This is a genomic window from Flavobacterium sp. AK-301, assembly GCF_058310215.1.
Genome location: NZ_JBZEES010000011.1, coordinates 57,672 through 100,326 on the forward strand (window position 1 = coordinate 57,672; position 42,655 = coordinate 100,326).

At 35.4% G+C, this 42,655-nt stretch carries 36 protein-coding genes (1 of these 36 running past the window's edge); 21 read left to right on the plus strand and 15 right to left on the minus strand.

What is annotated here, in order from left to right; genetic code table 11:
* Both AC4FQX_RS12890 and AC4FQX_RS12895 read left to right on the plus strand, forming a co-directional pair.
* Window positions 1-598, plus strand: the 3' portion of a protein-coding gene (locus tag AC4FQX_RS12890; protein WP_491168117.1) for a DUF6268 family outer membrane beta-barrel protein. Its footprint begins 374 nt before the window's first position; the window shows 598 of its 972 coding nt (coding positions 375-972); the start codon falls outside the window, past its left edge; it ends in the stop codon at window positions 596-598.
* 81 nt (window positions 599-679) lie between these two features.
* Window positions 680-1,447: a porin family protein gene (locus tag AC4FQX_RS12895; RefSeq protein WP_491168118.1), complete on the plus strand. Its 768-nt coding sequence runs from the start codon at window positions 680-682 to the stop codon at window positions 1,445-1,447.
* Here AC4FQX_RS12895 and AC4FQX_RS12900 read toward each other — a convergent pair.
* The 3 genes from AC4FQX_RS12900 to asnS form a co-directional block, all read right to left on the minus strand.
* Window positions 1,442-2,047, minus strand: a complete 606-nt coding sequence (locus AC4FQX_RS12900) for a hypothetical protein (RefSeq protein WP_491168119.1) — start codon at window positions 2,045-2,047, stop codon at window positions 1,442-1,444. The two genes, AC4FQX_RS12895 and AC4FQX_RS12900, sit on opposite strands and share 6 nt — an antisense overlap.
* A 27-nt stretch (window positions 2,048-2,074) precedes the next feature.
* Window positions 2,075-3,541, minus strand: coding sequence for an RNA polymerase factor sigma-54 (rpoN, locus tag AC4FQX_RS12905; protein WP_491168120.1), 1,467 nt, complete (start codon window positions 3,539-3,541; stop codon window positions 2,075-2,077).
* 122 nt (window positions 3,542-3,663) lie between these two features.
* Window positions 3,664-5,097 carry an asparagine--tRNA ligase gene (gene asnS / locus AC4FQX_RS12910; protein ID WP_491168121.1) on the minus strand — a complete coding sequence of 478 codons (1,434 nt, stop codon included), beginning with the start codon at window positions 5,095-5,097 and terminating at the stop codon, window positions 3,664-3,666.
* A gap of 394 nt (window positions 5,098-5,491) precedes the next feature.
* Between asnS and AC4FQX_RS12915 the strand changes: the two genes are divergently transcribed.
* The 13 genes from AC4FQX_RS12915 (at window position 5,492) to AC4FQX_RS12975 (ending at window position 20,516) form a co-directional block, all read left to right on the plus strand.
* Window positions 5,492-7,300 carry a phage baseplate assembly protein V gene (locus tag AC4FQX_RS12915; protein ID WP_491168122.1) on the plus strand — a complete coding sequence of 603 codons (1,809 nt, stop codon included), beginning with the start codon at window positions 5,492-5,494 and terminating at the stop codon, window positions 7,298-7,300.
* Window positions 7,301-7,304: 4 nt separating this feature from the next.
* On the plus strand, window positions 7,305-8,345 hold the full coding sequence (locus tag AC4FQX_RS12920) for a DUF2931 family protein (protein WP_491168123.1): 1,041 nt from the start codon (window positions 7,305-7,307) through the stop codon (window positions 8,343-8,345).
* 3 nt (window positions 8,346-8,348) lie between these two features.
* Complete coding sequence (locus tag AC4FQX_RS12925; RefSeq protein WP_491168124.1) at window positions 8,349-9,491, plus strand: DUF2931 family protein; 1,143 nt, start codon at window positions 8,349-8,351, stop codon at window positions 9,489-9,491.
* A gap of 5 nt (window positions 9,492-9,496) precedes the next feature.
* Complete coding sequence (locus tag AC4FQX_RS12930) at window positions 9,497-10,642, plus strand: DUF2931 family protein (protein WP_491168125.1); 1,146 nt, start codon at window positions 9,497-9,499, stop codon at window positions 10,640-10,642.
* 1 nt (window position 10,643) lies between these two features.
* Entirely contained in the window at window positions 10,644-11,804 is a 1,161-nt protein-coding gene (locus AC4FQX_RS12935; protein ID WP_491168126.1) for a DUF2931 family protein, read from the plus strand.
* 5 nt (window positions 11,805-11,809) lie between these two features.
* Window positions 11,810-13,624, plus strand: a complete 1,815-nt coding sequence (locus AC4FQX_RS12940; RefSeq protein ID WP_491168127.1) for a T6SS phospholipase effector Tle1-like catalytic domain-containing protein — start codon at window positions 11,810-11,812, stop codon at window positions 13,622-13,624.
* 139 nt (window positions 13,625-13,763) lie between these two features.
* A complete protein-coding gene (locus AC4FQX_RS12945) occupies window positions 13,764-14,534 on the plus strand; it encodes a sensor histidine kinase (protein WP_491168128.1) in 771 nt (256 codons plus the stop codon).
* Window positions 14,500-15,219: a LytR/AlgR family response regulator transcription factor gene (locus AC4FQX_RS12950; RefSeq protein WP_491168129.1), complete on the plus strand. Its 720-nt coding sequence runs from the start codon at window positions 14,500-14,502 to the stop codon at window positions 15,217-15,219. The genes AC4FQX_RS12945 and AC4FQX_RS12950 overlap by 35 nt, the downstream gene beginning before the upstream one ends.
* Before the next feature lie 120 nt (window positions 15,220-15,339).
* Window positions 15,340-17,610, plus strand: a complete 2,271-nt coding sequence (locus AC4FQX_RS12955; protein ID WP_491168130.1) for a cation:proton antiporter domain-containing protein — start codon at window positions 15,340-15,342, stop codon at window positions 17,608-17,610.
* A gap of 726 nt (window positions 17,611-18,336) precedes the next feature.
* A complete protein-coding gene (locus AC4FQX_RS12960) occupies window positions 18,337-18,714 on the plus strand; it encodes an OB-fold protein (protein WP_491168131.1) in 378 nt (125 codons plus the stop codon).
* A gap of 3 nt (window positions 18,715-18,717) precedes the next feature.
* Window positions 18,718-19,572, plus strand: a complete 855-nt coding sequence (locus AC4FQX_RS12965) for a DUF5777 family beta-barrel protein (protein ID WP_491168132.1) — start codon at window positions 18,718-18,720, stop codon at window positions 19,570-19,572.
* A 9-nt stretch (window positions 19,573-19,581) separates the two neighbouring features.
* Complete coding sequence (locus AC4FQX_RS12970; protein ID WP_491168133.1) at window positions 19,582-19,932, plus strand: c-type cytochrome; 351 nt, start codon at window positions 19,582-19,584, stop codon at window positions 19,930-19,932.
* Between the two features lie 35 nt (window positions 19,933-19,967).
* Window positions 19,968-20,516: a YceI family protein gene (locus AC4FQX_RS12975; RefSeq protein ID WP_491168134.1), complete on the plus strand. Its 549-nt coding sequence runs from the start codon at window positions 19,968-19,970 to the stop codon at window positions 20,514-20,516.
* Between the two features lie 284 nt (window positions 20,517-20,800).
* On the opposite strand, the gene aceA is transcribed toward AC4FQX_RS12975, so the two are convergent.
* Both aceA and aceB read right to left on the minus strand, forming a co-directional pair.
* Window positions 20,801-22,081: an isocitrate lyase gene (gene aceA, locus AC4FQX_RS12980; RefSeq protein WP_491168156.1), complete on the minus strand. Its 1,281-nt coding sequence runs from the start codon at window positions 22,079-22,081 to the stop codon at window positions 20,801-20,803.
* Between the two features lie 23 nt (window positions 22,082-22,104).
* A complete protein-coding gene (gene aceB / locus AC4FQX_RS12985; RefSeq protein ID WP_491168135.1) occupies window positions 22,105-23,706 on the minus strand; it encodes a malate synthase A in 1,602 nt (533 codons plus the stop codon).
* A 120-nt stretch (window positions 23,707-23,826) separates the two neighbouring features.
* Here aceB and AC4FQX_RS12990 point away from each other — a divergent pair, with 120 nt between their 5' ends.
* Window positions 23,827-25,311 (plus strand): helix-turn-helix domain-containing protein, encoded by a 1,485-nt coding sequence (locus AC4FQX_RS12990; RefSeq protein WP_491168136.1) that lies wholly within the window; start codon window positions 23,827-23,829, stop codon window positions 25,309-25,311.
* A gap of 103 nt (window positions 25,312-25,414) precedes the next feature.
* Here AC4FQX_RS12990 and AC4FQX_RS12995 read toward each other — a convergent pair whose 3' ends face one another.
* The 4 genes from AC4FQX_RS12995 to AC4FQX_RS13010 form a co-directional block, all read right to left on the minus strand.
* On the minus strand, window positions 25,415-27,907 hold the full coding sequence (locus AC4FQX_RS12995) for a DUF5686 family protein (RefSeq protein ID WP_491168137.1): 2,493 nt from the start codon (window positions 27,905-27,907) through the stop codon (window positions 25,415-25,417).
* A gap of 82 nt (window positions 27,908-27,989) precedes the next feature.
* Entirely contained in the window at window positions 27,990-28,553 is a 564-nt protein-coding gene (gene frr / locus AC4FQX_RS13000) for a ribosome recycling factor (RefSeq protein WP_491168138.1), read from the minus strand.
* A 42-nt stretch (window positions 28,554-28,595) separates the two neighbouring features.
* Window positions 28,596-29,303: a UMP kinase gene (gene pyrH, locus AC4FQX_RS13005; RefSeq protein ID WP_491168139.1), complete on the minus strand. Its 708-nt coding sequence runs from the start codon at window positions 29,301-29,303 to the stop codon at window positions 28,596-28,598.
* Window positions 29,304-29,583: 280 nt separating this feature from the next.
* Window positions 29,584-30,375, minus strand: a complete 792-nt coding sequence (locus AC4FQX_RS13010; RefSeq protein WP_491168140.1) for a patatin-like phospholipase family protein — start codon at window positions 30,373-30,375, stop codon at window positions 29,584-29,586.
* Between the two features lie 158 nt (window positions 30,376-30,533).
* Here AC4FQX_RS13010 and AC4FQX_RS13015 point away from each other — a divergent pair, with 158 nt between their 5' ends.
* Entirely contained in the window at window positions 30,534-31,124 is a 591-nt protein-coding gene (locus tag AC4FQX_RS13015; protein ID WP_491168141.1) for a thioredoxin family protein, read from the plus strand.
* A gap of 71 nt (window positions 31,125-31,195) precedes the next feature.
* On the opposite strand, the gene AC4FQX_RS13020 is transcribed toward AC4FQX_RS13015, so the two are convergent.
* Genes AC4FQX_RS13020 through AC4FQX_RS13040 form a run of 5 tightly spaced genes read right to left on the minus strand, consistent with a single transcriptional unit; the run spans window position 31,196 to window position 34,505 of the window.
* Window positions 31,196-31,834 (minus strand): YiiX/YebB-like N1pC/P60 family cysteine hydrolase, encoded by a 639-nt coding sequence (locus tag AC4FQX_RS13020; protein ID WP_491168142.1) that lies wholly within the window; start codon window positions 31,832-31,834, stop codon window positions 31,196-31,198.
* A 20-nt stretch (window positions 31,835-31,854) separates the two neighbouring features.
* Window positions 31,855-32,556 (minus strand): tRNA pseudouridine(55) synthase TruB, encoded by a 702-nt coding sequence (truB, locus tag AC4FQX_RS13025; protein ID WP_491168143.1) that lies wholly within the window; start codon window positions 32,554-32,556, stop codon window positions 31,855-31,857.
* On the minus strand, window positions 32,556-33,341 hold the full coding sequence (locus AC4FQX_RS13030; protein ID WP_491168144.1) for an undecaprenyl-diphosphate phosphatase: 786 nt from the start codon (window positions 33,339-33,341) through the stop codon (window positions 32,556-32,558). Before AC4FQX_RS13030 ends, truB begins: the two co-directional genes overlap by 1 nt.
* A 3-nt stretch (window positions 33,342-33,344) precedes the next feature.
* Window positions 33,345-33,584 (minus strand): DUF3098 domain-containing protein, encoded by a 240-nt coding sequence (locus AC4FQX_RS13035; protein ID WP_491168145.1) that lies wholly within the window; start codon window positions 33,582-33,584, stop codon window positions 33,345-33,347.
* 45 nt (window positions 33,585-33,629) lie between these two features.
* Window positions 33,630-34,505, minus strand: coding sequence for a cell division protein FtsX (locus AC4FQX_RS13040; protein ID WP_491168146.1), 876 nt, complete (start codon window positions 34,503-34,505; stop codon window positions 33,630-33,632).
* Between the two features lie 176 nt (window positions 34,506-34,681).
* Here AC4FQX_RS13040 and leuS point away from each other — a divergent pair, with 176 nt between their 5' ends.
* Together leuS and AC4FQX_RS13050 are read left to right on the plus strand one after the other, a co-directional pair.
* Window positions 34,682-37,513 carry a leucine--tRNA ligase gene (gene leuS / locus AC4FQX_RS13045; RefSeq protein ID WP_491168147.1) on the plus strand — a complete coding sequence of 944 codons (2,832 nt, stop codon included), beginning with the start codon at window positions 34,682-34,684 and terminating at the stop codon, window positions 37,511-37,513.
* A 278-nt stretch (window positions 37,514-37,791) separates the two neighbouring features.
* Window positions 37,792-38,487 (plus strand): zinc metallopeptidase, encoded by a 696-nt coding sequence (locus tag AC4FQX_RS13050; RefSeq protein ID WP_491168148.1) that lies wholly within the window; start codon window positions 37,792-37,794, stop codon window positions 38,485-38,487.
* A 148-nt stretch (window positions 38,488-38,635) separates the two neighbouring features.
* Here the strand turns inward: AC4FQX_RS13050 and AC4FQX_RS13055 are convergent, their stop codons facing one another.
* Complete coding sequence (locus AC4FQX_RS13055; RefSeq protein ID WP_491168149.1) at window positions 38,636-39,106, minus strand: Lrp/AsnC ligand binding domain-containing protein; 471 nt, start codon at window positions 39,104-39,106, stop codon at window positions 38,636-38,638.
* A 381-nt stretch (window positions 39,107-39,487) separates the two neighbouring features.
* Here AC4FQX_RS13055 and AC4FQX_RS13060 point away from each other — a divergent pair, with 381 nt between their 5' ends.
* Together AC4FQX_RS13060 and AC4FQX_RS13065 are read left to right on the plus strand one after the other, a co-directional pair.
* Window positions 39,488-39,955 carry a T9SS type A sorting domain-containing protein gene (locus AC4FQX_RS13060; protein ID WP_491168150.1) on the plus strand — a complete coding sequence of 156 codons (468 nt, stop codon included), beginning with the start codon at window positions 39,488-39,490 and terminating at the stop codon, window positions 39,953-39,955.
* A 133-nt stretch (window positions 39,956-40,088) separates the two neighbouring features.
* Window positions 40,089-42,655 (plus strand): FG-GAP repeat domain-containing protein (locus tag AC4FQX_RS13065; RefSeq protein ID WP_491168151.1); only part of this gene is annotated, 2,567 nt, incomplete at its 3' end.

Here is a 42,655-nt window from a genome sequence, read left to right on the forward strand (position 1 = left end):
CATTGTCAGTTATACGTTTTTTTCTACACTGTTTAAAAAACCGATTATTTATAATGGAAGTCTGGTCGTAGACGGAAGTCAGAAAAATATTGAAAGAGTAAAGCCGATGGCATCTGCTATTTTAGTTCTGAAAAAAACCGATAAAACAACAATGACAGTTGGTGTAGTTGGGTTTTATGATCCGGCATCCAGAATTCCTGCATTCCCTATTTTTACGTATAGTCACCGATTTGATAATAACCTGAGGCTGGATTTTATTCTGCCTCAACGTATCTTGTTACAGACCAGAGTTGCTAAATCAGGGCGTTTATCTTTAGGATCAGAACTGAGCTCTACGAATTATTATATGAGGTCAAAGGAAATTGTTCCTTATGCTGATAAATTTGAATTTCGTCAGACGGAGATTCGATCTGGTCTTTCGTATGAATATCTGATTAAAAATTCAATTGTATTGACGGCAAAATCCGGCATGATGAATGTGCTGTCATCTCGATTATCAGAGAGAGGGAAATCATTTTCTGACGGTCATTATATTATGAAATTTACACCAAAAGCTTCTGCTTATTTTAATGTGGGAGTCTCTTTTAATCCATTCTGATCATTTCGTTTTCAGGAAATAAAACAGGATTTGGTTTGAAGCCCTTTTTTTTACTACTTTTATCGGGATAATAATCAGTCTATGTATAAATCCCTATATATTCTATTGTTTTTTGTAGTGCTAAACGGTTATGCTCAACAGGAAATGGAAAATGAACCGGACCATCAGATGATGATGTTCAGTAGTGACGCACTCAGAGAAAGTGTTAGTGAAGTAATTGATTCTGTAGATATAAAGGTAATTGATCCCTATTACAGAGAAGATCAGTTCTATGTTGGTGTTACTTATAATTTACTACAGAGCAGACCGGAGGGAATTTCTCAAAAATCATTTTCCACCGGACTACATTTTGGTTTTTTGAGAGATATGCCCATTAATAAGAATAGAACCTATTCGATTGCTGCCGGATTAGGATTTTCGATTAATAATCTGGAGCAGAATCTGAGGATTTCTGAAGTAGATGGGCAAATACTGTATCAGCCAACACCTAAGGATGTTAAGGTTAATAAAAATAAATTAGCATTAAATTATCTGGAATTACCCATAGAATTTAGATGGAGAACATCAACATTTGATAGTTATAAGTTTTGGCGGATATATACCGGTTTTAAACTGAGTTATTTAGTGTCTGATCGGTCTAAATTTGTATCCGGGGATATTCATGAAACTGTAAAAGGGAATAAGGATCTCAACAAACTTCAGTATGGTATTTATACAGCCTTTGGTTATAATACATGGAACTTTTATGTTTATTATGGCTTAAATCCTATTTTTAAATCCGGAACGGTCAACGGGCAGGCGGTAGATCTTACTACAGTCAATCTGGGGCTGATGTTTTATATTTTATAACCAGAAATACCATAAAGCAACCTGAGGGATAATTCCTGCAATAGCTCCCAGGATAAGTTCTTTATAACGATGTCCTTTGAGAGATAATCTTGAAGATGCGACCACGCCGATACAAAAGACCAATAAGGCAATATTTTCTATTAAATGAGTCTGTGTATGAATACTTATTCCGATTACAAATACGGTCAGGGTAGTGATCCCTATGATATGCAGACTGGCTTTGTGTTTGAGGATTACCAGTAATAAAGCAATTACCGTACTGATTAAGCAACCTGTAAAAAAGTAATAGAGTTCTGGTATTGCATCAATAGTAATACTTTTTTCTATCAGTATAAATAACAGAACGGAGTGAATAAATAAAGGAATTTTTCTCTGAGTCAGGTCTGTATTAGCCAGTGAATTGATTTTACCTAGAGACAGTAACAGATAATATACAGAAGCCGGAATCAGAACCGTAACAAGGAGTATTTGTATAACGGTCAGATAGATTTGTTGATACATGAAAAAGCGTCCGCCAAAATAAAAATAAAAAAGTACCGCATAAACGGATATAAAAAGCGGGTGAAAAATATAGGAAAAAAAGGATAGTATTTTTTTCATTTAGAGAGGTTTCACTTTAGCAGGTGCTTATATTTTTTTTCTCATTCTTGCTACTGGAATATCCAGTTGTTCTCTATATTTGGCAATTGTTCTTCGGGCGATAGGATATCCTTTTTCTTTTAAAATTTCGGCTAATTTATCATCAGGAAGTGGTTTTTTCTTATCTTCTTCTTCAATAATATTCTGTAATATCTTTTTGATTTCAATCGTAGAAACTTCTTCTCCCTGATCATTCATCATTGCTTCGGAGAAAAATTCTTTGATTAGTTTTGTCCCGTAAGGAGTATCAACATACTTACTGTTAGCAACACGGGAAACAGTGGAGATATCCAGACCGACCATGTCTGCAATATCTTTCAGAATCATTGGTTTTAGCTTTGTTTCGTCACCATCAAGAAAGTATTCTTCCTGATAATGCATAATGGCATTCATGGTCACGTAAAGTGTTTCCTGACGTTGTTTGATCGCATCAATAAACCATTTTGCTGAATCTAGTTTCTGTTTAATAAACTGAACGGCTTCTTTCTGTGCATTTGATTTTTCACGGGCATCTTTATAACCCTGTAACATTTCCTGATAGTCCTTTGAAACATGGAGTTCCGGTGCATTTCGTCCGTTGAGTGTAAGTTCCAGTTCTCCTTCTACAATAGTAATGGCAAAATCAGGAACAACATGCTCAATAACTCGGTTGTTACCGGTATAAGCACCGCCAGGTTTGGGATTTAGTCGTTCTATTTCCTCTATTGCTTTTTTAAGAGCATCTTGTGAAATATCATATTTTTGTAACAATTTGTCATAGTGCTTTTTAGTAAAGGCATCAAACTGGTTTTCAATAATATCAGTTGCTAAAGAGATGGATTCCGTTGGGGTTTTATGTCGTAATTGTAATAGTAAACATTCTTGAAGATCACGGGCACCAACGCCGGAAGGCTCTAGTTCATGGATGATATGCAGCATGTTTTCTACTGTTTTTTCATCTGTGTAAATTCCTTGTGTAAAAGCCATATCATCGACTATATCCTGAACACTTCTGCGGATGTAACCCATATCATCAATGCTTCCTACGAGGAATTCAGCGATTTCTCTTTGAGAATCGTTTAGGATAAAAGTATTTAACTGATTGATCAGATCTTGATGAAAACTAATAGGAGCAGCAAAGGGCATGGTTTTATCATCATCATCGTCACTATAATTATTTGTTTGCGTTTTATAATTTGGGACTTCATCATCACTCAGGTATTCATCTATATTGATCTCATCAGTATCAATTCGGTCATTGTCATCATAATCATCATACTCGTCATATTCCGGAGTATCATATTCATCATGATCAGGTTCTTCTTCCTTACCGGTTTCCAAAGCCGGATTTTCAACCATTTCTTCTTTTAAGCGTTGTTCAAAAGCTTGTGTAGGCAATTGAATCAACTTCATCAGTTGAATTTGCTGAGGAGATAATTTCTGAGATAATTTTAATTGTAAATATTGCTTCAGCATGTTTTATAACCTTGTGATACTTTTATAAAAATACGAAAAAACAAGCAACAAAAGAAGTTTCATTTTTCGGATGATAATCAGAAAAGGAGAATACCGGGTTTGTTGCTTGTTCAGAAGAGTTCTTAAAACTCTGCGTTTTGTGGTGTTCTCGGGAAAGGGATCACATCTCTGATGTTTGTCATACCGGTTACAAAAAGCACCAGTCTTTCAAAACCAAGACCAAAACCGCTGTGTACAGCTGTTCCAAATCTTCGTGTATCTAAATACCACCATAATTCTTCCTCATCAATTCCGAGGTCTTTTATCTTTTGTTGTAAAACGTCCAGACGTTCTTCTCTCTGAGAGCCTCCGACAATTTCTCCAATACCCGGGAAAAGAATGTCCATGGCTCTTACCGTTTTCTGATCTTCGTTCAGACGCATATAGAATGCTTTTATTTTTGCAGGATAATCAAATACGATTACCGGACATTTAAAGTGTTTTTCTACTAAGAAACGTTCGTGCTCACTTTGTAGATCAGCACCCCATTCTTCAAGGATATAGTTGAATTTTTTATTTTTATTCGGTTTAGAGTTTTTCAGTATGTCAAAAGCTTCCGTGTAGCTGACACGTTTGAAATTGTTATCTAATATGAAATTTAATTTTTCCAGTAAAGCCATTTCGCTTCTTTCCGCCTGAGGTTTGTTTTTCTCCTCGTCCAGAAGACGTTGTTCTAAAAACTTCAGATCATCGGCACATTTCTCAACGGTGTATTTTACTACATACTTAATAAAGTCTTCCGCCAGATCCATGTTGTCATCCAGATTATTAAAAGCTACTTCCGGTTCGATCATCCAGAATTCTGCCAGATGACGGGAAGTATTAGAGTTTTCTGCTCTGAAAGTAGGTCCGAAAGTATAGATCTGACCCAATGCCATAGCATACGTTTCTCCTTCTAACTGTCCGGAAACCGTTAGGTTCGTTTCTTTACCAAAAAAATCTTCTTTATAATCGATTTTCCCTTCTTCATTTCTTGGAGGATTATCAAGAGAAAGAGAAGTTACCTGTAGCATTTCTCCCGCTCCTTCGGCATCAGATCCGGTAATAATAGGGGTGTTAACATAGAAAAACCCTTGTTCCTGAAAATAGTTGTGTACTGCAAAAGCCAGTGTGGAACGTACACGCATGATCGCTCCAAAAGCATTTGTTCGTACACGTAAATGTGCATTTTCACGTAAAAATTCCAGAGAGTGTTTCTTTGGCTGCATAGGATACTTTTCAGGATCACAATCGCCTAGTATTTTTAATTCACTTACCTGAATTTCAACACTCTGCCCTGATCCCTGACTTTCGATTAGTGTTCCTTTTACCGCAACAGACGCTCCGGTAGTGATTCTTTTCAGGGTTTCTTCCGGCATGTTTTCAAAATCAACAACGCACTGGATATTATGTATTGTAGAACCATCATTTAACGCAATAAAACGATTACTTCTAAAGGTTCTGACCCAGCCTTTAGCATGAACTTCATGTAATCTTTGTGTACTGTTTAATAGCTCCTTAACTTTTGTATGTTTCATTTTATATACTATTTTCTAAATTGTCTTTATATTTTACTTTGACTAAAAAGTTTTCGTTAAAACAGGCTGCAAAGGTAATAAAAACCTTAGTGAAACGAGAACAATAAAGATAGGATTTACGATATCAGATATTAGAGGTACGATATTTTGGAAGAAAGAATCAAGAATCAAGAAAAAAGAGATCTGATATACGGTTGTTCCCCTGTGGGGTTAGAGTTATAATTAAAGAAAGGCTAATTTTTAACATGAATTATATTATTTGTATTGTATTGCAAAAATAATACTACATTATTAAGATAATATATTATATTTGTTTTTTTTACCTTAAATTTTTATTAAAAAACAACTAAAGCAAACAAAAAACAAACAAAATTTCACTAATAATAACTATACAATGAATTATTTAGAAAAAAATAAAGAGAAAAGAATCGTTATTCGTATTCCTACATATGATAAGGTCATACATTTTTCAGATTTAGAAATACATCAGAAACTGCTTTCTCACAGCCGATTCCAATTTTTGTGGCGTATATCAGGAGATCTAATGACCAATTCACAAAAAGATTTTAAATACTTTCAGAATTTTCAGGATATGGAAATTACTTTTTCGTTGTATACAACAGCGGGGAAAGAAGTAATTTATAAAGGACTAATTACAGAAATGGATCTGGATAACCGGGACGGGAGTACTCGTGGATTTCTGGTTACCGGATACAGTCATACTATTGCTATGGAAGATCTGTCTCACAGCAGAATGCATCTTAACAAGAGTTTGGCTGCTATTGCAAAAGATACTTTAGCGGGGCATACTCAGGGATTATGGGAACCGGAAGACATGGAGCCCAGATATACCGATGTTATCCCGTCCGTTATGCAGTCGAATGAGAACAGTTGGGAATTTATGACCCGCCTGGCAAAACGATATGGAGAATTTTTCTATTGGGACGGGCGAAGGCTTCAGTTTCGTTTAAAAGAATCCGGGATAACCTTAAAAAACGGACTTCATCTTAGAAAGTTTGGGATGAAATCAATTCTGATAAGTAATAAATCCGCTTTATCCGGCTATGATTATCAGCGGGCAGAAATAATAAAATCCGAGCAGGAGCATACGCAGAACCATTTTACTTCCGATTTGATGAAAAGTGCTCTTGATGCACAGGGAAGTCAGTATAGACGGAAACTGAAAGAGGATATTCCTTATCAGTACTATATCCCTGGGGTCGGAAACGAAAAAGAGATTGAAAATATGGGACGTTTAGCTACTTCAGGCAAAGCCTCCCGAATGGTAATTTATACCGCAATTACTGCTGATCCGATCAATATAGGGAATATTATAACCATAAATAATGATGGTGTATTGCATGATATTATTATAACGAAATGTACTTTTCGCAGTGTAGGAACCGGAAATCTGAACAACGAATTCGAAGGTATTCCGGCAGATTGTATTCAGCCGTCTTATACCGATCCGTTAGTAAGAGGATTTGCTTATGACCAGTCCGCTGTGGTAATTGATAATAATGATCCCAAAGGAATGGGGCGCATACGGGTAAAATACTTCTGGAATAACCGTACCAGTGAAAATGAAAGTGACTGGATTCGGACAGTAGTTCCTTATGCCGGAAACGGAAGAGGTTTTTATTTTGCACCCGAAATAGGGGATGAAGTATTTGTTTCCTTTCAAGGGAATCATCCCGATGCTCCTTATGTGTTTGGTGCTATTTATAATGGAAAAGCAGTTTCCGGTTTTGCTACAGCAGAGAATGATTTAAAAGGGATCGCTTCATTAAAAAGCAAATTAGAAATGAACGATGGTAAAGACAAAGGAAGTTTGTGCTTTACAGACGGTAGCCAGGTGAATGTAGAAATGGACGGAAAAGGGAACTTAACCCTTTCTGCTCCCGAAACAATAAATATAAATTGTAAAAACCTGGTTGTCAATACGACAGAAAATAGTGTTGAAACAGTGGGAGCCAATAAAATAACTACTGTGGAAATGAATAATACAACAGTAACAGGATTGATGCATCAACTCAATGCCCAAAATATAATAGAACAGGCAGAGAATATGTTTACCAGTGAATCTTCAGAATATTCTAAGGTATCCGAAAAGGTAAATATAATATCTCAGGATGAAAATATAGTTATCAATACATCAAATGATATGAAAATAAAATCCGGAGAAAAAAGCAGTAATAGTTAATAAGATGAGAAAATTTTTAATCCTGCTATTACTATTGTGTTTTACTATGGTTTCGTGTGAGAAAAAATATGATTGGAGTATGTATGTTTCGGGACCTAAGCATTATGGCGCAACCATAACGGTCAACTATCATTTTGATAATGATCCGGATAGTGATGATTTTGTAGGTACTATGGGTACCGGTAATGCAGGTTGGGGTAATGCTGTTGGAGGTATGGGGAGTGGTAATGGAGGTAAAAAGCCACTGCCTCAATTAGCAGTAGTAGAGTGTTATTCTGCCCGTGAAGGAATTACCTATGAAGCAATCGTTCCATTACCTAAAAAAGAAATGGAAAAATTATTTAAAGAAAAATGGGTTGCTCCGGAAGGTATTCCTGATAAATATGGATCAATCATTTGTGGATGTGCTCCGGGAGGTAAGATCGTTTTTTGGTTAAATAGTTATAGTAAAGTTACTGAAGTAATACGTGTTCAGGGTAAAGAAATTGCACGGGAAACGGCAGCGGAACGTGCTGCCTATTATAATCGAAAACCTAAAAAAGAGCAAAACTGGATCGATACGAATGGTATTCCCTATGGTACCTGGGATAAATATGAAAAGGAATTTGTATGGCATATAGAAGGTTTAACAGATAACATTAATTCTGTAGAGAGTTTTTTTGCTAACTTAAATTATACACAGGGACAGGAAGAGCACTATAATGGAGAAGGAGTTCGAGTAAAGAATACTATTTCCTGGGAACAGTTATTAGGGAAAAAGAAGTTTTTAAAAAAGAAAAGAGGAATTCCATTTTATATAGAGCTTTTTTGGTTTTCTAAAACAGAGGATAAAAGTATGGTTGCTACTTTTCTTTTACCTGTAGAGAAATTAAAACATTATTTTGAGCAGGGATATACAGGAGCAAATAATAAGAACTATTATTATAACCGTCTTGTTTTTGAACTAAAAGAAAATAGAGATGTAATTGTCTGGATAGCTGGAGATGATGGTACTAAGGTGGAAATAAAAAAAGAAATGGGGTCTGTTAATAATCTAGATTACTAAATTATGAAAGAACAAAAAAACGGTAGAATAATAAAAATCTCCAAACAAGCGGTTTTTAAAACACTAAAAAGATTTATAAATACTAGAATAGCTTTAGCTCTGCTGTTACTATTGTGTTTCACTATGATTTCGTGTGAGAAAAAATATGATTGGAGTATGTATGTTTCGGGACCTAAGCATTATGGCGCAACCATAACGGTCAACTATCATTTTGATAATGATCCGGATAGTGATGATTTTGTAGGTACTATGGGTACCGGTAATGCAGGTTGGGGTAATGCAGTTGGAGGTATGGGGAGTGGTAATGGAGGTAAAAAGCCACTGCCTCAATTAGCAGTAGTAGAATGTTATTCTGCCCGTGAAGGAATAACCTATGAAGCAATCGTTTCATTACCTAAAAAAGAAATGGAAAAATTATTTAAAAAAAAATGGGTTGCTCCGGAAGGTACTCCTGATAAATATGGATCAATCATTTGTGGATGTGCTCCGGGAGGTAAGATCGTTTTTTGGTTAAATAGTCATAGTAAAGTTACTGAAGTAATACGTGTTCAGGGAAAAGAAATTGCACGGGAAACAGTAGCGGAACGTGCAGCTTATTATAATCGAAAATCTAAAAAGGAGCAAAACTGGATCGATACGAATGGAATTCCTTATGGTACGTGGGATAAATATGAAAAAGAGTTTGTATGGCAGCCTGTATTGTTAACTCAAAAAGAAAACCCGATCAGTAAAGGGAATGGTATCTCTATTAATTATACTCAGGGTACCAGCGAATCACTAAATAATTGGAAAAATGGTTTTGGAGAAACAGAAGAATATGTCTATCCAACACCTATTTCATGGGATGAAGTTCGGGATTATACGGTTTATGGAACTAATAAGAAAAGAGGGATTCCTTTTTTTGTAGAAATACAGTGGTTTTCTACTTTAGATAAGGTTGCTTATAAAGGAGAAATGCTTCTTCCTGTTCAGGATTTAAAATACTATTTTGAGCAGGGATATATAGGTAAAGAGGATAAAAAATGTAGTTATAACCGTCTTGTCTTTGAAGTTTTTAAAGATAAAAAAATTATAGTCTGGCTAAGTGGGGATGATGGATCAAAAGTAAAATTAAAAGAAGATATAGGAATCTTTTTAAATTATTAAAAGAAATGAAAGAACAAAAAAACGGCAGAATAATAAAAATCTCCAAACAAGCGGTTTTTAAAACACTAAAAAGATTTATAAATACTAGAATAGCTTTAGCTCTGCTGTTACTATTGTGTTTTACTATGGTTTCGTGTGAGAAAAAATATAGATGGACTATGTCTGTTTCGGGACCCAAGCATTATGGAGTAACCATAACGGTCAACTATCATTTTGATAATGATCCAGACGGTGATGATTTTGTAGGGATAAGAGGAACTGGTAATGCTGGTTGGGGAAATAGTTCAGATGGTGTGAGTAGCGGTAATGGAGGAGAAAAAAAACCGTTGCCTCAACTGGCAGTAGTAGAATGTTATTCTGCCCGTGAAGGAGTTACTTATGAAGCGATTGTTCCATTACCTAAAAAAGAAATGGAAAAAATGTTTGATAAAAAAATAAATGATACAATTCAATGGTATGAAGGCAAAAAAAGAATAATAGAGAGAAATTATTTTGATATAACATGTGGATGTGTTCCGGGAGGCGAGATTGTTTTTTGGGCTACGAACGGTAGAGACAAAGAAGAGATTACCAGAGCTCAGGGTAAAGAAATTGCAAGGGAAACAGCAGCGGAACGTACAGCCTATTATAATCGAAAACCTAAAAAGGAGCAAAACTGGATCGATACGAATGGAATTCCTTATGGTATGTGGGATAAATATGAAAAGGAGTTTGTGTGGAAACCGGATGTATTAACTAATTTATCAGAATTGAATAAACCATATCATATAACTATAAATTATACAAAGGGAGATACAGAATATTATAATGATATAAATCGAGGATATAAAGAAGAAAAAGTAAAACGAAACTGGAATGAAGTTTTAAAAGTAGGTAATGAATTAAAAAAAAGAGCTTTACCTTTTTATATTGATCTTTACCTATTTTCTACAGATTATGAGAAAGGACTAAGATCAGAGATACTTCTTCCGGTTCAGGATTTAAAATGCTATTTTGAACAGGGCTATATTGGAATGGATGGTAAAAAGCAAGATTATAATCGACTGGTTTTTGAAATACAGCAGGATAAAACGGTTATTATTTGGTTGGTAGGAGAAGATGGTTTTAAAATAGAGATTAAAAAAGATAAAGCAACTACAGACTGGAATTAAAATGAAAGAACAAAAAAATGGAAGAATAATAAAAATCTCTAAACAAGCGGTTTTTAAAACACTAAAAAGGTTTATAAATACTACAATAGCTTTAGTTCTGCTGTTACTATTGTGTTTTACTATGGTTTCGTGTGAGAAAAAATACGATTGGAGTATGTCAGTTTCTGGTCCCAAGCATTATGGCGCAACCATAACGGTCAACTATCATTTTAATAATAATCCGGATAGCGATGATTTTGTGGGAGCTATAGGTACCGGTAATGCCGGCTGGGGAAAAGCGGTTAGTGCTATTGGGTCCGGTAATAGCGGTAAAAAGCCTATGCCTCAATTAGCAGTAGTAGAATGTTATTCTGCTCGTGAAGGAATTACCTATGAAGCGATTGTACCCTTACCTAAAAAAGAAATGGAAAAAATGTTTGATAAGAAATTTTATGATACGATGTATTGGAAAGGTCGAAAGATAATAGAAAAAAGATATTTTGATATTCTTTGTGGATGCGTTCCGGGAGGTGAGATTGTTTTTTGGGCTACTAATGGTAAAAATAAAGAAGAGATTATCAGAGCTCAGGGTAAAGAAATTGCAAGGGAAACGGCAGCGGAACGTGCAGCCTATTATAATCGAAAACCTCAAAAGGAGCAAAACTGGATTGATACGAATGGTATTCCCTATGGTACCTGGTGTAAATATGAAAAGGAGTTTGTATGGCAGCCTGTATTATTAACTCAAAAAGAAAACCCGATCAGTAAAGGGAATGGTATCTCTATTAATTATACTCAGGGTACCAGTGAATCATTAAATAATTGGAGAAATGGTTATGGAGAAACAGAAGAATATGTCTACCCAACACCTGTTTCATGGGATGAAGTTCAGGATTATACGGTTTATGGAACTAATAAGAAAAGAGGGATTCCTTTTTTTGTAGAAATACAGTGGTTTTCTACTTTAGATAACGTTGCTTATAAAGGAGAAATGCTTCTTCCTGTTCAGGATTTAAAATACTATTTTGAACAGGGATATATAGGTAAAGAGGGTAAAAAATGTAGTTATAACCGTCTTGTCTTTGAAGTTTTTAAAGATAAAAAAATCATAGTCTGGCTAAGTGGCGATGATGGGTCAAAAGTAAAATTAAAAGAAGATATGGGAATCTTTTTAAATTATTAATAGAAATGAAAGAACAAAAAAACGGAAGAATAATAAAAATCTCCAAACAAGCGGTTTTTAAAACCAAAGGTGATTTTACAATAAACAGTACCGGAGATGTTACAATAAGTACTCCGGGTCAGGTACAAATAGAATCCGCTAATACGATCTATAGCGATTTTGAACCCTTTACTCGTCAATGTCCCGGTAGTACGTGGGTGCATCTGGGTGTGTTTTTTGACGGAACCGGAAATAATAAATATAATATTGATCTGCGCCGGAAAAATAAGATTACCATTCCTGCTGATAATAGTAGTTATGACAGTTATCGTGCTAATTTCTCTAATGTCACCCGATTATGGAACTTATATAAAACAGAGAAGATAGAATATGAATCAAAAAATATAAAAACCTATCATGTTCGCACTTATGTAGAAGGAATAGGAACTAAAAAAGGAAAGCCGGATGACAGTATCGGTTCCGGAACAGGCAGAATGGATAGAGGCGTAATTGGGAAAGTTGAAGAAGGGATTAAACAAATTATTAAAGATTTTGATAGAGATGAAGTTGAAAAGAATAAAAAAATAGTCAACGGTATTGAAGTACCGCAAATTGATAAACTGGTTATCGATATTTTTGGCTTTAGTCGGGGAGCAGCTGCGGCACGACATTTTGCCAATGTGATCTCCGATCAGGAAGAATTTGTTTGCGGTGCCTTAGGCGAAGCCCTTGAAAAAGCCGGATATCCTCTTGAAAAAGGTAATGTTGAGATTCGGTTTATCGGGTTGTTTGATACCGTTGCCGCTGTTACGTCTAATACAGAGATTGCACCCGTTGTTACAGGAGCGATCAACGGTTTTACCGTTGGTGGAGCTGTGGGAGCTGCTGTGGGAGCAGGTTCCGGTATTTCCGGCGTAACTAAAGCGGCTCAGAACTGTGATAATGGTAAACTGCGATTGCATTTAGGAAAGATCAAAGCGAAAAGGATCATCCATCTTACCGCAGAAGACGAATACCGAGCCAATTTCCAACTCAATCTGGGTGGAACCCGGGTGCGGATTCCCGGAGCCCATTCCGATATTGGTGGTGGTTATGAAGAAATACGAAGTGAAGTCGATTTTAAACTTTCGTTAGCAGTTAAAAATTTCAGTAGTAAACCGCCGCAGAAACTGGAACAGTTAAGAGAAGCTTTTCTGAAAAGTCTTTTTTATACCGAGAAACAGATTTGGATTGCTACTCAGGTACAGGAAAACACCCAGACGCTGGGCGGGATTAATGGTATTAATGAAACGGTTACTTTAAAAAGTTATACCCATACTCTTATGGGCAATCGTGGTATTATTTCAGATCGCTATAGTCTGATTCCGATGGAGATTATGAAAAAATACAGTATGCAGACAGGAGTAGAATGGATGACCCCGCAGGAAGCCGCTATTAAAGACGAAGAACAAACTATTCCTGAAAGCGATTATACTTTTAGTAATAACAATAAAAGTACAGCAGAAGGAACTGCTTTTTTAGAAAAGATCAACCAGTTGTATTTGAAACATTATTTTGGACAGCTTCAAAATTATGCTCCGGGAGACATACAGATCATAAAAAATAAAATACTGCATATTTCTTCGGAGTACAATAATCCGATGCTGATGGGATTCGTTTACCCGAATCAGCCCAATGCAACCGGAATAAGAGGAGAGTGTCCGGATATAGCTTCCACTTATGAATTACAGTTGGAACAGGATAAAATAAAAAGAAAAGAAAAAAGAATACAGGGAGAGAAACTAGAGAACAGAAAACTCGAACAGCGAAATACGCCTTGGGGAATAGGTACTAAATATTAATAATAGATAGAGAATATTCAGAAACCGAAAATATAAATAATATTTCCGAACAGTTGGCATTTACCATCGAAAAAACCAACTATTGAAAAATCAAATGATCTGATAATCTCCGTATCTTTGAGTCCGTTATACAACCGATATGAATAAATATATTGAAGTACGGAATGTTTATTTATGGATAGGGCTGATTTTCCTGTCTGTGCTGGTTATACTCGTTATTTATTTAGTAAGTCGGCTGAAAAAAGCAGAAGTCAGAAAGAAGAATATAGAACAGAAGTTTTCCGCTTTAGAATCCAAAGTGGATAATCTGCAACTGAAAACACTGGAATCCAGATTAAATCCGCATCTTTTTAAAAACGTGTTGAATTCGATTCAGTCTCATGCCTATCAGACTTATTTTGCACTGGATAAACTGGCGAATGTTCTGGATTATATATTATATGAAAGCCGAAAAAAGTTTGTTTCACCCAAAGAGGAAATAGAATTTGCGTTAAATCTGATAGAGATCAATAAGATCAAACTCAGTCCGCTTTTTGAACTGAAAGTAAAAACGAAGATTAATCCTGATGAGTTGCTTTTTGATCAGCGTCTTTTAGCCCCTTTAGTTTCTATTGATTTTATAGAAAATGCGTTTAAACATGCCGATTTGCAGAGTCCTGATGCTTTTATATCCGTAGTATTCGAATTTAAGGAAAGTACATTTTCTCTGACCGTATCGAATAAAGTATCTGATAAGAAAGCATTAAAGAAAGAACATAGTGGTTTTGGATCCGATACATTAGAACAGCGACTCGATATTATTTATAAAGGAAACTATAAACTAAACCGATTTATAGAAGAAGATATTTATATTGCACACTTAAAAATCAATTTACTTGAATACAAGGCTCAAATGCTTACTACTGGATGATGAACTGCCGGGACTTACGTATCTGAAAATGTTATGTGAGCAGATTCCGGAACTAAAGATTGTTAAGTCCTTTAACGATCCGGAAAAGCTGTTGGCAGAAATGAATACTCTTGAATTTGATCTGTGTATTCTGGATATTGAAATGCCCGGAATTGACGGACTGAGTGTAGCCCATCTGTTAAAAGATAAAATGATCATTTTTACGTCCGCTTATAAGGAGTATGCAGCAGAAGCTTTTGATATTGAAGCGATTGATTATATTACCAAACCCGTAAAAAGAGAACGACTTCATAAAGCGATACTGAAAGCGCTGGAACAAAGCAATAAGCGAAAAACAAATAAAAAATTTATCCAGGTAAATACAGATAAAGGAAAAGCATTGTTGTTTTTTGATCAGATTGCTCTGATTCGTTCTGCACAAATGGATAGTCGTGATAAAGAAGTCTTGTTAAAAGACGGTAATTCAGTAATCCTGAAAAATATTACTTACGATAAGTTGCTGAAACAGCTTCCCAAAGCAGATTTTTGCAGAGTTAATAAAAAAGAAGTAGTAGCGATGACCAGTGTACAGTTTTTTGTACATAATGAGATCACTTCTAATGTCACTCAGAAATCCGGTAAACTAATCACATTAGTATTAAGTGATTTGTATCGTTCTGATTTTTTGATGAAGATTAAGGTCTGAACTTATTACATTTTTACCCCGTCTTGTTACATTTCTTCTACTATATTTAGCGATATCAGTTTTAAATACAAAGGAAGTTTACATCTTTGTATCAGTTAATTGAGCGAAAATAAGATCGTTATGAAGAAGTTTAAGAACACTTATTTCTATGTAGGAGTCATGGGAATTGCGGCAATACTGATGTATTGGATCGTTTCAAAAGGGAAAATGCTGGAAATCGGCAGAAATGTAGTGGTTTCAAACACATCAGAAAGTCAGTGGGATACTTTTACAACCTCATTATTACATAGTTTACAACACCCGTTAGCTATATTATTAGCGCAGATCGTTACTATTATATTAGTAGCCCGTTTATTTGGGTTTATTTTCAGAAAGATCGGACAGCCTTCCGTTATTGGAGAAATTATAGCAGGTATTGTTTTAGGACCTTCTTTAGTGGGAATGTATTTTCCGGAATTTTCGATGGCATTATTTCCAAAAGAATCACTAGGGAATTTAGAGTTTTTAAGTCAGATTGGTCTTATCCTGTTTATGTTCGTAATAGGAATGGAACTGGATTTGAAAGTGCTGAAAAATAAAGCACAGGAAGCAGTAGTCGTAAGTCATGCCAGTATTGTGATTCCGTTTACATTAGGAATGGGGCTAGCCTATTCTATTTATGATTCATTTGCGCCGGATGGAGTTGAATTTCTTTCATTTGCTCTATTTCTGGGTATTGCAATGAGTATTACCGCTTTTCCGGTTTTGGCACGTATCGTTCAAGAACGTGGAATGCATAAAACCCGTTTGGGAGCGATGGTAATTACCTGTGCTGCGGCAGATGATATTACCGCTTGGTGTATTTTGGCAGCAGTAATAGCTATTGTAAAAGCAGGTTCTTTTGTAAGTTCCCTTTATATAATGGCTTTAGCCGTTATTTATGTCTTGTTGATGTTGAAAGTAGTACGACCATTTCTGAAAAGAGTAGGTGATTTGCATTCTACAAGAGAAAATTTAGGAAAACCGGTAGTCGCTATTTTCTTTCTGACGATGGTTATTTCAGCTTATGTTACAGAAGTAATTGGTATTCATGCTTTATTCGGGGCGTTTATGGCTGGTGTGATTATGCCGGACGTAACAAAGTTCAGAAATATATTTATTGGAAAAGTAGAAGATGTTTCTGTAATCCTGTTATTACCTCTGTTTTTTGTGTTTACAGGATTAAGAACCGAAATTGGATTATTGAATGATCCTGCATTATGGAAAGTGACCGGACTGATTATCCTGGTTGCAGTAGTCGGGAAATTTATAGGAAGTGCCCTTGCTGCAAAATATGTGGGGCAGAGCTGGCGAGAAAGCCTTATGATTGGTGCGTTGATGAACACAAGAGGTTTGATGGAACTAATTGTACTGAACATTGGGTATGATCTTGGAGTACTTACCAAAGAGGTTTTTACCATGATGGTTATTATGGCATTAGTGACCACTTTTATGACCGGACCAGCATTAGACCTGATTAATAAAATATTTAAAACAAAAGATCCTGTTATTCCGGATGAGATCAGTAATAAGGCTAAGTACAGAATTTTAGTTTCGTTCGGAAATCCGGACAGAGGGAAAAAATTACTGAGACTGGCACATAGTTTTGTAAAAAAGCAAAGTGGAAATTCTTCTATTACCTTGATGCATTTATCGTCCAGTAATGATACTCATTCCTTTAATGTTGAAGAAAGTGAAGAAGATAGTTTTGCACCTATTATATCCGAATCAGAAGAGCTGGATCAGAAGATTATCACTTTATTTAAAGTTGCCAATGATATTGATTCCGAAATAATAGATGTAGCAAATCAGGGAGAATATGATTTATTATTAGTTGGTTTAGGGCAGTCCATATTTCAGGGAACTTTATTAGGAAGAGTTTTAGGATATACGACCCGTATTATTAACCCGGATCGTTTAATAGATAAATTTACAGGAAAAGAAGGTTTGTTTGAGAATTCTCCATTTGATGACAGAACCCGTCAGATTCTTCTTAAAAGTAAAATGTCAGTAGGAGTATTAGTCGATAAAGATTTGGAAGAGATCAATCAGGTATTTATGCCTGTTTTTTCTCAGGAAGATATTTTTTTAGTTGAATATGCTCAGAAATTAATCAATAATAATGGTTCCCAGGTAACAGTTATTGATGTTATGGGAGAGATCAAAAACAACAGTGAAATAAAAGAAACCATCCGTTTAATAGAGCAAACCGCTCCTAATCATATTACAATGACAACGGAGCGTACTATGAAAAAAGAGTTTCTGGAAAAACAGGATTTGATGCTTATCAGCCTGGATAGTTGGAAAAAATTACTGGAATCGCAAAGTATTTGGTTAAGTAATGCACCCTCAGTGCTGATTATAAAACCATAAAAGTTTATACTAAATTAGGTTAATTCGTTTGTAAAAGAGGTTGTCTGAATACACAGACAACCTCTTTTTTTAGTTATAGGCTTTTATTCTTGTAGTCTATTTTGTAGTCATTCCAGGTTAGTTTAAAATTAAAATGGAGCTCAAATATATACTGTAATTCGTTGGGTAGCCGATACCTGTATTATAAAAAAGTCAAAACATATTCGATATTTTTAAAACTATTGCTACACTACAGCCTGAATAGTTACATATCCTATAAATATTCAATACAATAAGTTTAAAAAAAATAAAAAAATATATTTTGTTGTATTGAATGGAAAAAAAATATATTTTTGCGACATAAAGTATAGTTAAAGATTTAAATTATGATTAAATGTACAAATTATAATTAAATTTAATAGTTTGTAATTATTAAACAAAAAATTTTATTATTTCGATTCAAATAATAAAATCATAGTATTCTCTATATACTAGATGGTGATATAATAGATAATGAAATATTCCCTCTCCAAAAGGAAATTCCCTAGAACATAACAGATGAACAAGTTGGTTATAGCGGAAGAAAAAAGAGAAAAACGACTAAACCCCTTAGTATTTCACCAATAGGCAGGCTATAGTAATTAGGGCAAATGCTTTTGAACAAGCTATTTTTAGATAGCTTAAGTGGAAATTATAAATAAATAATCTAAAGTTTTTAAAAATCCTTTTTAAACCAAAATAATTTTAATGAAAAAAAAAACAGTACTCATTTTTGTAATTATTATAGTCGTAGCAATTGTAGCTTACGGTTATTTATATAAACCACATCGGGATATTGAAAACGAAGACGCGTTCGCTAGTTTAGATGCAGTAGCATTAGCACATGCGTTTGCTTCTTCACCTGAACAAGGAGAAAAATATCTTAACCAAACATTAGAAATAACAGGTAAAATCACTGAATTTTCAGATTCTACAATGGTTCTTGATGCTGTTGTTTTTTGTCTTTTAAGTAAATCGGATAAAAAATCTGAATTAGGGCAGAAAGTAACAGTCAAAGGAAGATGCATTGGTTATGATGAACTTTTTGAACAAGTGAAAACAGATCAATGTGTTATTAAAAATTAGTTTATGAAAAAATATTATGTTTATTATTTGGTGTCGTTTGCCTTACTATTAACAAACCCTTTATTTGCTCAGGAAGATTTACTTTCTGAATTAGAAGAAACTCAGGTAGAGGATCATAATGTGACATCGGTTTTTAAAGCATTACAGATTGTGACATTACAATCGACAAAACTTCCTGCAGAAAAAGAATTTTATATGGTAGTGTCTCATAGATTTGGAACAGTTAAAAATGGGATTTCTGAATTTTTTGGTCTTGATAATGCAACTACAAAAATTGGAATTATTTATGGGGTAACGGATTGGTTTTCTGTGAGTGCTTCACGTCATACTTTGCTAAAAGTCTATGAAGCTTCTGCAAAATATCGATTTACAAGACAGAATGATAGATTCCCTTTTGATATCGTGGGATATTCTACTATAGACATTAATAGTAGCTTAAAAAAAGAAGAGTATCCTAAAATTCAGTTTTCTGACCGATTGACATATGTTCATCAGGTTCTTTTATCAAGGAAATTTTCTGAAAAATTATCTCTAGAGTTAGTTCCTTCCTTTATCCATAAAAACCTGTATGATCCTACAATTGAAAAGAATAATCAGTTTACTTTAGCGGCAGGAGGACGGATAAAATTAAGTAAAAGACTATCTCTTAATTTAGAGTACGGATATAATTTTAATAAACCTGATATTTATAATAACCCATTATCAGTAGGTTTAGATATGGAAACGGGAGGACATGTTTTCCAGTTGTTGTTTACTAATTCTCAGATGATGACAGAAGGCGGATATCTCACAAATGCTTCGGGAGATTGGGGTAAGAGTAATGTTTTCTTTGGATTTAATTTATATAGAGTTTTTTAAAATATATATATGAAAAATTTTCTTTATTTATCAGGTTTGGTAGTATTGCTTTACAGTTGCAATTCTAATACATATGAGGACTTAACAGATCCGGTTATCGTTGAAGGGACGGTTACCTATTCTGCAAATATAAAGTCTATAATTGATACTAATTGTGCAGGTTGCCATTCAGCAGGAAGCGTCGCATCTTTTAGACCCTTAACAGTATATGCAGAAGTAAAGAGCTCTGTTCAGGATAATCTATTGGATCGTATTAGTAGACACAATGGGGAGTCTGGATTAATGCCTCCAAGAGGAAGAATGTCACAGGCACAGATTGATTTGATTTTTCTTTGGAATTCTCAAGGATTACCGGAATGAATAATATAATACTAAATAATATAACACTAAAAAATATGAAATCATTAATTATCGTTTTTTTTCTGAGTTTTACCACAATCGTATCGGCTCAGAAATATATGACTAAAACAGGGGAGCTAACTTTTCAGGCTTCTATGCCTGCTTTTGAAGAAATTGTTGGAAAGAATAAATCTGTTTCAGCAGTTCTGGATGTTTCTAAAAATGAATTAGCAGTTCTGACCTTGATGAAAGGATTCCGTTTTAAAGTGTCTTTAATGGAGGAGCATTTTAATGAAAATTATGTTGAATCTGATAAATATCCTAAAGCTAGTTTTAAAGGAAAAATAGAAGATTTAGACGTGATGAAATTAAGTGAAAAACCTCAAATATTTAAATTGACAGGGGATTTAACATTACATGGCAAAACAAAAAATATAAGTGTACAAGTTAATATTGTAAAGTCGGATAAAGCTAATACAATTACAATATCAGGAAGTTTTAAAGTTAAATCAGAAGATTTTGATATTAAAATTCCTAAAGCGGTCAGAAATAAAATAGCAGATTTAATTGATGTTTCTTTTAATCTCCCATTACTACAAAAATAAGATTTCCTGGTAATAAATATAAAAAGAAGAGGAATATCTGGCTTACATAGAAGAGGGTTGTCTGTATTTCAGATAACCTCTTTTTGTTTTTAATCTTAGTTTCTATAGAAAAGAAAGAGGTACCCGAAGACACCTCTTTACAAAATTAAAAAAACTAAAATTAAGGCAATATTTTTATAAGGTAAAGTAAGGCAGTAAGGTCCAGAGGTAAAACAGGAAATCGAAGATTTCGAATTTTGTACCTCTGCACCTTTGCGCCTCTGAATCTTTTTTAACTTCTTTATCTAAAACTGCGCTGTTTCCGTAGAATCTTTCATTGCCATAGTAGAAGCCGTTCCCGCTGTAACCGTGTTCTGTACCGCATCAAAATAAGAAGTTCCTACAAAGTTTTGGTGTTTTACCGCTTTAAACCCGTGTTGTTGTAAAGCGAATTCTCTTTCCTGTAATTCAGAGTAGCCCGCCATACCACGTTCTTTATATGCTTTTGATAATTCAAACATACTAGTATTCAGTGCGTGGAATCCTGCCAGAGTGATAAACTGGAATTTATATCCCATTGCAGCCAGATCCTCTCTGAAGGTTTCCATTTCTGCAACAGACAATTTAGCAGCCCAGTTAAAAGAAGGAGAGCAGTTGTAAGCCAGCATTTTATCCGGATATACTTCATGAATTGCATCTGCGAATTTTTTAGCAAAAGCCAAATCAGGATTACTCGTTTCCATCCAAATCAGATCAGCATAAGGAGCATAGCTCAAACCTCTGTCAATTCCCTGATCAATTCCTGCGTTCACATAGAAAAAACCTTCATTACTACGTTCTCCCGTAACAAATTTGTGATCTCTGCTGTCAATATCACTAGTTAACAAATTTGCTGCATCAGCATCCGTTCTGGCAACAATAATAGACGGTACACCCATAACATCCGCTGCTAATCGTGCCGCGATTAATTTATTGATCGCTTCCTGCGTTGGTACCAGTACTTTTCCTCCCAAGTGACCACATTTTTTTGCAGAGCTTAGTTGATCTTCAAAATGTACTCCCGCAGCACCCGCTTCGATCATGGATTTCATTAATTCAAAAGCATTCAAATTACCTCCAAAACCCGCTTCCGCATCCGCAACAATAGGAACTAGATAGTCTTTCAAGTCCTTAATTCCGTTTACGATCTGGATCTGATCCGCTCTAAGTAAAGCATTATTTATTTTTTTCACTACCGTTGGCACGCTGTTCACAGGATATAAAGATTGATCCGGATACATTTCGCCGGATAAGTTAGCATCAGCAGCAACCTGCCATCCGCTTAAATAAATAGCTTCCAGTCCTGCTTCCACTTCCTGTACTGCCTGATTTCCGGTTAGTGCACCTAAACCGGCAACAAAATCCTGAGTGTTCAGCCTTCTCCATAGTTTTTCGGCTCCGATTCTTGCAATACTATGTTCAATTTTATAAGATCCCTGTAAAGTAATTACTTTTTCTGCTGTATACGGACGAGTTACCCCTTTCCATCTTGCATTAGTAGACCAGTCTGTGATTAATTCCTGAATTCTTTCTTGTGTTGTCATAATTATTTGGTTTGGTTTAAGGTTGGTTAAATATATTGATAAGCCGGTATCGTTAAAAATTCTTCAAACTCTTTGTTCAGTACCAGATCATCCAGTAACTGTTTAGCAAGAGTGTATTTTCCTTTTTCAAAAACGACTGTTTCCACTGTTTTTCTGATATTCTCTAATTCCTGAGCAGCATACCCATTATATAAAGTTTTAGAAAAAGGTGTTCCATCTTCCATTATCACTTTATTTTGTAGCCATTGCCATAACTGAGACCTTGATATTTCAGCCGTTGCAGCATCTTCCATTAAATGATAAAGAGCAGCAGCACCCTGACCGTTCAACCAGGAAGCGATATACAGAATGGCAATATTGATATTCTTTTTAATACCTTCCTGAGTAACCGTTCCTACAGGTTTTTCCAATAAATCCTTTTCAGTAATGTTCAGATCAGCTCTTTTAATGTGGATCTGATTTTTTGTCGGCATGATTCGGTTAAAAACCGTCATTGCAACAGGCACCAGAGCAGGATGAGCCACCCAGGTTCCATCATGTCCATTTTTCGCCTCTCTTTCTTTATCTGCAATAACTTTCTCAAAAGCGATTTCATTTGCAGCAGGATCATTATTTACCGGGATCTGAGCAGCCATTCCCCCCATAGCATGAATACCTCTTTTATGGCATTTTTGAATTACCAGTTTAGAATAAGCACTCATAAACGGACTGGTCATAGTTACCTGATCTCTGTTAGGAACCGTTCTGTCAGCATGATTTCTTAATTTTTTGATATACGAAAAAATATAATCCCAGCGTCCGCAGTTTAGTCCCACAATATGATCTTTTAATTCATAAATGATCTCGTCCAGCTGAAAACTAGCTGTAATCGTTTCAATAAGAACAGTCGCTTTAAAAGTTCCTTTTGGTACACCAAAATAAGCCTGAGAAAATTCAAAAACAGCATTCCACCAGCGTGCTTCCAGGTAATGTTCCAGTTTTGGAAGATAGAAATAAGGAGCACTGTCTTTTTTGATTAGTTTTTTATAATTATGGAAAACATATAATCCAAAATCCATTAAAGAGCCGGATGTTTCCTCATCATTAATCAGTAAGTGCTTTTCTGATAGATGAAGTCCTCTCGGACGTACAATCAGAACAGCCGTTTCCTTATTCAACTCATATGTTTTATCTTTTTTAGTATCAATTACTTTTATTTTTCTGGCTACAGCATCTTTCAGGTTTTTTTGTCCCGTCATCAAGTTATTCCATGAAGGAGTAGTACTATCCTCAAAGTCCGCCATAAAAGCTTTTGCTCCAGAGTTCAGGGCATTAATAATCATTTTTCGATCCACTGGTCCTGTAATCTCTACTCTTCTGTCCAAAAGATCTCCAGGAATAGGAGCAGCAACCCATTCACTGTCTCTTATTGAGCTGGTTTCTTTTGGAAAAGAAGGAAGAACTCCTGTATCAAACTGTTTTTGTGACTGTTTTCTTTTTTCTAAAAGTTCAAGACGTTCCGCATTGAATTTTTCATGTAAAGCTATAAGAAAAGCCAGTGCCTCATCCGTTAGAATTTCAGGATGATAGTTGCTCACATCGCTTGTAAACGCTACGTTTTTTAAATCTTGTTTTGCTATGTTATTCATAATGATATGGTTTGGTTATGACAATATTATAAAAAAGTTTTTTATAAAACAAGCGAACGTTCGCTAAAATAACATAATTCTTTAAATTTGTTTTTTTGCTAAAAAGCGTATCTTTGAAAAATGGTTGTAGAAAAAGAATATATCAAGCTGATCTTCGGACTAAAAATGAAGCAGATTCGAACAGAGAAAAACCTGTCTCTTTTTGGACTGGCAAAGCTGACCGGATTATCAAAATCATATCTGAATGAGATCGAAAAAGGGAAGAAATATCCCAAGACCGATAAGGTTGCACTTCTGGCACAACATCTGGAGGTGTCCTATGATAATCTGGTATCCTTAAAACTGGATAAAAATCTGGCACCAATAGGTGAGATTCTGCAATCCGGAATTCTGAAAGAAATTCCTCTTGATCTTTTTGGAATAGAAGAAGGCGATCTTATTGATATTATAGCAAATGCACCTGCAAAAGTGAATGCTTTTATCAGTACGATCATTGAAATTTCACAACATTATAATGTAAGCAGAGAAAGTTTCTTTCTCGCTTCTTTACGATCCTATCAAGAGGCACAGAATAATTATTTTGAAGATTTAGAGGAAAAAGTAGTACAATTTTCAAAAGCGTATCAGATTAATTTGGAGTCCAGAATTTTATCTGAAGAATTAAGAGAAATTCTAGTTGAAGAATACGGTTATATTATAAATGAGAATGAGCTTTCACAACAACAGGAATTAGGAACACTCAGATCCGTATATGTTCCAAAAACAAAAACACTTCTGATTTCAAAAGACACTGATGAATCTCAAAAGGCTTTTATTTTTGCAAAAGAAATTGCCTATAATTATTTATCTATAAAAGAGCGGTTATATACCTTTAGTTGGATCAAATTTGAGAATTTCGATCAAGTACTGAATAATTTTTACGCATCCTATTTTGCAGGAGCACTAATTATTCCGAGAAAACAACTAGTAGCAGAACTAAATTCTTTTTTAACAGAAAAAAAATATGATGCTGTTCGTTTTATCGAAATGATGGGACACTTTAATGCTTCACCGGAATCTTTTTACCAGAGATTAACGAATATACTGCCAAAAGATTTTCAGCTGAAGAATTTATTTTTCCTGAGACTAACCCATAAAAAAGGAAGTACTAAATATCAGCTTAAAAAAGAACTACATATCACACATCAGCAAGAACCACGTGCTAATGAGTTCAATGAACATTATTGCAGGCGATGGGTAGCTATTCATACCATAAACGAAATAGTAAAAGAACCAAAAGAACATACTTTTGAAACCCAGATTTCTCATTATGCCAACAGTAATAATGAATATATTATTTTCTCGTCCGCTACACCGGACCCATTTAATAAAGATTATCTCAGAAGTATATCCGTAGGCGTTCTGATTACTCCCGCACTAAAAAATAAATATAAATTTATTGAAGACCCTTCCATAATAAGAAGAGTAGTAGGAGTTACCTGTGAGACCTGTGCCGTTGAGAATTGTCTAGAAAGAGTCGTGCCACCAATACAGTTAGAACGAAAACAACGCAATTTGAAAACAGAAATGTTAGTAGAAAATCTGATGGAAAAATTCGGTATTTGACCCTATGATTCCGTTGTACCTCTAGACCTTTGCTACGAAATATTTAGAAACACTTTGCGAACTTAGCGTAAAGTCTTTGGGTACAACATTGCGATTAAATCCCCTAAAATCCAAAAGAAAAAATATACGTTAATTTAATAGACACATTCTGATCAAATGTAGGTAGATGATTTGGTCCATATCTATAGAAACCGGAGAGTCCGAAACCTTTATAGATCTGATTTAGTTCCATTCCCGATTCTATAAACCCGTCGTTCAGGGTTTTATAATCAATTCCGATATGTTGTTCCGGTTTATCCATATTACCCCATCCATATCGGGTAACTAATACTAAAGAAGGTTTAATGCCACTCGTGATTTTTAATCTTTTAAAACCGTGTTTCAGTTGCAGGAAAACATATTTATTAGAGAAAAATTCATTAAAATACATAGTTTCAAAACTATTCTTACCTGCAATAGTAATTCTTTTCAAAATACCGTCTTTATCCAGGTTGTTAGGAGAAGTACTGTACAGATGCGTCAGAGGAATATCCCCAAATGCATAACCCGCACCCATTAAAAAAGAAGTTTTCTGTCCGCTCAGATATTTTTTTTCATATTCCGCTCTGAAATCAATTTTCCCAAAATTAAAATCATTACCCATTAGTTTAGGCAATGACTGAGTATACTGGAAGGTAAATTTAGGGAATCGTTTTTCGATCTCTATTTTTCCCGTAGGAGTCTGCATGAAATCACTAAACGGATTCCATTGAATAGAGACCATTGCGGTGGTCATTACAAAATGGTCATAGAGTCTGCCGTCCAGATTGTACAGATAATTGAATCTGGGTTCAATTTCGTTGCGTGTAAGCTGCCAGATACTTTCCGTTTTTGGGATGATTTTTGTTTCAATAAAACCATTCCATGTTTTATGGTTGTAGAAGGTGCTAACGTTGATTGGTCGTGGATCATACAGCCTGAAAACTCTTTTATCAATAGCAAACGTGGTACTACCAATTTCACTTACATCATCCGTATAAGAACCACCGATCCAGGTATTAGAGAATTTTCCCAGGCGGGCAGCTCCACCAAGATTGTATTTAAAAGCATTATCCTTTATACCATAAGCTCCGTAACCTTCCAGACGGTATTTAGAAGAAAACTTATCATTCGTAACCCCACCTAAACCGAAGCGGAATCCTTCATAGTTATTATACTTTAATAAATAGCGCAGGTCAAAATCAAAAAAACGTACCGGTAAATACCCGTTTAGGATTCGTCGTCCTATTTTTAATTTTTTCTCGATTTTTTCCTTTTTCATGATACTGTCCAGAGCAGTATAAGTACGTTTACCACGATCGTCCAGATCTTCCTTTCTGTAGATACTCCAGTAAGTCTCATCCTGTGTGATTGCCTGTTCCTTTATCTCTATTGCAATAGCAGGATGTTTAATAGTAATTGGAACATTATATTCCGGATCAAAATAGAAAGATTGTGATAACAGATAAATAAAGTCAGAAGCATCCTTTTCATCAGAGGAAATATCCTTTTCATCCTGAGCTTCAAATTTAATATTACCACCCAGAATGCGAATATCTTTATCATTATTCCCTTTCACGATTTTAAATACTTTTTTAATCGGAAACCAGAGATCTTCCTCAGGAAGATATTCATATTCATGCGTGGCACTAATATCCAGGACATTTTTTACTCTCAGGATTGCTTTAGCAACAGCATAATTCTTCTGATCTATATATAGAATTCCTTCTAGTCCATCTTTTTTTGATTTTCTTTTCTTTTTAAAGTAGATCATATAAGTATTCCGATTCTTTATTCTAACCGTATCCAGTATTTTGAAATTATATATAGATAAAGCGTAGTCAGCGATCGGTCCATCATATTTTGTTTCAAATAGTTCATATCGGTTGTCATAAATAGAAAAAGACTGTAGTTTTACCCCGATCAATTCATAAATGGGTTGTTTAAATCCTGCCATTTTAGAAGCCAGTACCGTTTCCTTAAACCCCTGATTATTAAATTGAATCTGAGAAACTTTCTCAGTCTGGTAGATATGTTGTTTATCGATTATTTTTTTAAATTTATAATCAGCAGAGTCAATTTTTACAAAAAGTTTTTTGTTTCTTTTATTGATAAAAATAGAATCCAGATCTCCATTGATAGAGTCAGGATTTGCGGTGATTACCAGTTTATTATACGCTTTGAACTGAAAGCTTTTTAATTTCTTTTCCGGGTCATTGTCGGATTTCTTCCGGATAACATTTTTTAAGATGTTGATAGCCGGATTTGTGATCTCAACCGTATTCAGATATTCCGTGATTGGTTTAACATGAATAATATAATGTTTTTTTGTGCGGTCTGTTTTGGTCTTTTCAGAGGTATAGCCAACGTAGGAAACCAGAATCGTAGTTGTGTTTACAGAAGTCTGTAGTAAGAACTTGCCGTCAACATCCGTTATAGTTGTTATAGAATCGTTAGAAGTAATATTTGCAAAAGGTAAGGGCTTTCCCGTCTCACTATTTTTCACAATACCCGAAATCTGATCTTGTGAAAAACATAAAATACTGTAAAAAAATAGAAAAAAGGGAAATAATTTCATTAAAACAGAATTTAGTAATAAGACTTAGTGGGTAATAGATTAAAAAAATCCGCCGTAGCGGATTTTAATAAATGGTCAGAAATTAGACTTTCATTATATCCGCTTCTTTTATGGCGAATAAGTCGTCAATTTTCTTGATATACGTATTGGTCAGATTTTGAATATCTTCTTCTGCACTCTTACAAATATCTTCAGAAGTACCTTCCTTTTCCAGTTTTTTGATTTCCGTGTTAGCATCTTTTCTTGAGTTTCGAATACCGATTTTAGCATCCTCAGCTTCCGATTTAGCCTGTTTTACCAGATCACGACGACGTTCTTCCGTTAAAGGTGGCACACTGATAATAATGTTGTCACCATTGTTCATTGGGTTAAAACCTAAATTAGCAACCATGATTGCTTTTTCAATAGGCTGTAACATGTTTTTTTCCCAAGGCTGGATAGTAATAGTTCTTGCATCAGGAACATTTACGTTGGCGATTTGTGAAAGTGGAGTAAGAGAACCATAATAATCAACTTTTACACCACCTAACATTGCCGGACTGGCTTTTCCTGCACGGATGTTTAAGAATTCTTTTTCCAGGTGTGCAAGAGAACTTTCCATTGCCTCTTTTGTACTGTCCAGTATAAAAATTATATCTTCAGTCATTATATTATATTTTTAAAATTCTTTTAATCTGTTTAAAAGGAGTTAGATATTGACTACTGTTCCGATGGTTTCTCCTTCACATATTTTTAGTAAATTACCTTTCTTATTCATATCAAAAACAATAATCGGTAGTTTGTTTTCCTGACTTAAAGTAAATGCAGTGGTATCCATTACATTTAGTCCTTTTCTCAAAACATCTTCAAAAGAGATAAAGTCAAATTTTATAGCATCTTTTGATTTTTCAGGATCAGCAGAATAAACACCATCTACACGAGTTCCTTTCATAATCACATCAGCATTAATCTCAACACCTCTCAATACCGCAGCAGTATCAGTAGTAAAATATGGATTTCCTGTTCCTGCACCAAAAATAACGATTCTTCCTTTCTCAAGGTGTCTCACCGCTCTTCTTTTAATATAAGGCTCGGCAATTGCTTCAATTTTTAGTGCCGTCTGCAAACGCGTCAGCATTCCTTTTTCTTCCAGAGCACCCTGTAATGCCATTCCGTTAATTACAGTTGCCAGCATTCCCATATAATCACCCTGTACTCTGTCCATTCCGTTACTTGCACCGGCAACACCCCTAAAGATGTTTCCTCCGCCTATTACTATTGCAATTTGAACTCCCGCATCATGTATTTTTTTTATCTCATCAGCATATTCTGCTAATCTTTGTGGATCAATACCATATTGTCTGTCTCCCATTAAAGCCTCACCACTTAATTTCAGTAGAATTCGTTTATATTTCATGTGTTGTTTTGTTGAATTGTGCAAATATAATAAGGATAATCTATTTTAATGAATTAGTAGCACTGAAAAATCAAAATACTTTTTTTTGGTTGCTGGTTGTTGGTTGGTTGTTGGGAGATGGTGAACTCTGCTTCGCAAAATCTCTGATTTTGAGAAAGTGTTTGTCAGTCTCAGACTGACGTTATAGATTAACTTTTTCCTGTATTTTACAAAGATTAAAATATCTCAATACTTCAAAGGAAAGAGAATCAAAACCAACAACCAGCAACCAGCAACTATCTCAGATTTCATAATTATACTGCAAGTCCTCATAAGACTGCTTTGCAGCTTCATAGCCAATTTTGAATATGTTATTCATTTTGGTTTTATTCGTTTCAAAAGTACTGTAGATCACCAGTTCCTGTGGTTGGATAACCCAGTCGCAGATATTGAATTTCTGATTGTTACTATTAGCAGTTAATAGATCAAAAGCCCTTGTGGTCACAGCTTTTATAGAACTTAGATCCTTTGCTTCTATATTCTGAATAGGACTTACATAAACACCGATTAGTATTTCACATCTTCCCTGTAGAATATCAGTAGGGAAGTGGTTCAGAATTCCGCCGTCGCTGTATAAACTGTTATTGATTTTATAAGGAGACAAAATCCCCGGAACAGCAGACGAAGCCAGAACAGCATCAACAATTTTAGTTTCCGAATTGAAGACTTTTAATTTTCCTTTTATCATATCCGTTGCCGTAATATGATTTTCGATTTTCAGATCCCCTAACGTAGCATCCTGAAATATAGCTGTAAAATAACTTTTAAAAGCTTCCGAATCAATTAATCCTGCCTTTCTAAAAGTAAAATGAGACCAGTGAAAAAAATAAATGGATTTAAAAAATTCCAATATTTCTTCCGGAGTTTTCCCCCAGGAATATAATGCTCCGACAATAGCTCCGGCACTTGTTCCGGCAATATGTGTAGGTTTGAGTTTTTTTTCTTCTAAAAACTTTAAAGCCCCGGCATGCGCTATCCCTTTAGAACCACCACCCGATAAAATTAAACCAATTGATTTTGAATTAAATGTCATTAGAGTAAATTAAAAGACAAAAATAGGTATTAAAAAAGACCTTTCAGAAAGTTTAGTCTTTTTTTAATTTTCAAATTAATCGTTTTCTGCTTTGCTCTTTTTGGACAAAACTTTTAATATAAAATGTTTAGATTTGTCGCTTAACCAAAACTAATTTTATGAAATCAATTATTGATAAAAGCTTATTCAAAAGTATCTCTTATAAAGGTTACAGACAGTTAGTAACAGATCTGTTAGCAGAAGGAAAATCTACAGGACCTGTTCAGTCAGAAGAATTAAGCCATTACAGTTTACTGAATCAAGCCCGTATGCATCGATTAGATAAAACGATGCAAGTTACTCCTGAAAATATTGAAAAGTTAGAGGCTTTACAAAAAGAGTATGTTTGGCTGGTACTTTCAGAAGGATGGTGTGGTGACGCCGCTCAGATACTACCTGTTTTGAATAAAATGGCAAATAGTACAGATAAAATTAAGCTGAGAATTATTCTGAGAGATGAAAATGAAGAATTAATGAATCAGTATCTGACTAATGGAGCAAAAGCAATACCAAAACTAATAATTATTGAAAAAGAAACTTCAGAAATTATAACACATTGGGGGCCGAGACCAAAAGGAGCATTCGAATTGATAAGAAATTATAAAGAGGAACATGGTGTTGTAGATGAAACAGCAAAGGAAGATTTACAGAAATGGTATCTGAAAGATAAAGGAATCAGTATACAAAATGAGGTTCTGGCATTAATATAATATTATAGAAACGCATTTCTTTAAATGTAATTTAATGCGTTTCTATGAATCCCATTCCAGAATATTAAAATCTAACGTTCCAATATTCCAATTATATTAATTTTATTAGATACAGAAAGACCTCCCGGATTACAACCCGGTAAACCCTGAGGGATTTCTTTACCTATTTTTTTATAATAATCTACCCACGCAGGGAAAAAAGAATCTGTGTTTGGTTGTTTATAAGTCATCGGGTACAGATTAAAGAAAGGTTTATTGTCGTTAGCAGATAGAAAAGCATCATAGATTAGTTCAGAGCAGTAGTATTTTCCATTGTTATAAACATACTCATCATCATAAGGCACACCAAGTTGTTGTAACGAAAAAGAGATCGCTTTCGGAATTAGTTTCTCATAACGCTTTTTAACCCTTCCGATATACATTGGTGTTGTTACCGTTCCAGAGAATTGCTCCAGAGAGTTCAGTCTCACCTCTGTTCCCGCAGCCTCAATAATATAGATTGTGTCGTTTTTAATATATACAATTCCCATATGATTAAAATCATTCCCCTTATAACCCTCCGTTACCGCATTAATAGCATCACATAAAGGACCACAGTTTTTGTTCTGAAAGATGAAATCACCTGTTTTCAGTTTCTTAGAAGATAAGCTCTGAGCAGAACTCGTAAAAGAAAGAAACAGGAATAATAAGAATAAAATTGATTTTTTCATTTTATAGTAGATTAAAAAGATCAGGAAGCAGAATTACGAGTAACCGATTTTTCAAAATCTTCAACGTTCATTGCATCATCAACAGAATACGCTCCGATTTTTGTACGTCTCAAAGCCGTTAAATGAGCCCCCGATTGTAGTGCCTTACCGTAATCAAACGCCAAAGAGCGAATATAAGTACCTTTACTGCATACTACTCTGAAATCGATCTCAGGTAATGCTATTCGGGTAATTTCAAACTCATGAATAGTCGTTTTTCGAGTAGCGATCTCAATTTCCTCACCATTTCGGGCGTGTTCATATAAACGGACGCCATCTTTTTTTATAGCAGAAAAAATAGGTGGTTTCTGATCGATCTCACCAAGAAACTGTTCAATTGTTTTATAAATTAAGACCTCATTAATATGCTCCGTTGGGAAATGATTATCGATTTTCGTTTCCAGATCATAAGAAGGAGTAGTCGCTCCAATATGGAACGTGCCCGTATATTCTTTGACCATACCCTGTAACTCCTCAATTCTTTTCGTGAATTTTCCGGTACAGACAATCAACAGACCAGTTGCCAGAGGATCTAAGGTTCCGGCGTGTCCTACTTTAATTTTTTTTAAACCTAAATGTTTTTTTAAGCTCCATTTTATTTTGTTGACTGCCTGAAAAGAAGACCATTTCAGTGGTTTGTCAATTAAAAGAACCTGTCCGTTTTGAAAATCTTCAGCAGTCATTATATAATGGTCAGAGGATGAATAAAGTAATGAATCAGAAGAACAGCAATACCCGCAGCAATACGATACCATCCAAATATTTTAAAACCGTGTTTTCCCAGATAACTAATAAAAGTATTGATAGCAAGCAATGCAACAATAAAAGCAACAACATTACCGATGATAAGCATATTGACCTGCTCTGAACTTAATTCAAAACCAGCTTTATAATAATCATAACCTTTCTTTATTGTTGCACCAAACATAGTAGGAACCGCTAAGAAAAAAGAAAATTCAGCAGCAGTAGTTCTGGACAGCTTTTGCGACATACCCCCCACAATACTGGCACCACTTCTGGAAACACCCGGGATCATCGCGATACACTGGAAGAAACCAATCTTAAGAGCCGTCAGATACGTTATTTTAGTTTCCTCAGAACCCTTGAACCAGTCATCTACCTTTAGAAGTATAATACCCCCTATTACTAAAGAAACAGCAACCGTCAATGGACTTTCCAGCAAAGAATCAATGAAATCGTTTAGTAATAATCCCAGTACAACAGCAGGGATAAAACCAACTAATAATTTAAAATAGAAATCAAAAGACTGGAAAAACCGTTTAAAATATAAAACAACCACAGCCATAATAGCTCCAAGTTGAATCACGATTGTAAATAATTTTGTAAAATCATCATGCGCAATACCAAAAAAAGAAGAAGCGATAATCATGTGTCCGGTAGAAGATACCGGTAAATATTCCGTTAGCCCCTCGATGATGGCAAGAATAATAGCTTGAAAAGTATTCATTAATTATTTTTTCGAATTCTTAAAAATAGAGTAAATTGTAATTCCAAAACCAATCAGAACAACCGTTGGTGCCAGTCGGATTCTTCTGAAATTAAAAATAGCATCACTAAAAACTTTAGGATCATCCGTTCCACCACCGGACATTAGAATGAAGCCAAGCGCGATAACACCAACTCCGATAAGTAAGATTTTATAATTGATATTGTCAAATAGGAAATCCTGTTTTGGTTCTTTATTTTTCATTGTTCAGCTGTAATAAGGTTTACAAAGATTCTGAATTCTCTGTTATTAATATAAATCGTCTGTTCTTAAATTTAAAAAACGTTGTGTTGCAAAAAAAGTACTTACCCAAGTAATTAAAACCCCCACCAATAAAACCCCGAGTAAAACAGCACCTATCATGGGTTTGTTTGCTAATATCTCTAGTTTTGGGAATTTGTTATTGATGTAATAAAGTACAGCGATCAGAGCAGTAATAGCCAGTAGAGATCCAATAACCCCCAGCTTTATACTTCTCCAGATAAAAGGTTTTCTGATAAACGATTTTGTAGCCCCGACCATCTGCATGGTCTTAATAACAAATCGATTCGAATGAATTGATAAGCGCATAGAACTGTTAATTAGAAGAACCGCAATAAGTGCTAAAAATCCACTGATAATTAAAATCCACATACTAATCTTCTTTATATTATCATTCACCAGATTTACTAACTGTTTATCATAAACAATATCCGAGATTTCTGCGTTTTTTCTTAGGTTTGTTTCGATACCTCTGATGCTGTCTGCTACAACATAATTTGCGTTCAGAAAAATGTCATAAGAGTTCTGTAATGGGTTAAAGCCTAAAAAGGACATAAAATCTTCCCCAATAATATCTTTATGCTGTTTAGCTGCTGCTTCTTTCGATACAAAGTAGCTTCTGTTAATATAAGGAGCTTTTTTCAGATCAGTACCAAAAGCCTTTAATGCAGCGTTGTCAACATCATCCTTAAAGTAGATAGACATAGGGATTTCCTCTTTAAAATCATCCGATAATTTTTTAGAGTTGATAATAAATAAACCCAATAACCCAAGTAAGAACAGTACTAAAAAAATACTCAATACTACTGAGAAATAGGAAGAAATCAATCTGCGTTTTTGGTATTTTTCAAAAGAAGAACTCATATCAGCTATAATTATTTGGTAAAAATAATAAAGAAATTCTTTGATACATAGTTTATAACGATGAAAGTTTTGACTTTCGTACAATAAATGTAAATTTGTCGTTTAATTTGCCCGAAGAACCATAATTTTGGTTTTTTAGGTATAATTTTTAGTTTTTCAACACAGTAAACAATCCAATGAAGTACAATCCAAACGAAATAGAAGCCAAGTGGCAAAAATATTGGGCAGAGCACCAAACATTCAAAGCAGATAATGCATCAGATAAGCCTAAGTATTATGTGTTAGATATGTTTCCTTATCCATCAGGAGCAGGATTACATGTAGGACATCCACTCGGATATATTGCAAGTGATATTTATGCACGTTACAAACGTCATAAAGGATTTAATGTACTCCATCCCCAGGGATATGATAGTTTCGGATTACCCGCAGAACAGTATGCAATTCAGACCGGACAACATCCTGCCCTTACAACAGAAACAAATATTAACCGTTATCGCGAACAACTGGATAAAATCGGTTTTTCATTTGACTGGAGCAGAGAAGTACGTACTTCCGAACCCGAATATTATAAATGGACACAGTGGATCTATATTCAGCTGTTCAATTCATGGTATAATATCAGTTCTGATAAAACAGAAGATATTACAACATTAACCGCTGTTTTTGAAAAAGAAGGAAATGCAAATGTAAAAGCAGTTTGTGATGACGATAGTATTCCGTTTACAGCAGCCGAATGGAATGCTTTTTCAGACGAACAGAAACAAAGAATATTGTTACAGTACAGAATGACTTTTCTTGCAGAAACAGAAGTAAACTGGTGTCCCGCTTTAGGAACCGTACTGGCAAATGATGAAATCATCAATGGGGTTTCAGAACGTGGAGGACATCCCGTGATCAGAAAAAAAATGACACAATGGAGTATGCGTATTTCTGCCTATGCAGAACGTTTATTACAAGGACTCAATACCATAGACTGGACAGAATCATTAAAAGAAAGTCAACGTAACTGGATTGGTAAATCAGTAGGAGCCTCAGTAGAATTCAAAGTAAAGAATTCCGATGCTAAAATTGCAGTTTTTACTACCCGTCCCGATACCATTTATGGCGTTACCTTTATGACTCTGGCTCCCGAACATGAGTTGGTTGCCAAAATCACAACACCCGAACAGAAAGAAGCAGTTGTCGCTTATATTGAAGCTACAGCAAAACGAAGCGAACGCGAACGTATGGCAGATGTGAAAACGATCTCAGGTGTTTTTACAGGAGCTTATGCAGAACATCCTTTCACAAAAGAAGCCATTCCCGTATGGATAGGGGATTATGTTTTAGCAGGTTACGGAACAGGAGCCGTAATGGCTGTACCTTGCGGAGACCAGCGTGACTATGATTTTGCTACCTTCTTTAAAGGACAAAAAGGAATGCAGGAAATTAAAAACATTTTTGAAAATGTAGATATTTCCAAAGAAGCCTATTCAGAAAAAGATACCGTGAAGATCGCTAATTCCGACTTTCTGAATGGATTAGGATATAAAGAAGCAACAAAAAAAGGAATTGAAGCCTTAGAGAAATTAGGACAAGGAAAAGGAAAGATTAATTATCGTTTACGCGATGCCGTATTTTCCAGACAGAGGTACTGGGGAGAACCCTTTCCCGTATATTATATAAACGGATTACCACAGATGATCGATGCAAAATATCTGCCGATTGTTTTACCCGAAGTAGAAAAGTATTTGCCAACAGAAGATGGATTGCCACCTCTAGGAAATGCCATTAACTGGGCGTGGGATACCGAAAAAAATACCGTAGTAAATAATGATCTCATTAATAACACAACCATATTCCCATTAGAGTTGAACACTATGCCCGGATGGGCAGGAAGCTCATGGTACTGGATGCGTTATATGGATGCACATAATGATGCTGAATTTGCAGGTAAAAAAGCTTTAGAGTACTGGCAGAATGTTGATCTGTATATTGGCGGAAGCGAACATGCTACCGGACATTTATTATATTCCCGTTTCTGGAATAAGTTCCTGAAAGACAGAGGATATATTGCCAATGAAGAACCCTTCAAAAAACTGATTAATCAGGGAATGATCTTAGGAGTAACCGCATTAGTTTACAGAATAGAAGGAACCAATACATACATTTCAAAAAATAAAATACAGAATCATAAAGTACAGCCTATTCGCATTGATATATCCTATGTAAATGCTTCCGACGAACTGGATATAGAAGGATTGAGAAGTTGGAGAGAAGACTATAAGAATGCCGAATTTATTACAGAAGAAAACGGTAACTATATTGTAGGTCGAGAAGTAGAAAAAATGTCCAAATCCTATTACAATGTAATCAATCCCGATGATATTTGTACAGAATACGGAGCAGATACCCTGCGTTTATACGAAATGTTCCTAGGACCCTTAGAGCAGGCAAAACCATGGGCAACCTCCGGTATTTCAGGAGTTTCAGGATTCCTGAAAAAACTATGGAGACTATATTTTGATGATAACGGTTTGATTGTAACTAATAATGAGCCAAGTAAAGATTCACTGAAAACATTACATAAAACCATTAAAAAAGCACAAGAAGATATAGAAGGATTCTCTTTTAACACCTCCGTAAGTGCCTTTATGATTGCAGTAAATGAATTAACAGCTCAAAATTGTCATGAAAGAGCGATTCTGGAACCGTTGGCAGTTTTAGTGTCTCCCTATGCACCACATATTGCAGAAGAATTATGGTCACAATTAGGACATTCAACCTCCGTTTCAGATGTTCCGTTTCCTGAATTTGACGCTGCTAATCTCGTAGAAAGCTCAAAAGAATATCCCGTATCCTTTAATGGAAAAATGCGTTTCAAAATTGAGTTACCAATGGAGCTGACAGCCGCTGAGATCGAAAAAATAATAATGGAAGACGAAAGAACCATAAAACAACTGGACGGACAAGCCCCAAAGAAAGTAATCATCGTTCCCGGAAAAATAATCAACTTAGTAGGATAGAGAAACTAGTTTTTAATTGATTGTTTTAATTTGTTTAAAGTTTAAGGTTCGCTACATACTGAGTTCACAGTTTCAGTATTCAGTTTACAGTCACGACGGCAGCTTTCAGACTTTTGACATTGGATTTTCGGCTTATTTATTAGTTGCGGTGCTTAAAACTTAAAACCTTAAACTTTAAACAAATAACTCCTCAACAACCAACCTGCCAAAAAGTCAATTTTAAAAATTGGCGGGATTTTTGATTTTTATTCTATATCTTTAAAATAAAATAATTTAAGATGATAGGATATTACATTATTATTGGAGCCATTGCTTTAATGAGCTGGTTAGTCAGTTCAAAGTTAAAGAGCAAATTTGAATTTTATTCAAAAGTTCATTTGCGTAATGGTATGAGTGGAGCAGAAATTGCAGAAAAAATGTTGGCAGATAACGGAATTTATGACGTAAAAGTTGTTTCCACTCCCGGAATGCTTTCAGATCATTATAATCCATCTAATAAGACCGTTAATTTAAGCGAAGGAGTATATAATCAGAGAAATGCCGCCGCCGCCGCCGTTGCTGCCCATGAATGTGGACATGCTGTGCAACATGCAAGAGGGTATGAGTGGTTACAGATGCGTTCTAAATTAGTACCCCTTGTAAATATTGCATCAAGCATGTCACAATGGGTAATTATAGCCGGTTTAATTCTGATGGCGAGTTCCGCAATTGGGCAGACCGTTGCCATTATTGGTTTAGGATTATTTGCAGTAGGGACTCTGTTTAGTTTCATTACATTACCCGTAGAATACGATGCCAGTAACAGAGCTTTAGCTTGGTTAAAAGGAAAAAATATGCTGACTCAGCAAGAATATGCAGGAGCCGAAGACTCCTTAAAATGGGCTGCAAGAACCTATGTCGTTGCCGCATTAGGGTCATTAGCCACCCTGCTTTATTTTGCTATGAGAATATTAGGAGGATCATCAAGAAATTAGTTTCTTAGTTGACCGTCTTGTTTTAAAATTTGTTTAAAGTTTAAGGTTTAAAGTTAACCGAGCATTGCGATTGAGTAATCCGTATTCAGCTAACCTTAAACTTTAAACAAATTTTAAAATAAACAAATTAAACCGTGCGCTTGCACGACTAAAGCTGTATTTGTCTATCAATTTGTTGTTCCAGAGAGATAAAAGTTTCCGTTCGGGAAACGCCTTCAATAACCTGTATTTTAGTATTTAGTAACTGCATCAGATGTTCATTATCGCGGCAGATTATTTTTATTAAGATCGACCAGTTTCCTGTAGTGTAATGGCATTCCAGAACTTCCGGTATTTTTTTAAGTTCCTTTACCGCTTCAGGATTTCGTAAAGCTTTATCCAGATAAATCCCTACAAACGACATGGTACTATATCCCAGAACCTTAATGTCTATCGTAAATTTAGAACCGCTGATTACACCCGCCTGCTCCAGTTTTTTTAAACGCTGATGGATTGCAGCGCCCGAAATCCCTATTTTATGTGCGATTTGTAGAATAGGTTTACGGGCATCTTCCATCAAATCTCTTAAGATCTCTTTATCGATGCCGTCAATTTCAACAGTATGTAAGTTAATTTTCATAATCGAAGTATTGAAGTTCTGTAAAAATATTCATTTTAGTTAAAACAAAAGAGGTTTCTTTGCTTAAAGTTCTGTTAAGTCTATAGTCCAATGTCAAAAATTTAATATCAAAAGTTTAATGTTGAAAGTTCTGAGCATTGTGTGAACTGTATACTGAAACTGAGACTGTAAACAAAAAAAACAATAATTTCTAATTGATAATTCTTTAATAAAAATTGTATTTTTTAAGCATACTTGTTTGCTTTAAGGTGTGTTTTAGTATAATATTCTTGTGTAATCTGCTTTTTTTATAGAAAAATGTTTATAATACTATAGGAGTTTGCTTCAAAAGGCTTAAGTTTGTTTTTTTTAAGAAAATTTTCACTTAAAGTCGATTACCGTATGAAAAGAATACTACTATTGGTTAGCTGTTTTTTATTTTCAGCCTTGAGTTTAGCTCAAAAGAAATTGTCATTCAGCTATGATGCTGCCGGAAACCAGGTCCAACGAGAGCTGATTTGTATTAATTGCAGAATGTTATCCGATTTTGAAGAATTAGAAGAAATCGAAGATCCAGTTGCAGGTGCAGATGTGCTTCCTGCTTTTACAGAAAAAGAATCCGCTGTAGTTACCTATTATCCCAATCCCACTAGAGAAGAACTCCATATGAACTGGGAGAATACCCCCGATGCCGTTATCCATGCCATAGACGTCTTTACCACAAGAGGGCAGATCATCCGTTCCTTCGCTAATCTGTCTAAGAAAACAACACTGACCATTCCGTTTAACACCGTACCCGTAGGTACCTATCACGTACAATTACACTATCAAGACGGTAAAAAGAAAGTGATCCATATTATTAAGAAGTAATCCGGTTTTCAGTATTCAGTCTCAGTTGTCAGTATTCAGTTCACAGTATACAGTTCACAGTCTCAGTGCTCACTAACAACCAGCAACCAGCAACCAACAACCAACAACCAGCAACTAACAACTAACACAGCATATGAAACAACATTACTATCTATTCCTTTTACTGATTTCGTTTATAAGTCAGGCACAGGATAAAAATATAGGAGGAATTCCTGTAGAAGGAGTCACCCCAATTATCAGAACCCATTTTGTTCAGCCTTCTTCCGAAGCTGTTCCACTAGAAGCCACAAAGAGAAGTAGCCCTAAAATAAGCCCATTCGCAGTCGGTTCCTCCGAATTTGGCGTAACCGAAGGGCAGTTATCCGTATCCCTAACCGGAGGAGCCGTTTATGATATTCCCATTGCCGTTGCTCCCGGAATCAATGGCGTAGTTCCCTCTGTTAGTTTATCCTATAACAGTCAGGGCAGTAACGGGCTAGCCGGTTATGGCTGGAATATAAGCGGCGTATCCGTGATTACCCGAATTCCGTCTACTACACTCCATGATAATAGGATAGATCCCATAAATTATTCCCCTACCGATCGTTTTGCCTTTGACGGACAGCGTTTACTTTTAAAAAGCGGTATCTATGGCAAAGAAGGCGCCGAATATCAGACCGAGAATTTCTCCAATATCAAGATTACCTCCCATGGCGTTTCCCCTTTCGGAGCCAATTATGGTCCCGCCTACTTTACCGTACACTATCCCGACGGTTCTCTCGCTCAGTATGGCAGTACCACCTATTCCTATACCCCCACAGACTACGCCATCAGTTTTTGGCAGAATCCACAAGGCGTCCGAATCGACTATACCTATGTTTATACCGATAATGTAATCAGTATTTCCAGTATTCAATACGGAGGTACAGATACAAGCAAGCCTGTCAATGAAATCCGGTTTATTTATAAACCCAGAACCAATACCCAGCATGCCTACGTAGGCGGAGTTCCGTATTTCAGAAGTACCGTTTTAAGTGAAATAAAAGTTATCGGCAGTGGCATTGGTTTCAGAAATTACAGTCTTACACACGATCTCACCTCAATAGGCTACGAACGCTTGATCCAAGTTCAGGAAAAAAGTGGAGATAACAGTAAAAGCTACGATCCCGTTACCTTTATATACAATGATACAGCCAATTCCAGTTTTGTAAATGATGCCATTTCCACGATCAATTTTGATAATACCACTTCCGATAATTCAGAAGTACTAACCGCAGATTTGACCGGCAAAGGAAAAATGGATTTTATTCTCTATCCCACTTTCGGAGACGCCGCTAAAACCAAATACTGGTTGTATACCGACGTTCAGGATGGAAACAGTCCCAATATGGGCTGGACCCATAATGTAGGGAAATTCAAAGAAATCTTTACCGTATCCTGGCTAAATCATGCCGGAAAATTAATGCCCTATCAAGGCTGGACCGTAGTGAAAGAGAATGGAAATACCGCAGATTTCAGTACCTATTGCGCAGGCGGAGCCAGTCTTATTTCGTTTCAGGATAAAAAAGAATACACCTTTACCAATGAAAATGGTCTCGAGCGAAGATATATCAGCGGAGATTTTAATGGAGACGGACTTACCGATATAATAGCCATTACCTATAACGGCAATTCCGGAGTCTGCTATTTCGTTAATCTGGACCGACGTTTAACCACCAATTATGTAAGTTATATCGGCAATATTGCCGTTTCAAAAGGCAATAAGATTTTGGTTGCCGATGTTAATGGCGACGGGAAATCCGATTTTTTAGTATTTAATAAAGGAAGAGTAGATGTATTTTCTCTAAATAGTAATAACGTACTAGAATATCTCTGTTATATCGTTGATCCCGCAATAACATTAGACAAACCCATTCTGTTAGGCGATTATAATGGCGACGGGAAAGCCGATTTTGTTATTCCCCAACAAGAAGGCAAAGACAGTTGGAATTTTTATTTCTCTGCCGGCACCTCGTTCGTTAAGAAAAATACCCCTTTAGGTTTTGGCTACCATCTGCCTTTAGAAGGAACCCAATATTTTAAAGATGCCGCCGGTAACGTCAGCTATCCCTACTGCTTAAAAGAAACCCATTATATCCCCGGAGATTTTAACGGAGACGGTACAACAGATATTTTATTTCAGGAGACCCTTACCACGCTCAGACACGGAAAATTAGGCGTAAATGGCAATCCTATGGTTACCGGAATCCAGGTATTTGAAAATAAAACAGTAAACCCCAATACCATCACCTTTATTCAAAAAGTAAAGAAAATTTTATTTCCCTCCATCTACAGTCGTGCTATTCCCATATTCCTGACCAATGAAAAAAAGAATCATCATCTGGAATATGCATTAGTGAGTAAAAACAAGATCTTTCACTTTAAAAACGAAAAAGACAGTAGAGAAGACGTTGCGTTGCGACAAGTAGTCAATGGCGATCAGATCACCCAAAGCATCACGTATCGCTCCTTAATAAGTGACCCTTACGAACCCTATTACGAACCTTCCGGATATACAGAAAAGTATCCCAATATGGATATTGAAATGGCACCCGGATTTAAAGTCGTTCAAAAAGTAGAACAAAAGAGCCATTTATTGACCCAACAACAAGATTTTAACTATCACGGAGCCGTTTCCAATACTCAGGGACTGGGCTTTTTTGGGTTTCGTTCCGTATTACA

Bases quoted from the DNA above. Each gene is read 5' to 3' on its own strand.
- AC4FQX_RS12945 (WP_491168128.1), top strand. From the start codon at position 13,764: ATGAATAAATATATTGAAGTACGGAATGTTTATTTATGGATAGGGCTG.
- AC4FQX_RS13030 (WP_491168144.1), bottom strand. From the start codon at position 33,341: ATGAATACTTTTCAAGCTATTATTCTTGCCATCATCGAGGGGCTAACG.
- AC4FQX_RS12915 (WP_491168122.1), top strand. From the start codon at position 5,492: ATGAATTATTTAGAAAAAAATAAAGAGAAAAGAATCGTTATTCGTATT.
- AC4FQX_RS12930 (WP_491168125.1), top strand. From the start codon at position 9,497: ATGAAAGAACAAAAAAACGGCAGAATAATAAAAATCTCCAAACAAGCG.
- AC4FQX_RS13015 (WP_491168141.1), top strand. From the start codon at position 30,534: ATGAAATCAATTATTGATAAAAGCTTATTCAAAAGTATCTCTTATAAA.
- AC4FQX_RS13060 (WP_491168150.1), top strand. From the start codon at position 39,488: ATGAAAAGAATACTACTATTGGTTAGCTGTTTTTTATTTTCAGCCTTG.
- AC4FQX_RS12970 (WP_491168133.1), top strand. From the start codon at position 19,582: ATGAAAAATTTTCTTTATTTATCAGGTTTGGTAGTATTGCTTTACAGT.
- AC4FQX_RS13010 (WP_491168140.1), bottom strand. From the start codon at position 30,375: ATGACATTTAATTCAAAATCAATTGGTTTAATTTTATCGGGTGGTGGT.
- AC4FQX_RS12975 (WP_491168134.1), top strand. From the start codon at position 19,968: ATGAAATCATTAATTATCGTTTTTTTTCTGAGTTTTACCACAATCGTA.
- frr (WP_491168138.1), bottom strand. From the start codon at position 28,553: ATGACTGAAGATATAATTTTTATACTGGACAGTACAAAAGAGGCAATG.
- AC4FQX_RS12895 (WP_491168118.1), top strand. From the start codon at position 680: ATGTATAAATCCCTATATATTCTATTGTTTTTTGTAGTGCTAAACGGT.
- AC4FQX_RS13055 (WP_491168149.1), bottom strand. From the start codon at position 39,106: ATGAAAATTAACTTACATACTGTTGAAATTGACGGCATCGATAAAGAG.
- AC4FQX_RS13050 (WP_491168148.1), top strand. From the start codon at position 37,792: ATGATAGGATATTACATTATTATTGGAGCCATTGCTTTAATGAGCTGG.
- AC4FQX_RS12990 (WP_491168136.1), top strand. From the start codon at position 23,827: ATGGTTGTAGAAAAAGAATATATCAAGCTGATCTTCGGACTAAAAATG.
- pyrH (WP_491168139.1), bottom strand. From the start codon at position 29,303: ATGAAATATAAACGAATTCTACTGAAATTAAGTGGTGAGGCTTTAATG.
- AC4FQX_RS12920 (WP_491168123.1), top strand. From the start codon at position 7,305: ATGAGAAAATTTTTAATCCTGCTATTACTATTGTGTTTTACTATGGTT.
- AC4FQX_RS12940 (WP_491168127.1), top strand. From the start codon at position 11,810: ATGAAAGAACAAAAAAACGGAAGAATAATAAAAATCTCCAAACAAGCG.
- AC4FQX_RS12925 (WP_491168124.1), top strand. From the start codon at position 8,349: ATGAAAGAACAAAAAAACGGTAGAATAATAAAAATCTCCAAACAAGCG.
- AC4FQX_RS12900 (WP_491168119.1), bottom strand. From the start codon at position 2,047: ATGAAAAAAATACTATCCTTTTTTTCCTATATTTTTCACCCGCTTTTT.
- asnS (WP_491168121.1), bottom strand. From the start codon at position 5,097: ATGAAACATACAAAAGTTAAGGAGCTATTAAACAGTACACAAAGATTA.
- rpoN (WP_491168120.1), bottom strand. From the start codon at position 3,541: ATGCTGAAGCAATATTTACAATTAAAATTATCTCAGAAATTATCTCCT.
- AC4FQX_RS12935 (WP_491168126.1), top strand. From the start codon at position 10,644: ATGAAAGAACAAAAAAATGGAAGAATAATAAAAATCTCTAAACAAGCG.
- truB (WP_491168143.1), bottom strand. From the start codon at position 32,556: ATGACTGCTGAAGATTTTCAAAACGGACAGGTTCTTTTAATTGACAAA.
- aceB (WP_491168135.1), bottom strand. From the start codon at position 23,706: ATGAATAACATAGCAAAACAAGATTTAAAAAACGTAGCGTTTACAAGC.
- AC4FQX_RS13020 (WP_491168142.1), bottom strand. From the start codon at position 31,834: ATGAAAAAATCAATTTTATTCTTATTATTCCTGTTTCTTTCTTTTACG.
- AC4FQX_RS12960 (WP_491168131.1), top strand. From the start codon at position 18,337: ATGAAAAAAAAAACAGTACTCATTTTTGTAATTATTATAGTCGTAGCA.
- AC4FQX_RS13040 (WP_491168146.1), bottom strand. From the start codon at position 34,505: ATGAGTTCTTCTTTTGAAAAATACCAAAAACGCAGATTGATTTCTTCC.
- leuS (WP_491168147.1), top strand. From the start codon at position 34,682: ATGAAGTACAATCCAAACGAAATAGAAGCCAAGTGGCAAAAATATTGG.
- AC4FQX_RS13035 (WP_491168145.1), bottom strand. From the start codon at position 33,584: ATGAAAAATAAAGAACCAAAACAGGATTTCCTATTTGACAATATCAAT.
- AC4FQX_RS12965 (WP_491168132.1), top strand. From the start codon at position 18,718: ATGAAAAAATATTATGTTTATTATTTGGTGTCGTTTGCCTTACTATTA.
- AC4FQX_RS12995 (WP_491168137.1), bottom strand. From the start codon at position 27,907: ATGAAATTATTTCCCTTTTTTCTATTTTTTTACAGTATTTTATGTTTT.
- AC4FQX_RS12955 (WP_491168130.1), top strand. From the start codon at position 15,340: ATGAAGAAGTTTAAGAACACTTATTTCTATGTAGGAGTCATGGGAATT.